The organism is Microbulbifer discodermiae (genome assembly GCF_040742695.1).
GTDB lineage: Bacteria > Pseudomonadota > Gammaproteobacteria > Pseudomonadales > Cellvibrionaceae > Microbulbifer.
Map to the genome: position 1 here is coordinate 1 of NZ_JBFLAB010000004.1, position 57,671 is coordinate 57,671.

The following is a 57,671-nucleotide window of genomic DNA, read 5'->3' on the forward strand; positions in this document are numbered from 1 at the left end:
CCAAGCTGAATGGTCATGATCCCTTTGCGTATCTGAAAGATGTGATGCAGCGATTACCGATGCATCGCGCCAGTGCTATCGGCGAGCTGCTGCCCCATAACTGGGTTCCTGCTGACAAGGTGTGATGCCCGGACGCTTACCTTTAACGAACTTTGTGTGGTCAGATATTCGACCATTTGCGAATACCATGTCAGCAACCTAATCCTACTGACAGACCTGATTATTCATCGTCATACCCAGAAACAAAGAATGTGCGTTAGCAGTTTAAAGTTAGATATTTTCTCACTGTAAGGCTAAGTGATCAGAAAGCTGAACTAAGCGTAATTTGTGTTATTGTCACTTCCACTTCGCGCTAAGAGTTTGCAGTAATTACTCCCCGAACTCTCCTTATAATTCAAACGCTCAGTATAGCTTTACCACATTATCGATAAAAGTACAACAAGCCTCCCATTACAAATCATTACAAGCCATTATCGAGCTGTCGAAAATCCAGCTGCGGCTTTCAGACAGGATCGGATGGAGAGGGTTTCAACCAATAAGGGGATGGAATCTTGCCACTGTAACTTTCCCCTGGCACTACGAGTGACTTCCTTAGCTCTGAATAGGCATAAACGGCTCAATGCAATAAGAACAGATCCAAAGCAATCCCAACAAGACTCTACACAGTCTTATCACCGCCAATAGAAGTTTAAACTTAGCTATAGTACTACTGCCAGTTTTGGAGAAGCATATAAAATCTTGAATATCAGTATCCAGCCGATAAAAAATTTTCGGATCTCCATTGACTTATATCAGTTCAAGCAGTTTAAAAAAATATTTACGCTACAAGCAATTTTGTGCAAAGTGACATAAGCATTCCGTTATGCAGATACTGTCTACAAAAATTTAGCGAGACTTCACCTAAGATCCATTTCCAAATATTTTTGACCTAGGTATTAAATACACTTTGGAGGAAATTTTGGCAGAGTCATTCAAACCAATATTGGCGCCGAATCGTATTAATTACGTAAATTTCATCTTGTAAGCAACGATACTGACTTATTCGGGGTTACTTAAGCTGTAGATAATACGGTATAAACAAAAAGCCCCTGCGCTGGAAAGCACAATGGGTGGCCCGCCTTGTAGAGAGAATGGCTTCCACTCTGTCAAATTTGCTTGGTCTCTTATCTAAGCGGGGTCGCAATACTATCGACTGAGTCCAATTCACTAACTGAAAATCCAAGGAGAAGGGTAAAAATGTCAATAAAAATAATACTCGCTCTGGTCATGATAAGCGTGAGCGCAACGGCACAACAGCATTCTCAACTACCATCAAATTCCGCCCCCATAATCAAGTTTGACCCGACAACGGCAATACAGGCCAATAGCGCTGTCACTTTGTCATCTGTCCGGGTAGCCAGTGGATTAACCCGGCCGGTTTTTGTAACCCACGATGGAGTAAATTCCGATTGGATATACGTGGTCGAGCAGCGCTCCAGCTCCACCGGGCGGGTCAAGATTCTTGACCGGACCAGTGGTGCTCTGGTCTCGACCTTTCTGTCAATCAGTGGTTTAAATACCGGCTCCGAGCAGGGCCTTCTGGGTCTGGCTTTCGATCCGGATTACGCAAATAATGGCTACTTCTTCGTCAATTACACGCAAAATAGTCGGACCTTTGTGACCCGCTATCAACGCTCAAACTTAAATCCACAATTGGCGGACCCAGGCTCCGCGCAAGTGGTATTTTCCATCAGCCAGCCTTTTAGCAATCACAATGGTGGCTGGATAGCATTTGGGCCTGACGGTTATCTATATATCGCTATGGGCGATGGTGGCTCAGCCGGTGATCCGGCCAATCGCGCCCAGAACCTCAATGATCTGCTGGGCAAGATGTTGCGCATTGATGTCGGCTCCCTACCCTATTCGATTCCCGTGGGCAATCCATTCGGCGATGAAATCTGGAGCTATGGGCTACGCAACCCTTGGCGCCCCAGCTTCGACCGCAGTAGCGGCGATCTATGGATCGCTGACGTCGGCCAGAACAGCTGGGAAGAAGTCAACTTCCAGCCCGCTTCCAGCAGCGGCGGCACCAACTGGGGATGGCGTTGCTATGAAGGCAACAACCCATTTAATACCAGTGGATGCCCTAGCCCCAGCACCCTGGAGTTCCCTATCTGGGAATACAGCCGCGGCGGCTCTCCCTTTCGCTGTTCCGTTACCGGCGGCTATGTCTATAGAGGTAGCGCTATCCCCTCCCTGGACGGAACCTATTTTTTTGCCGATTACTGCTCCGACCAGATCTGGTCGCTGAAATATGACGGCACCACTCTGTCGGAATTCACCGAACGCACCGGTGAGCTGGCACCCACTGTGGGCTCTATCGATAGTATTTCAAGCTTCGGTGAGGATTATTTTGGCGAGCTTTATATCTGCGATATTGGTGGGGAAATCTACAAGGTAATTTCAAACTAGCAGGACGATCCCCTGGCTCAATAAACCGAACTTTCAATGAAGACAAGGTTTGCTTTTAAAATATAGCACCCGGCTCGGCACTTCCATAAGGGGCCGGGCCGCTGCTGTGAAGGGGCACGCCTTTGCTGGATAGGTAAATAAGAATCCGCCCAAGGCCCTTAATACCGAATAAATATTCAGTATTTTACCAGCGCCGACCCAAACCACAGGAGATTGCCCGCCCAGGTTAGGGGCTCGATCACTGATTGACTGAAGTGGTTCACATTCATTTCCCTGGACAGGAATTGCTCCTATAGCAGAAAAATATACTGGTCAATGAACGAGCTTATTGTTCAATTGCTGACAACCTTTGGAGATTTATCACTGATAGTTAAATGCACTGGGCCATCAGAAAGTCGCACAAAGATAATAAAAAGGTTATTCAATCATCAAGCCGGAAAGAAACTGTTCAAAACCGCCCGGGTCTAATATATAGCGTAAAGAATTCCAGTGTTTATCAGCACTCAATTAAAAGGCTGTGAAGCATTCCAACGGGCAATCTTTTAAATCCCAGCTACCTTTTTAATCCCACCCTGGTTGCAAAACCAACTCCGTTAGGCGTAGAATTCATTTTAAGATATTTGACTATGGATTTGCATTCGATTGCCCTTCATCCTCGTAGTTTGTTGATACCTTGGCTCAGGAAAGTCATCAAATACTATAGATAAAGGTTGTATCGTTCACGCGGACGAATTAAAGCAGTTTTATTTATATCCGTTTATACCCCTGGACTACAGATCAGGGTTTTTCCATAAACAATAACTTCGAACTTTCCGAACTATCAATAATTGAACAGTGCGCTACCCGACATCGGCGCAAAAGGACAAAGTATGCCAATCAGGAATTTTCTTTTGGCCTCCATGGCCATTTTACTGAGTGTAATTCTCTCCGCCTGTGGTGGCTCCGGCGGTTCGAATGGCTCCGATACTACGCCCACGCCCGAGCCTGAGGAACCCACACTAGTATCGATTCAGGTATCCCCCGCGCAAGACGCCAGCAGCGATGGGGCCGGTGTATCAGTGAAAGTGGGTGACCGTCTGCAATTTACTGCCCAGGGCAGCTATAGCGACGGCAGCACCGCCGACATCACCGACAGCGTGGACTGGAGCAGCGATGCTACCGCCATTGCCAGTGTGGACAGCCAGGGTAACGTCACAGCGGTGAGTGCGGGCAAAGCGGCGGTTAGCGCCAGCCAGGACGGTATCACCAGCAATACTGTGATGGTCACTGTACCCCTGGAGCGGGTGCGGGTTGTCACCCTGGGTTTTGAGGCCGTCAAGCGTTTTAGGTTTGGCTGGACCGACGTGGCGGGCGCCAGCCGTTATCGGCTTATGGAAAACCCCGATGGATTCTCCGGCTTTAGCCCGGTTGGCGAAGAGGTCGCACAGGGTACCGAAACCCTGGCACTGGAAGTGCCTCTCTATGCCCGCGCCAATGCGCAATATATGCTGCGAGCCTGTACGGGCCAGGGCGCTCGGGAAGTGTGTAGCGACACGGGCATCCTCTCGGTGAGTGACACCCTGGTGGACAGTATCGGTTACTTCAAGGCCACTAATACCGATGCAAACGATGAGTTTGGTTCGTCTGTGAGCCTGAGTGCCGACGGTAACACCCTGGCGGTGGGGGCAGCTTATGAGGAAAGCAACTTCACCGGGATAGATCAGGGGCAGATCGATCAGGGGCAGAGCGATAATAGTGCTGCGGATTCCGGAGCTGTGTATATCTTTAGTCGCAGTGCGGGTAGCTGGACCTGGGAAGCCTATATCAAGGCCAGCAATACTGACCCGGTAGATAGGTTTGGTACTTCTGTGAGCCTGAGTGCCGATGGCAATACCCTGGCAGTGGGAGCGCCAGGCGAAGAGAGCAGCGCCACTGGCGTCGACAGTAATGGCCAGAGCAACAATGACTATCTCGTAAGTGGTGCCGTCTATACCTTTACCCGCGATGAAAATGGCTGGGACCAACAGGCCTATATCAAGCCCGGTAATACGGAGGAGTATATGGGCTTTGGAAGGTCTGTGAGCCTGAGTGCCGATAGCAGTACCCTGGCGGTAGGGGCACGAGGTGAATCCAACAATGCCACCGGGGTCGACAACCAGGACCCGCACAATACCGGCGCCACTGACTCTGGAGCCGTATATGTGTTTGTTCAGGAAGACGGCACCTGGAAAGAAGATGCCTATATCAAGGCCAGCAATACGGGTTCAAACGACCTATTTGGTACGGCCGTCAGTTTAAGTGGTGACGGCAATACCCTGGCCGTGGGGGCGATCAGTGAAGACAGCAGTGCCACTGGAGTGCACAACACCTCCTCGGCCAATGGCGGCAACCAACTCGATAATTCTGTCTCGGGTGCCGGTGCCGTCTATATGTTTAGTCGCCATGCAAATGCTGAGTGGACACAGGACGCCTATATAAAAGCCAGCAACACCGGTCAAGGTGACGAATTTGGTGCAGCCGTCAGCCTCAGCGCGGATGGGAATACCCTGGCCGTTGGTGCAAGGCAAGAGGATAGCAGTACTACGGGAACCAGTACTGGGGGAATCGCAGGCGACGGGGATAATAATGATGCCGATGAAGCCGGTGCCGTCTATGTGTTTAGTCGAACTGGTACCGGCTGGCAACAGCAGGCTTATGTAAAAGCCGACGATACCAATGGGGGTGACGGGTTCGGTTGGACTGTCAGTTTAAATGCAGATGGCAACACCCTGGCTGTAGGCGCACGCCATGAATCCAGCGCTGCCACCGGAATCAATGGCGACCAAGACTTTGAGCCTGGTGATGATGGCTTTAGGTCCGGCGCCACCTATGTTTTTACTCGCAATGCGGGCAGCTGGTTCCAAAAGGCCTACGTCAAGTCCAGCAATTCGGAGCAACTGGATGCATTTGGTGAGGCCGTCAGTTTAAGTGGTGACGGCAATACCCTGGCCGTGGGGGCAAAACTTGAAAATGGCAGTGCCACCGGAATCGGTGGTAATCAGAACAATTTAAATACTGCCAATTCTGGAGCTGTCTATGTGTACTGAATCTGGATGCTCAGGGGCGACTGACAGGAGCCGTTAGCTTCCAAAACCCGGCTCTGGGATTTATCGAGTCGGCAACTTGTGCAGTTGCCGGCTCGATAATAGCCACGCTGAAAAAATAGTTGTTAAGTTGGAGCCCGGTGTCCCGGGCTCCTTGGGTTTTTCCCTGCGGCAATCAAATTCCGCCGGCGAAATAATCAAAAAAAGAGTCGGCAGCAGGGCTATCTCAGTTAGTGTAAACAGGCCCTAGTAAAGATAGGTTGCGGTGCCGGTGGCAATCAGCTGGTCGGAGTCGTTGCTCAATTCCATACGCGCCACCACCAGCTTGTTACCGGTGCGCAGTATGGCTCCGTTGCAGATAAACTGCTCCCCCTTGCCGGGTTTCAGATAGTCGACACGCATATCGACGGTACCCAGTTTGGACAGCCGCTCGGCTTTCTCTTTCCAACTGATGTCCCCCAGGCGCTGGTAGGCGGCGACCATGGCGGTGAGCCCGCCGACAGTATCGAGAGCGGTGGCGATCACGCCACCGTGCAGGATATTTTTCCAGATATTACCGATCAGTTGCGGACGCTGGGCAAAAGATGCGGAGATGGTGAGCTGGTCCAGATCCAGCTCCTGCATTTCGAGCCCTATCTCCCGATTGAAGGGAATCTGGTCGAAGAAGCCCTTGACCAGATCGCGAAACTCACTGGGAGACGGCTCGCTCACAGGCGCATCACCCGGTTCAGTCCGTCCAGCGCCGCACTGCGGTAGGCTTCAGCCATGGTGGGATAGTTAAAAGTGGTATTGACGAAATAGTCTATCACATTGTGGGGCGCCGGCTGTTTCATGATGGCCTGGCCGATATGCACGATTTCCGCCGCCTCGGCACCAAAGCAGTGGATGCCGAGAATTTCGTGGGTTTCAATATGGAACAGCAGTTTAAGCATACCCACCCGCTCACCGGAAATCTGCGCCCGCGCCGTGTGCTTGAACAGAGCGCGCCCCACCTCATAGGGCACCTTGGCGGCGGTCAGTTCGGATTCCGTCTGCCCCACGGAGGAAATTTCCGGCAGGGTATAGATTCCCGTGGGCGCATCTTCCACCACGCGGTGGCCGCGACCCGCAATCGCGGCGGCGACCGCGCGACCCTGGTCGTAGGAGGCGCTGGCGAGACTGGGCCAGCCGATCACATCCCCCACCGCATAGATACTGTCGATCTTGGTGCAGTAGTGCTCGTCGACGCTCAACTGGCCCCGGTGATTGGCCTCCAGGCCAACAGTTTCCAGGCCCAGGGAGCTGGTGTTGCCGGTGCGGCCGTTGCACCAGAGCAGCGCATCGGCGTGAATGCGTTTGCCGGACTCCATCTCCATCACCACCCCGTCGTCGCCGGGCAGCACCCGGGCGTACTCCTCCCGGTGCCGCACGGTTACCCCCATGTCCCGCAGGTGATAGCTGAGGGCATCGGAAATTTCATCGTCGAGAAATTCCAGCAGGCTGCCACGGGTGTTGATAAGGTCCACCTTGACACCCAGGGCGGCGAAAATGGAGGCGTACTCACAGCCGATCACACCGGCACCATAAATCATCATGGAGTGGGGGGTGTGCTGCATTTCCAGAATGGTGTCGCTGTCGTAGACCCTGCTGTGGCAAAAATCCACATCCGCCGGGCGATAGGGCCTGGAACCGGTGGCGATGACGAACCGGCCCGCGGTGATCACTTCAGTGGCGCCATCGGGCAGGGACACTTCCACTGTATTGGCATCGCGAAAATGAGCCGCGCCAGTGATCAGTTCAACCCGGTTGCGCGCATAGCAGCTGGTGTGCATCTCCACCTGATAGGAGATCACCTTGTTGACGGTTTCCATTACCTGCGGGAAAGTCAGACGGCGCGGCTCGCCCAGGGCGCGAAATACCGGCTGGGTGTTGTAGCGCATCAGCTGCTTTACCGAGTGGCGCAGGGCCTTGGAGGGAATGGTGCCCTTGTGGGTGCAGTTGCCCCCCACCGCCGGGCGCTTTTCGACCACGGCCACACGCATACCCTTTTTGGCCGCGCTCATGGCCGCCGCCTCCCCCGCGGGGCCGGAACCAATCACCACCAGGTCGAATTTTAATTCTGCCATCAACAAACTCTATGTAAAACGATTCAATCGATTGCGGTGCCCAGCTACAGTCGCCAGAACCGCTGACCGGCCCGGCGACAAGCCGGCTGCCCCAAGGCTCAGCACTAATTGTTCAATAGCCTGTCAGGGCATCCTTGCTAAATTCGGTGTCGGCACGCTTCCAATCAATCAGAAGCAACCTTGGTTGCATCGTAAGCCAGCTCTGCACCGGGGGCGGCCTTCTGGCGCCGCTGCTGCTCTTTGCGACACTCGTCGTCATCGCCACCGCAAATCGCGCAATCCTGTTTCATGCCAATATTATTCAGCCCCCCACAGGAGCCCTTGAGGGGCTTGTTCTGCAGAATCGCCCCCAGGGCCATACCGGTTACCACCAGCACCATGACGACAAAGGCAAAAATATAGATTGTCATTCCCGCTACCTCTCCAACTCACTACCTTTCCAAATAGGGTGCAAATGCGCTGCTAAAGCGCTCCTCAAAACCCTCGTCGGTCTTTACCAGCATGAACACTGCCAGACCCTCCCGCTCTGCCAATTGTAATCCCGCCTCGGCGCCCATCACATTGAGGGCGGTGGCGAGGCCATCGGCCTCGGCACAGGTGTCGGCAATCACGGTCACCGATGCCAGCCGGTGTTTCAGTGGCCTGCCGGTCCGGGGGTCTATGCTGTGGGCATAGCGCACCCCGTCGCGCTGGTAGTAGTTGCGGTAATCCCCGCTGGTGGCAATGGATTTTCCGCTCACTCTGATGGGCTCCTGCACCACCCTCCCCTTGGGATTTGGGCTCTCTATACCAACCCGCCAGCTTTGTCCGTCCGGGTTGTGGCCCCGGGTACGCAGCTCACCGCCTATCTCGACCAGGAAGTTCTCGATTCCCCGGCGCCGCAACAGAGCGGCTACCCGGTCGACACCGTGGCCCTTGGCGATGGCGGACAGGTCCAGCTGTACCGCCCGGGTGCGGGTGAGGAGATCCGGATTCCTCTGCAGTTGCAGGGCATCGGAACCAATCACAGTGCGCAATGCCTCTATCTCGGCCGGGGTGGGAATCAGTTCCGGCTCCGGCTCCGGCCCGAACCCCCACAGATTGACCAGCGGGCCGACGGTGATATCAAAAGCGCCCTCGCTGCGGCGGTAGAGATCCAGTGACAGAGCGACCACATCCGCCAGTGGCGCGCTCACAGGTATGGCCTGGCCGACTTTGGAGCGGTTGAAGCGCATCAATTCCGAATCCGGAATATAGGTGGACATCTCCTGATTGACCGCGCGCAGCTCCGCGTCGACGGCCTGTTGAAGCTTGCCCCGATCCACTTCCGCGGGCACAGCCACCAGGGTGATATGGTAGCGGGTTCCCATGGTGGGCCCGGTGAGCTGCCAGTCCCGTTTGCCCGAGCAGGCGGATAGTAAAATGACCGCGACAGCAGTCCACCCAAGCAAAAACAGGGTCCCCAATAGGGACCCTGTTTTTGTTGTTATCGGCGGATTGACTGCACCTGACAGATGACGCACTCCGCTCAACCTCCGAAGTCATCCAGCAATATATTGTCGTCCTCGACACCCAGGTCCTTGAGCATATTGATGACGGCGGCGTTCATCATGGGGGGACCGCACATATAGTATTCGCAGTCCTCCGGCGCCGGGTGGTCCTTGAGATAATTCTCGTAGACCACATTGTGGATAAACCCGGTGTAGCCGCTCCAGTTGTCCTCCGGCTGCGGATCGGACAGCGCCACATGCCACTGGAAGTTGTCGCATTCGTCCTGGAGGCCGTTGTAGTCGTCCTCGTAAAACATTTCGCGCAGGGAGCGGGCGCCGTACCAGAAGCTGATCTTGCGCTTGGATTTGAGCCGCTTGAGCTGATCGAAAATATGCGAGCGCATGGGTGCCATTCCGGCACCACCGCCGATAAACACCATTTCGTTTTCGGTTTCCTTGGCGAAGAATTCACCAAAGGGACCATAGACCCGGATCTTGTCCCCGGGCTTGAGGCCGAAAACATAGGAGGACATCTGACCCGGGGGTACACCCTCAGTGCGCGGTGGCGGTGTGGCGATACGGATATTAAATTTCACCACGCCCTTCTCTTCCGGGTAGTTGGCCATGGAATAGGCCCGCACCACCGGCTCGTCGACTTTGGATTCCAGATTGAAAAAGCCAAAATGCTCCCAGTCCCCGCGATACTCCTGACCGATTTCAAAATCGGAGAATTTGACATGGTGCGGCGGCGCTTCCAGCTGCACATAACCGCCAGCGCGGAAGTCCACATTCTCGCCTTCCGGCAGTTTTAGGGTCAGCTCTTTAATAAAAGTGGCCACATTGGGGTTGGATTCCACAGTGCACTCCCACTGCTTCACGCCAAACACCTCTTCGGGCACTTCGATTTCCATATTCTGCTTGACCGCCACCTGGCAGGAAAGACGCTTGCCCTCCTTCGCTTCCCGGGGGGTGAAGTGCGCCGCTTCGGTGGGCAGCATATCGCCACCGCCGGCAACCACCTTACACACACACTGGGCGCAGCTGCCACCGCCGCCACAGGCGGAGGCCAAAAACAAATTGTTGGCCGCCAGTGTCTGCAACAGCTTGCCCCCGGCGGGCACTGTGAGGGTTTTCTCTCCGTTGACCAGTATCTGCACGTCTCCGGTGTTCACCAGGCGCGAGCGGGCAACGAGAATCACCGCCACCAGTGCCAGCACTATGACGGTAAACATCGCAACGCCGAGGATAACTTCGATATTCATACTATTAGACCCCCGCTTATAGATCGATGCCGCCGAAAGACATGAAGCCCAGGGACATCAGACCCACGGTGATAAAGGTGATACCCAATCCCTTGAGGCCATCGGGCACGTCGCTGTACTTCATTTTTTCGCGGATACCCGCCAGGGCGGTAATCGCCAGCGCCCAGCCGAGACCGGCGCCGAAACCGTAAGCGACACTCTCGCCAAAGTTGTATTCCCGCTCCACCATAAACAGGGAGGCCCCCATGATGGCGCAGTTGACCGTGATCAGGGGCAGGAAAACCCCCAGGGCGTTGTACAGAGCGGGGACATATTTATCCAGGAACATTTCCAGGATCTGCACCAGTGCGGCGATAACGCCGATATAGGACAGCAGGCCCAGGAAACTCAGGTCCACGTCCGGATAGCCGGCCCAGGCCAGGGCGCCGTCTTTCAGCAGATAGGTATAGATCAGATTGTTGACCGGCACCGTGAGGGTCAGGACGACGATGACCGCCACCCCCAGCCCAATAGCCGCCTCGATCTTTTTCGACACGGCGAGAAAGGTGCACATGCCGAGGAAAAAGGCCAGCGCCATGTTTTCAACGAAAACAGCGCGGATAACCAGAGAAATATAGTGTTCCATCCGTCAGGCCTCCTGCGCATTGGTGTTGGGCGCTATCTTGAATTCCTGCTCCTCCACCTGGCTGGGTTTCCAGACTCTGATGGCCCAGATAAACAGGCCGATCAGGAAGAAGGCACTGGGCGGCAACAGCAGCAATCCATTGGGCAGATACCAGCCACCATTGTTGACGGTCTGCAATATCTCCACGCCCAACAGCTTGCCGGCACCGAACAGCTCGCGGATCACCGCCAGACCGATCAGAATCACGCTGTAGCCGAGACCATTGCCGAGGCCGTCGAAGAAGCTCTCTTTGGGGCCGTGCTTCATGGCGAAGGCTTCCGCGCGGCCCATGACGATACAGTTGGTGATGATCAGGCCGACGAAGACCGACAGCTGCTTGGAAATATCGTAAGCCACCGCCTTGATCACCTGATCCACCAGAATCACCAGGGAAGCGATCACAGTCATCTGCACTATGATGCGGATGCTGTTGGGAATCTGATTGCGGATCAGGGACACCAGCACGTTGGAACAGGCCACCACCACTGTGAGCGCGACACACATGACCAGTGTCACCTTGAGGGAACTGGTCACCGCCAGCGCGGAGCAGATACCGAGAATCTGCAGGGCGATGGGGTTGTTGTTAAAAATCGGCTCCAGGAGAATATCTTTGATTTTCACGCTTACGCCTCCCCCGCTCTGAGGTTGTTCAGGAAGGGTCCGTAACCCTCGCTACCCAGCCAGAAATGGATCAGGTGATCGACGCCCCTGCTGGTCAGTGTGGCGCCGGACAAACCGTCCACTTCGTATTCCGCACCGGGGCTGTCGGGATCGACACTGCCTTTGATCACGCTCAGCTCCACGTCGCCGGCGCGGTCGTAGACCTTCTTGCCCACCCACAGGGCTTTCCAGTTGGGATTGTCGACCTCGCCACCCAGTCCGGGGGTTTCCTTGTGTTCATAGAAACCCAGGCCGGCCACGGTGTTCAGGTCGCTGTCCAGCGCCAGGAAACCGTACAGCTGGCCCCAGAGGCCATAGCCGCGCACGGGCAGGATGATTTTTTCCAATTTGCCCGCCTTCTCGACCACATAAACTTCCTTGATATTCTCGCGCCGGACTATCTTGGCGATGTCCTGTTCGGGCGTGAGCTTTTCGCTGGCGGAGGCAATCTTGGCCGCGGCGCGACCGCTGCCACCGGGGGGGGGCTCGTCGGTGAACTTGCCGGTGTTCAGATCCACATATTTGACCTGTACGTCGGCGAAGGCCTGTTCGACCTCTGCCCTGCCCGCATGGGAATCCTTGAGCAGGCCGGCGGCCATGAGTACGTTGCGCCGCATATCCAGTTCGGCGTTGGCCTGCTGGGCCGGCTTCAGTACTACCGCTGCGGTGGAAACGAATACCGAGCAGACGATACAGAGTATCAACGCAACAGTGAGGGTGCCCTTGACGGAATCTTTATTAGCCACGTGCCAACCTCCGTTTTATATGAGACTGCACCACAAAGTGGTCGAACAATGGCGCGAACAGGTTGGCGAACAGAATCGCCAGCATAATCCCCTCCGGAAACGCCGGATTGACCACACGGATCAGCACCGTCATGACACCGATCAGAATGCCGTAATACCAGCGGCTGACATTGGTCATGGCGGCGGATACGGGGTCGGTGGTCATAAAGATAAGACCGAACGCAAAGCCCCCCACAACCAAGTGCCAATACCAGGGCACGCTGAAGAAGGGATTGCTGTCGGAACCGATGAAGTTGAACAGCGTGGCGGTGGCCATCATCCCCAGCAGGGTGCCGGCTACGATCCGCCAGCTGGCGATCTTCATGCTCATGAGGATGACACCGGCAATCAGAATCACAAGGGTGGAGGTTTCACCGATGGAGCCGTGCATATTGCCGAAGAAGGCATCCCACCAGGTCAGGGGACCACTAGCGGTATTGATGACACCATTCTGTACACCCTCGCTGGCCAGTACAGACAGGGCGGTGGCCCCGGTATAGCCGTCCACCGCGGTCCAAATTGTATCGCCGGACATGGAGGCCGGATAGGCAAAATACAGAAAGGCGCGGCCGGTCAGTGCCGGGTTGAGGAAGTTCTTGCCGGTACCACCGAAGACTTCCTTGCCAATCACTACACCGAAGCTGATGCCCATGGCCACCATCCACAGCGGCAGGTCCGGGGGACAGGTGAGTGCAAACAGAATCGAAGTTACGAAAAAGCCCTCGTTGACTTCGTGACCGCGAATAGCGGCGAACAGAACTTCCCAGATACCACCGACAACAAAAGTCACCAGATAGATGGGCAGGAAAAACATAGCCCCGTAGACAAAATTGTCCCACAGGCTGGCCGGATTGTAGCTGGTCAGCGCGCCAATAATGGCGTGGCGCCAGCCGTCAAACTCGGCGGTACCTCCCGTCTGCAGGGACTGGGCGATAATGGTGTTGGCCTGGTAGCCCACATTCCACATGCCGAAGAAGGCCGCCAGCATGGCGCAGGCCCAGACCGAAATCATAATGCGCTTGAGGTCGATGCCATCGCGCACATGGGCAGTGGTTTTGGTGAGCTCGGCGGGCTGAAACAGTCCCGTGTCCACAGCCTCGTACAAGGCAAAGAATTTTTCGTACTTGCCACCTTTGTGGAAGTGCGGCTCGAGAGAATCCAGAAATTTGCGCAACATTCTCAACCCTCCTTCTCAATACGGGTCAGGTTGTCCCGCAAAATCGGGCCATACTCATATTTGCCCGGGCAGACAAATGTGCACAGCGCCAGGTCTTCTTCATCCAGTTCCAGCGCACCCAGCTGTTGGGCGGTGGCAGTGTCACCGACAATCAGCGCGCGCAGCAGTTGCGTGGGCAGCAGATCCAGCGGCATGACCTTCTCGTAAGTGCCAATGGGAACCATGGCCCGCTCGGAACCGTTGGTGCTGGTGGTGAAGTCGAACTTTTTGTTTTTGAACAGGCGCGAAAGGTAGATCGGCAGTATGGAGAACCGCTTGTTACCGGCGCGCAGATAGTGCAGAAAGGGGCGCTCGTAGCCTTCGACCAGAACGCTCACCTGGTTGTCGTAACGGCCCAGGTAGCCCAGTGGTCCGGCGGCAGTGCGGCCGCCAAAAACGGAACCGGACACCAGGCGGTTGTCCCCCTCCTTCAATTCTCCGGCAGTCAGTTCCGCCAGGCTGGCACCCAGGCGGGTGCGCAGCAGGCGCGGCCTGGTCACCTGCGGACCAGCCAGAGCCACCACGCGATCGGTGAACAGGCGCCCGGTAGTGAACAGCTTGCCCACCGCGATGACGTCCTGATAGCCAATGGTAAACACGCTGCGACCTGGCTTCACCGGGTGCAGAAAATGAATATGGGTACCCGGCAGACCGGCGGGGTGCGGACCGGCAAAAGTCTCGTGGCGGATGCGGTCTGAGTCAGGCACTGGAATATCGGCATCGGGAGCGGTGCAGACAAAGGTCTTATCCGCCAGTCTGGACAGAACCTCCACACCCCATACAAAGGCATCGCGGTGTTGCGCGATAATGACCGCCGGGTCCGCAGCCAGTGGGTTGGTATCCATCCCATTGATAAATACCGCCGAGGGTTTTACGTCGGTAGCCGGTACCTTGCTGTAGGGGCGGGTGCGCAGTGCGGCCCAGAGACCGGACTCAACCAGGTTGTCCCGCACCTGTGCGTCGGTGAGGGTCTTGAGTTCACTGGGGGAGTAGGAGCTAAACTCCTCCGCCGCCTCGCCGTCCACCTCAATCACTACCGACTGCAGTACGCGGCGGGCACCCCGGTTGATCGCCACCACTTTGCCGGGTGCGGGCGCTGTGTAGCGCACACCTTCGGTCTTCTTATCGGTAAAAAGCAGCTGTCCGAGCTTGACGCTATCCCCCTCGGCCACTGCCATGGTCGGCTTCATCCCGTGATAATCGGGGCCGAGCACGGCAACGGTCCTGGACGCAGGGGCATCGTGGATGACCTGCTCGGGCGCGCCGGATATGGGTAAATCCAATCCCCGACGGATCTTTCTCATACGCCTATGCCTAAGTTTCTAGTTTGTAAAACATGCGAAACTGGCTTTGGCGCAGCCGACATCCGGGGGCCGGGTATACCGTGAAGGCACAAAACCAGATTCGGGAATTCTCGCTCTATGAGGACTTAAACCGCTGGGTCCACTGACCGGACCTTGAGGAAGCGAACTTCTCGGCGCACGGTGGCCCCGCTAAAATCGCGCGCATTATAAAGATCGGCCCGGATCTTTACCAGTGCGGAAGCGGCCAAAATGACTCGGACAGGGGAATTTTTCTGGGTAAAAACAGGCACTTGGGGCTGTGCCCGGGGTGGGAAACGGCGGTGCAGTCACCGCCGCAGTTCACGGGGCTGGCCAGGCCGACGAGAGACCAGGACCACCCCAACAGTCACACTTTGCCCATCGCCGGATCAGTCCTGCAGCGGGAACAGCTTGTAGCGGACGCCGGCCATGTCCTCCAGGCAACGCACCACCTGGCAGCTGTAGCCAAACTCATTGTCATACCAGCAGTAGAGTACCGCATTGTCGCCGTCCACTATGGTGGCGATTGAGTCGTACACACAGGCACGTCGGGATCCGACAAAATCGCAGGACACCACTTCCGGGGAGTTGGTGTAGTCGATCTGCTGGCGCAGCGGCGAGTGCAGCGCCACCTTGCGAATATACTCGTTCACCTCATCCTTGCTGGCCGCCCGCCCCAGGCGCAGATTCAGTATGGCCATGGAGACGTTGGGAGTCGGCACCCGGATGGCGTTGCCGGTCAATTTGCCCTTCAGCGCCGGCAGCGCCTTGGCCACCGCCTTGGCGGCCCCGGTTTCGGTCAGCACCATGTTCAGTGCAGCGGCGCGACCCCGGCGCTCGCCCTTGTGATAATTGTCGATCAGGTTCTGATCGTTGGTATAGGCGTGCACCGTTTCCACGTGACCGTGTTCGACACCAAACTCATCCATCACCGCCTTCAGCACCGGGACAATGGCGTTGGTGGTGCAGGAAGCCGCGGACAGTATCCTGTCATCCTCGGTAATGTCATTGTTGTTGATGCCGTAGACGATATTCTTTATATCGCCCTTACCGGGCGCGGTCAGCAGCACCTTGGACGCCCCCGGGCACTCCAGATGCCGCCCCAGCCCCTGCTCGTCGCGCCACACTCCGGTGCTGTCCACCACTATCGCATCCTTGATGCCGTACTGGGTGTAATCCACTTCCGCCGGGGAATTGGCATAGATAATCTTGATCTCATTGCCATTGCAGATCAGGGTGCTGGTGTCCTCGTCCACGCGGATGGTGCCCTTGAAGGCACCGTGCACGGAATCCCGGCGCAGCAGTGAGGCGCGCTTGACCAGGTCGTTGTCCGCCTTGCCCTTGCGCAACACTATGGCCCGCAAGCGCAACACGTCACCACTGCCCGCCTTTTCGACCAGCAGCCGCGCCACCAGGCGACCGATGCGGCCAAAGCCGTAAATCACCACGTCGCGGGCCTCGGGGATCGGCTTGCCGGCACCTTCCGCCCCGGACAGCTCCTCGCGCACAAATTCGTCGACCGACAGTCCGCGATTATCCCGCATATACTTGTTGGTCAGAGTCCCAAGGTCGATATGTACCGGCCCCAGACCCATCTTGGAAATAGCCTCCAGCACGGGAAAAGTCTCCCATTCGGACAGCTCATTCTCCTCCACCTGCCGCACGAAACGGTGCGACTTCATGATGTCCAACACCGAGCGGTTGACCAGATTGCGGCCGTACATATAGATGCCGACATTGCGCTCGCGGTTGAGCTTACCGATCATCGGGATCATAGTCTCGGCCAGCGCTTCGCGCTCTTTCCAATCCTTGAAGAAGTCAGCGGGCTTGGGTCGCTTCTGAGTCACAGTCGGACACCTCTGCATGGTGGTTTATAGGAGGAAAATTTCCGCCTTTCGGGGCTGGCCCGAGTGCGTGGCTGCGCATTATCAGCATTCCCCCAAAGGGGCGCAAGCGGGGGAAAAAACGCCCGCAAATTGTAGTAAAACTACCGACCCGCGCCCCCCTGGAAAGCCCCCCGCAGCACTGCCCAATACAACTGCGGGCGATATCGGTGCCGCTATTTTTCCACCGCCACCTGCGCTCGCGGCCGTTCGCCGTTACAATAGCGCCCCTCGCACCCCTCCCCCGAACAAATACGCGGAAATTTACCCAAAAATGGTTGAATGTAACCCCTTGTCGCCCCCCGGATTTCGTTCAGCCAACGACCGTCAGTACTGGGGCCAATTGCACGGTGCCGCCGCCGCGCTGGCGATTTTGAATGCGGCCCGGCGCAATGCCGCACCCACACTGCTGATCGCCGCAGACAGCCTCAGAGCGCACCGCCTGGAGGCCCAGCTGAAGTTTTTTAACAAGCCCCGGCGAGATGACGAGAGGCCGGACCGGGACGCCGCGGCGTTGGGCACAGGGCCGCTGGAGATCATTCAGTTCCCGGACTGGGAGATACTGCCCTACGACACCTTTTCCCCACACCAGGATATTATTTCCGATCGCCTCTCCACCCTGTACAGGCTGCCACAGATGGGCAGCGGCATAGTGATTGTATCGGCCAGCACACTGGCACACCGGCTGGCGCCGAAGGACTATGTGGCAGGCAATGTGCTGATGCTGCGGACCGGTCAGAGTTTCGACCCGGGGACACAGCGCCGCCTGCTGGAGCAGGCGGGCTACCACTGTGTGGACACTGTTTATGAACACGGCGAGTTCGCCGTGCGCGGTGCCCTGATGGATATCTTTCCCATGGGCAGCAACCTGCCCTACCGGATCGACCTGTTTGACAACGAGATCGACTCGTTGCGGACCTTCGATCCGGAATCCCAGCGCACTATCGATAAGGTAGAACAGGTAGAGCTGCTGCCGGCGCGGGAATTTCCGCTGCACAAGCGGGGCCTGTCGGACTTCCTGGAAAACTGGCATGACGCTTTTGACTCGGACCCGGCCCAGGTACCCATTTACCAGGATATCAGCGCGGGAATAGCGCCCGCCGGAATCGAGTACTATCTGCCGCTCTTTTTTCCCAATCAGTGTGCGAGCCTATTCGATTACCTTCCGGAAAACAGCATCGCGTTTGTGGACGGGGATATTCAGCAGCCCCTGCAGAATTTCCGCCGCGAAGTGGACAGCCGCTATGAAAGCCGCCGCGGTGACCTGACCCGCCCCATTTTGCCGCCCCAGCAAATTCTGCTCGACATCGACGAACTCAACCGGGCGCTTAAAGCCCTGCCCAGGGCTGTTTTTTCCGAGCAAAAACTGCCGCAGGCGGTGGGCAACCACAACTTTGGCAGCCTGTCTCCACCGGAACTGCCGGTGGATGGCAAATCGGATCAGCCACTGGCCGCGCTTGCACGCTACCTGGAGGAATTTCGCGGGCGGGTGCTGTTTTGTGCGGAGAGCAGTGGGCGCCGCGAGGCGCTGCTGGAATTGCTGCAGGGAATCCAGTTGCGGCCAGACCAGTTCCCCAGTTGGGAGGAATTCACCGCTGGCGATGCCGCTTTTGGTATCACCGTCGCACCGTTGGACCAGGGACTCTGCCTGCTGGACCCCAGCATCAGCCTGATCGCCGAACCCCAGCTGTTTGGCGATCGCGTACTGCAACAACGCCGCCGCCGCAAAGCCAAGGACGAGGTGGACAATGCGGTTAAAAACCTCGCCGAGCTGAGAATAGGGGCGCCGGTGGTCCATGTGGATCACGGCGTTGGGCGCTACCGCGGCCTGCAGCATCTGGAGATCGACGGCCAGCCGGCCGAATTTCTCACCCTGGAGTACGCCGACCAGGCCAGGCTCTACGTGCCCGTGGCCAGCCTGCACCTGATCAGCCGCTATTCCGGCGCGGACGAGACCCTGGCCCCCCAGCACCGGCTGGGCAGCGAGCAATGGCAGAAAGCCAAGCGCAAGGCGGCGGAAAAAGTCCGCGACACCGCCGCCGAGCTGCTCGACATCTACGCCCGCCGGGAGGCGCGGGTCGGCCACGCCTTCGCCGACCCGGGACTGTCCTACCGGGAATTTGCCGCGGGTTTTCCATTCGAGGAGACACCGGATCAACAGCAGGCCATCGAGGCGGTAGTCGCGGACATGCTGTCGTCCAGGCCCATGGACCGGCTGGTCTGCGGCGATGTGGGTTTTGGCAAAACGGAAGTGGCTATGCGGGCCACCTTCGTCGCCGCCCACGCCGGCAAACAGGCGGCGATGCTGGTCCCCACCACCCTGCTCGCACAACAACATTTTCAATCGTTTCAAGACCGCTTCGCGGACTGGCCGATCAATATCGAGTTGATTTCGCGCTTCCGCACCAGCAAGGAGGTGGACAGCGTCAAGGCGCGGGTCGCGTCCGGCAAGGTGGACATACTGGTGGGAACCCACAAGCTGCTGCAGAGCGACCTGGATTTTAAGGATCTGGGTTTACTGGTCATCGACGAAGAGCACCGCTTTGGCGTGCGGCAGAAAGAGCGCCTGAAAAGCCTGCGCGCCGAAGTGGACATCCTCACCCTCACCGCGACTCCGATTCCCCGCACCCTGAATATGGCCATGGCCGGAATTCGCGACCTGTCCATTATTGCAACGCCACCGGCGCGGCGCCTGTCGGTAAAAACCTTTGTGCGGCAACGGGACGAAAGCCTGATCAAGGAGGCGGTACTGCGGGAAATACTGCGCGGTGGACAGGTCTATTTTCTGCACAACGAAGTGAAAAGTATCGAGCGTGCAGCGCGGGAGCTACAGCAACTGATTCCCGAGGCGCGGGTCGCCATCGGTCACGGGCAGATGCGCGAGCGCGAACTCGAACAGGTGATGAGCGATTTTTACCACAAGCGCTTCAACCTGTTGGTATGCACCACCATTATCGAAACCGGAATCGACGTTCCCAGTGCCAACACCATCGTCATCGAGCGCGCCGACAAGTTTGGCCTGGCGCAGCTGCACCAGCTGCGGGGCCGGGTCGGCCGCTCCCACCACCAGGCCTACGCCTACCTGCTGACCCCCAACCAAAAGGTCATGACCGCCGATGCCACCAAACGGCTGGAGGCGATCAGTGAGGCCCAGGACCTGGGCGCCGGCTTCACGCTGGCCACCCACGATCTGGAAATCCGCGGCGCGGGGGAACTGCTGGGTGAGGAGCAGAGCGGGCAGATTCAAAGCGTGGGCTTCAATCTCTATATGGATATGCTGGATCACGCGGTCAAGGCCATACGCGAGGGCCGCACGCCCAATATCGACCAGCCACTGGAATCGCCCGCCATAGAGGTCAACCTGCGGGTACCGGCGCTTATTCCGGAAGACTATCTGCCGGACGTCCACGGCCGCCTGATCATGTACAAGCGTATCGCCAACGCGGCCGACAGGTCCGCCCTGAAGGAGTTGCAGGTGGAGATGATCGATCGTTTTGGGCTGCTGCCGGAGCCCGTAAAACATCTTTTCCACACCACCGAAATCAAGCTCCGGGCCAATACCATGGGCATTCGCAAACTCGAGGCTTCCGCGGCCCGCGGACGTATTGAATTCGCCGAGGACACCCGGGTCGACCCGCTGACTCTGGTCAAGCTGGTGCAGACCCAGCCGGGACGCTACCAGCTGGCCGGTGCCAACCAGCTCAATTTTTCCCTCGACGAGGGTGGAGCCGAACAGCGGCTGGAGGAGGTTTCGGGAGTGTTGGAGCAACTGGCACAGTGATACTATGGGCGCGGTAATCAGGCCGGAACTCTGTGACCGGATTGGTGATCGCCGTAAAAGCACAGGTGCCGGGCCTAGCAGGCTGTTGAAATTCGAAGAATTTCGACGCCTGGTACCGGAATATGGATGTTCCGGAAAAATCGGCGACGCCTAAGTCGTTGATTTTGGGAGAAAAGTGAAAATCACATTTTTCACTTTTCGTGTTTTGAAACAGGCAGGATGCCTTTTTCAACAACCTGCTAGAGTCGCACCTGTTTCCGGGGCCGGCACCAGCCCGCCCAGGTTTCGCAACAGCCATAACGATGAGACTGGTATCGCCATGACCCGCACCCTTTGTCTTTGCGCGACGCTGTCGCTACTGCTGCTGAGTACCGGCAGCCAGGCCGCCGGCTACGCAGGCACCACCTTCGAGATCGAGCTGATCGCATTCAGCCGCGATAGCGGCATGGCCCAGTCCCGCGAGACCTGGCCGACAGCGCCGCAGATGCAATATCCCCGCGAGTGGATTGATTTCAGCACCCTGACCGAAGAGGGGACTCCGCTGCTGACGCCGGCCGTGACACAGCTGGACAACAAGGCCGCCGCACTGGACCGGGATGGCTACCGGGTGCTTCTCCATAAAGCCTGGCGACAGGTTCTGCAAAACAAACAGAATTCTCCGGCGATACTGATTTCCGGCGGCACCACCCTGGGAGGCATGCACCAACTGGAGGGCAGCATTACCCTGAGTGTGGCGCGCTACCTCCACTTGAGCACCAATCTTTGGTTCAGCGAATTCGCCAGTGGCCCGGAAGTCGATGCCATACCCCTGCCCAGCAAGCCCGTGCCGCCGCCCCCACCCACGGCAGAGCCCCTGGGACTGACTCAGGTACCGACGGATACCGGCCGGGGGACTGGTGGGGCACTGGCAACTGCCTACCCCGCGGAGGTCGACTATCCCACTCCGGTTTTTGCCCGTCATGTCACTCAGCTCCGTCAGGAACGGCGTCTGCGCAGCGGCGAACTGCACTATCTGGACAACCCCGAATTTGGCATACTGCTTCAGGTGCGCACCGTCGAAGCACCCGAAGCGCCGACCACCGCCACCGAATAACCACTCTTGCAAAAATAAAAAACGAAGTCCTTTTTATGATTACTAACGATGCCATTATTCTAGGCATGCTCGCCGCCATCCTCGGTTTTGTGTTTTACACGGCCGGTAGCGAGCACCGCTTCTGGAAACGCTTTTATCGTTTCGTGCCAGCCCTGCTGCTGTGTTATTTCCTTCCATCCCTGCTGACCACCTTCGACATTATCGACGCCGAGTCGTCCCAGCTGTATTACGTGGCCTCGCGCTACCTGCTGCCGGCCAGTCTGGTTCTGCTGACCCTGAGTATTGACCTGAAAGCCATCGTCAATCTGGGTCCAAAAGCCCTGATTATGTTTCTTACCGGCACCCTGGGCATCGTCATCGGCGGGCCAATCGCCCTGTTGATCATGGCCAGCATAGATCCGGACATGCTCGGTACCAGCGGCCCGGAAGCCGTCTGGCGGGGCATGACCACCGTCGCCGGCAGCTGGATTGGTGGCGGCGCCAACCAGGCCGCTATGAAGGAAATCTTCGGCGTTGGCGATCAGATATTTTCAGCCATGGTGGCGGTTGATGTGATTATCGCCAATATCTGGATGGCGATGCTGCTGATTATGGCCGGCAACGCCAAGCAGCTGGATCAACGCCGCGGTGCCGACACTGCGGCCATCACCTCCCTGCGCGAAAAAGTCGAGGCATTGCAGAAAAAGCACTCGCGCAATCCTTCGCTACCAGACCTGATGCTGATCGCGGCAGTGGGATTTGGAATTACCGCCATCGCCCATGCCGGGGCCGACCAGCTGGCCCCCTGGTTCCAGACCCACGCACCGCAACTGGCCCGCTTCAGCTTTACCAGCCAGTTTTTCTGGCTGATCATCATCGCCACTACTCTGGGTATCGCCATGGCCTTTTCTCCGGCGAAAAAACTCGAGGGCGCCGGCGCTTCCAAAGTGGGCTCAGTCTTCATCTATTTTCTGGTCGCCACCATAGGCACCCATATGGACATCACCGCCCTGCGCGACAGCCCCGAGCTGTTCGTACTGGGCGCCATCTGGATGGCGGTACACGCGGGACTGCTGTTGCTGGTGGCCAAGCTGATCAAGGCCCCGACCTTCTTTATGGCGGTGGGCAGCCAGGCCAATGTGGGCGGAGCCGCGTCTGCCCCGGTGGTAGCGGCGGCCTTCCACCCCTCTCTGGCGCCGGTGGGCGTACTGCTGGCGGTGCTGGGCTACGCCCTCGGAACCTACGCCGCCTGGTTCTGCGGCCAGCTGTTGCGTATGGTAAGCGCTATGTAGCGAGAACGCGCAAAGGCGGGCCACAGGCCCTAGCAGGCTGTTGAAAAAGTGTTTTTCAGCAGCCTGCTGTCCCGAACAGGGATGTTCGGGCCGCAAATCAAGCATTTAACTGCTTGATTTGTCGTGGAGGATTTGCGGACATGCGCCGCAAACCCGGGTTGTGGAAAGCCAGGAAGGGCTTTTTCAACAACCTGCCAGGTTAGCGACAAGATTATTTCAGCCGCTTTCCGAGAAATTTCGGGCAGCGGCCGGACCCTGTCGGGGGGAAGGGAAATATTCAGTCAGATGTGCAGGGGCAACCGCTATTCGCAGGGAACCACGTCTTCCGCCAGCAGGCCTTTATCCCCCTGCTGCATTTCGAACTCCACCATCTGTCCCTCGTTCAAAGTTTTGTACCCCTCGCCGCGAATACTGCGATAGTGTACAAAAATATCCTCACCACTCCCTTCGCCCCGGGTGATAAAACCATAACCCCGGGCATTGTTGAACCATTTGACGGTACCCGTAACGCGATCACTCATTGAGCCAACCTCATTATTTTTATTGCGCTTACCACTAAACCCCTACGGAAAACAGGGGCAAACGCCACCCCAATTCCGGCCACGGGTAGCGAGCCCGTCACCGCACTTATACTGCCCACCAAGTCAGTCTCGATGCGGCTGTCTGATTCTTAGATAAAACGATGCCAGTGTCCAGATTTGCCGATAAAATTATTTCGCCATTTCCAAGGAAATACGCAATGATTTGTCTCTGGGGGCGGGTCAATCCCACATAAACTGTCAAAATATGCTTTTCGCGACACAGTGCTCGCTCGCGCTACGCCTCATCCCTTCGCAGTGGTATCTCTGAGCCCTTCGGGGACTTCCGCGATATGCACGGTGGAGGTTGGGAAAGCGCAGGAGGCGCCATGCCCTTCAATTATCCGTAATACCGTAAGCAGAATATCCTGCTTGATTTCGTGGAAGCGCACCCATTCCGTGGTCCTGGTGAAACAGTAAATAAAAAAATCCAGCGACGACGGCGCAAAGGAATTAAAGTTGACGATCAACGTCTGGTTGCTGTCGATTTCGGGGTGTTCCTGTAACATCGCCTTCACATCGGTAACGATAGCTGACAATTGCCCCGCATCTTCATAGCGGACACCGATGGTTTCAAAAATTCGACGATTCAGCATACGGGAGGGATTTTCAACCGCAATCTGGTTGAATATCGAGTTCGGAATATACAGTGGTCGCTTGTCAAAAGTCCTTATCCGGGTGAGGCGCCAGCCGATATCCTCCACTGTCCCCTCGATCTCCTTGTCCGGCGAGCGCACCCAGTCTCCCACCGCAAACGGCCGGTCCAGGTAAACCATCAGGCCGCCAAAAAAGTTGGCCAGCAAATCTTTCGCGGCAAATCCGACTGCGAGCCCACCAATACCACCAAATGCCAGCACACCGCTGATGCTGTAACCCAGGTACTGCATCAACACCAGGGCCGAGGTAATCAGGATGGAGACCCGTACCAGCTTGCCCATGGCGCGCACAGTGGTCGCGTCCATCGGTTTGCTCATGTACTGGGGGTTGCGTAAATTGGCCTCCACATTGCGTGCAAACCGCAATGCGAACCAGGTCAACACCAGGATCAGTCCGATCTGCCGCACCGGCACCACCAGGGAAAATATCTCTGCCCCGGTAGCACTGCCGGCCCGCCCCGCCGCCAGGGTCAGGCCCAGCAGCCAGATGAGTACCATTGCCGGCGGATTGAGAGCCGCTACCAGCGCGTCGTCCCAGGGATTAGCGGTTTTCTCCGCACGCCGATGCAGGCGTCGCACGAAGCCGGTACAAAACCAGGCCCCTAGTGCGGTCCCCAATACAATTATGAAGGTTGCCACTATCCACAGTCGATTGTCCCCGATCCAGGACAATATCATTTGCTGCGCCGATTCCACTGCCTACTCCCGATAAACAACTGTTATTAATCCGACAATTCAATGGGTAATTTCTGTATTCACTGGTTCGCCGTCATTAAAATTTTGGCATTCACACACAACAACCTGTACGGCCTCGCACCGGTCCTGTGCCCGGCCCGCAACTAAACGCCGGCAGCCAGGGGTTCAATCGATTCCAGCCAGGATTTGGTCCGCCGCCAGCGGTCGCTCTCGGCAAGCTCCTCCCAGGAGCCTATTTTTGTTTTTGCGCGCATGCGCGCGAGGCGTGCGCCCGATTCAGGGATGGGGACGAAATTCCGCAGCGCTGCCAGTGCTTCCAGTGTACCCGCGCGGCTATTGCACACCAACCCCATGTCACAGCCGGCGGTCAGCGCCGCCCGGATACGGTCCCCGTAAGTTCCCGCCATTCCGGCACCCTCCATGGACAGGTCATCACTGAAAATAACCCCATTAAAGGCCAGCTCCGTGCGTACGATTTTTTGCAGCCAGAAGGGGGAAAAGCCCACCGGCCGGTCGTCCACCTGCACGTAGTGGATATGCGCGGGCATCACCGCATCCAACTCACCCGCGCGAATACACTCGATAAAGGGTAGTGCATCGGAAGCCATGACCTGTGCAAGCGTCCGCTGGTCCCGCGGCAGTTCTTCGTGGCTGTCCTCCAGCACATGGCCGTGGCCGGGGAAGTGTTTGCCGGTTGTGGCCATGCCGGCCTGGTGCATGCCTTCCATGAAGGGCCGCACCCGCTCGGTGACTTTGGCCGGATCCGCAGCAAAACTGCGGTCGCCGACGATTTTGCAGTGTTGATCATCGGCGTCCAGTACCGGTGCAAAGCTGAAATCCACCCCCACCGCCAGCAGCTCCGACGCCATCAGCCAGCCGGCGTCCCTAAGTTGATCGGGATCCGCACGCGCGCTCAAAACCTGCATGGAGGGGATACGGGTAAAGTCACCGCGAAACCGCTGAACCCTGCCCCCCTCCTGATCCACGGCCAGCAGGATATCCGGCCGCTCAGCGCGGATGTCACCCACCAGCTGCTGCAACTGTTCCCGGTCGCTGAAGTTGCGGGCGAAGAATATGAGCCCTCCTACCAGTGGGTTGGCCAGCAGTTCCCGGTCCTCCGGCAACAGGTAGGTACCACCGATATCGGCCATCACCGGCCCGATCACTGCGCTCATACAAAGGGCTCCCAGTTGGTTTTACTCGGCGCGCAACATCGCAGATGCGGAGGGCACCAGCCGCTCCAGTGTCTCTCCCAGGCTGCTCTCAGCACCAAAGTCCTCCCTCAGAATAGCCTCGATGGCATCAAAGCTCGAAAGTGTGAAAATAGTCGCACCCAGCATGAAATAGAGCCGCCAGTAGATAGTCACCGGATCCAGCTCCGGCAGCGCCCGGGCCAGCAGGCCGGCGAATCGCCGGTAGCTGTCACCGTACCTGGAAACGATAAAACGGCGCAGATGCCCCTGATACTGGGTGTAGGCAAGTCCCAGCAGACGCATAAAGCGCTGCGGATCGCGACCCTCGGCGGCCAGGCTGCCCAGGCCGACCCGGTAGAGGCTCTCCAGCAGCCCCTCCAGGTGCAGCGGCTGTTCCAGTGCGGCGCGGCGGTCCAGCTCATCCGCCAAGGTTGTGGTGAAAGGCGTGAGAAACCGCTCAAAAACCGCCTGAATCAATTCCTTTTTGGAACCGAAATGATAATTGACCGCCGCGAGGTTTACCCCCGCAGTGCTGGTAATGGTGCGCAGAGAAGTCTCGGTAAAGCCTCTTTCGGCGAACAACACTTCTGCCGCATCCAGAATTCGGGTAACGGTGTCCGGCTGGCTCATGAAATTCAAACCACCAATTAAAACAGTTGTTCGGTTCTGATGCAGATTAGCATAACCCGCCCACCCTGTGGCCACTAGCGGCGCCGGGCAGTAATATCAACACCCGCAGCCTGCTGTCCCGAACAGGGATGTTCGGGTCGCGAATCGAGTATGTAACTGCTTGATTTGTAGTGGAGGGCTTGCGGACCTGCGTCGCAAACCAGGGTTGCGGAAAGCCAGGGAGGGTCTTTTCAACAAGCTGTTAGGGGCAGTCGGGATAGAAAGAGCCTCACAGGAAGCCAGGACAGGAACAGGGGCTCTGAAGGCTGGACAGGTGCACTACCAGAACCTGCCATCACCGGGCCTGAAACCGTGCACGCAAATGGCAGCATGCAATATCCGCCGAGGTCACAAACCAACTGGAGCTGCCGCTATAACATCCGTGGCTTTTCGGACAAATTCCGCCCTCAGCTGGCGGCCCGCCGCCAACCAATGGATCGCTGGCACTTGGTGGGGAACTGCTATTCCCGCTCGCGAATATAATGGAGAATCAGCTCCGCGGCCTCATCCACTGTATCCACAGTTCTGAACAGATCCAGGTCAGTGGCATCGATGCAGTGGCGCTCCAGCACCGTGTCCACCAGCCAGTCCCGCAGTCCCGACCAGTAACTTTTACCTACCAGCACAATCGGAAAGCGCCGCACCTTCTGCGTCTGTACCAGGGTCAATGCCTCGAACAGCTCATCCAGAGTTCCATAACCCCCGGGCATGCCGACAAAGCCAACGGCGTGTTTAACAAACATAAATTTACGTACAAAAAAGTAGCGAAAATTCAGGCTGATATCCTGATAGGGGTTTGGTAACTGTTCAAACGGCAGTTCAATATTCAAACCGATAGACTTGCCCTTCTGGGGGTAGGCGCCGCGATTACACGCTTCCATCAAACCCGGCCCACCACCGGTAATCACCGGTACTCCCTCCGCGGCCAGCAATTCTCCCAACCTGACAGCCTGTTGGTACTCAGCACTATCCTCGGTAAATCTCGCCCCACCGAAAACAGTCACGGCGCCGTTCAGAGCAATCAGCCGCTCGATCCCGTCCACCAGTTCCGATTGGATGCGCAGAACGCGCCACGCTTCGGGCATTTTCGCATCAAGCATTGTTATAGTTCCTTTCTTGTCGCGCAATTAAACGCAAATTTTACAACCTGTCCCGTTCCACTTTAGCAGCAGTTAGCCGTCGGGCGCCAAACATTGCGCAGCAGGCAAATCTGTATATAATCACAGCAACTGTATATAAATACAGAAACACGACAGGTGATCACATGACCAACCTCACTGCCCGTCAGGCGCAAGTACTGGAATTGATCAAGTCCTATCTGGACGAGACCGGATACCCCCCAACCCGCGCTGAAATCGCCCAGGAACTGGGTTTTCGCTCCCCCAATGCGGCGGAGGAGCACCTCAAAGCGTTGGCGCGCAAGGGGGCTATCGAGATGGTGGCCGGTGCTTCGCGCGGAATCCGCATTCCCGACTACCAGCCAGGCTTGCCGGTTGTGGGCCGGGTGGCAGCCGGCAATCCCATTCTGGCGGAGGAGAACATCGAGGATTACTGCGAATTGCCTTCAGACTTTTTCCACCCCCCGGCGGACTATCTGCTGCGGGTCCACGGCATGAGTATGCGCGGCGCGGGGATTTTGGACGGCGATCTGCTGGCGGTGCAGCGCACTGACCAGGTACGCAATGGCCAGATAGTGGTGGCGCGCATTGAGGACGAGGTGACCGTCAAGCGATTTCGGCGCAAAGGCAATCAGGCAATGGTCCAGCTACTGCCGGAGAACGAGGATTTTGACGTGATCCAGGTGGACATGCGGGACAAAAATTTTGCCATCGAAGGGTTGGCTGTAGGCGTGATACGACAGAGCCCCTGAGCTTTACAAGTGGAGGCGGCCTGTCCGCCCACCCTTGCCTTGCGCTCCCTAGCCGGGATGCCGTACTGACGGGTATTGTTCACCCTCAATGGATGGTGTGGTTGACCGGCTCCACTTCCTCTTCATCGATAAAGTCCACATCCGAATCGCCGATATTCTGCACCGCCTCGATACCCGCTTCCAGCATTGCGCGCGCAATGATGATTTTGTGCTCGCGCAAAAAGTGCAGACTCTCCTCCGAAAAGTGAATGCGCACCAGCGGGTCCTCCCTGTGGCCGGCGCGGCGCAGCGCTATATCGCCATTGGCCAGCTCAATGATTTCAAACGTTTCGGAGGACATGCAATTCTCCCCTTTTGACACGGCATCTTGTGGGGCAGTGTAACATACGGGGGGGCAGTCGTTCACGACAGATCCGTGTAAAGACTCTGGGGATGGAAAGCGGACGGCGGAGTTACCACTCCTCGGTATGGGCCCGGTGCCTCTGTACCAGCTCTTGCAACGCCAGGTGCCAGGCCCGCAACCTAACGTCGTTCAGTGATTCGGGATTGGCCGTCGCACGATTACCGGTGGAAATAAGATCAACACCCACCTGCGCCCCGGCGTTAGCCTTCCCCGGGCGCCACAGCAACCGCCAGCAGGCCAACAGCTGGGACAACCAGCTGCAGGGATCCTCCTCCAGGGCGATAAGCTCAGCCACTTCCCCACTGGCTTTAGCGCTGGCTTGCAGGCGCTGCTGCAGCTCTGCGGCGGATTGAGGCTCCAGGCCCAGCTGCAATTGAAACGACAGCTCTGCCAGATAAGCCAGGTATGCCCTCCACAGCTGCATCAGTGCCGCCTCCCGCAGTGCCGCGGCCTGCAACCCCTGGGCCGGCCGCCCCGCCAACAGCAGCTCGCTCTTGCGCAGCGCCGAGGTTACAGTGCCGGTATAGGGATTGCTCATCCGGAACGGGAGGCCGATTTCCTCTTGGCCGCCGGCTTGCGCTTTGCCGCCGGACTCTTGCTACCGGCCTCCGCCTGCCACCGGCCGTCGCGATAAAAAGCTCGCCAGCCCGTCGCCTTGCCGTCCTCCTCGGACTGCACATACTGCTCCTGGGTCTTGCGGCTAAAGCGCACTACCGTATCGCGTCCCTGATCGTCTTCAGTGGGTGCGGAAAAGAGAAAACTGTACTTGGGATCTATCTCGCTCTGGTGTGGCAGCAGTTCCTTGACCAAAGGTGCCCGGGTCTCGCGCTTGCGCGGGAACTGGCTGGCGGCCAGGAACAGTCCCGATGCGCCATCGCGCAAAATATAATGGTCGTCCACTTTTGCGCACGCCAGCTCGGGCATGGGTACCGGGTCCATTTTTGGCGGCGCCGGCTGCCCGCTCTTGAGCAGCTTGCGGGTGTTTTTACAGTTCTCGTTGGTGCACGCAAAATACTTGCCAAAGCGACCCGGCTTCAGCTGCATGTCGCTGCCGCATTTATCGCACTCTATCACCGGGCCGTCGTAGCCTTTGATTTTAAAAGTGCCCTGCTCCACCTCGAAGCCACTGCAATCCGGGTTGTTACCACAGATGTGCAGTTTGCGGTGTTCGTCCACCAGGTAACTGTCCATTGCGGTACCGCATTTGGGACAGCGGCGCTTTTCCCGCAACTGACGGGACTCCGCCTCATCGTCCTGATCCGCATCCACAGCCTCATCGCCCGACACCAGGTTCATGGTGTTGGTACAGCGCTCCTTGGGCGGCAGAGCGTAACCCGAGCAGCCCAAAAACACACCGGTAGAACCGGTGCGAATCTGCATGGGGCGGCCACACTTGCTACATTCGATATCTGTGTCCGTGGGCGTATTGCGGCGCATTCCCCCGTCTGCCGCCTGGGCCTTCTCCAGCCGCTGGGAAAAATCCGCATAAAACGCATCCAGCAGATCCTTCCAGCCCCTGTGCCCGTCGGCCACTGCGTCCAGGGACTCCTCTAGGTTGGCGGTAAAGCCGTAATCCATCAGGTTGGTAAAACTCTCCCCTAGGCGATCCGTGACAATATCACCCATTTTTTCGGCGTAAAAACGCCGGCTCTCCAGGCGGACATAACCGCGGTCCTGAATGGTGGAGATGATAGAGGCATAGGTGGAGGGGCGACCGATACCGCGCTTTTCCAATTCTTTGACCAGTGTCGCCTCGCTGTAGCGTGCCGGCGGCTTGGTGAAGTGCTGTTTGGGGTCCAGTTTCTTCAGGGACAGCTGCTCCCCCACCTTCACATCCGGCAGCACCAGATCCTCTTCTTTCTTACCGATCGACGGCGCCACTCTCAGAAAGCCATCAAACCGGATCACCCGCCCGCGGGCGCGCAGCTCAAACTCCCCGGCACCCACCACCACTGAGGTGGAAGTGAACTGTGCCGGCGTCATCTGACAGGCGACAAACTGGCTCCAGATCAGGTGATACAGCCTTCCAGCGTCACGCTCCACACCCGCGAGCATTGCCGGTTGCATCCGGACATCCGAGGGCCGGATCGCCTCGTGTGCCTCCTGGGCGCCCTCCTTGCTGCTGTAGCTGTTGGGCACTTCCGGCAGGTACTTGTCCCCATACTGCTCGCCGATAAACGCCCGCGCCGATTCCACGGCCTCACCACTGAGGTTGGTGGAGTCGGTACGCATGTAGGTAATATGGCCCGCCTCGTAAAGCCGCTGAGCCAGTGTCATAGTCTTTTTGACGCTGAAGCCGAGGCGGTTGCTCGCCGCCTGCTGCAGGGTGGAGGTGATGAAAGGTGCGGTGGGTTTCGACTGAGTGGGTTTGTCGTCCCGGGCGGTAACCCTGAATTCCGATCCCTGCAGCGCCTTGATCGCAGCGCTGGCCTGGGATTCGTTAACGGGGCGGAAAGCTTCCCCGCCCTGGCGTTTGACTTCCAGCCGCAGTGGTTCTGTCTTGCGGGTTTGCGTATCGGCGAACAGCGTCCAGTATTCCTCCGGGATAAAAGCGCGGATTTCCCGTTCCCGCTCCACCACCAGGCGCACTGCTACCGACTGCACCCGCCCGGCAGAGAGGCCTCGGGCAACCTTCTCCCACAGCAGCGGCGATACCATATAGCCGACAATGCGGTCCAGAAAACGGCGCGCCTGCTGGGCATTGACCCGGTCGATGTTGAGCCGCCCCGGATCTTTAAAGGCTTCCTGAATCGCCGATTTGGTGATCTCGTTGAACACCACCCGCCGGTAGCGTTCACCGCCCCCGCCAATGGCCTCACGCAGGTGCCAGGCGATAGCCTCCCCCTCGCGATCCAAATCCGTAGCCAGATAAATGTAATCGGCGTCCTGTGCCAGCTTGCGCAGTTCGCTGACCACCTTTTCCTTGCCCGGCAGTATCTCGTAATGGGCTTTCCAGTTGTGATCCGGATCTATGCCCATGCGCTTGATCAACTGCTCGCGGCTTTTCTTGCGCCGATGAATTTCTTTCTGTTCCGGCGACAATTTGCGCGTCTCGGCTGACCGCCGGGCCCGCTCCTTGGCATCCACGGGCTGCTTGTTGCCACCGCCAGTGGGCAGATCGCGAATATGACCGACACTGGACTTCACTACAAAGTCCTTGCCGAGGTATTTGTTGATTGTTTTCGCTTTGGCAGGAGACTCGACGATAACCAGTGATTTACCCATAAGCACTTGATTTAGCTAAAAAAAAATTTACTACACCTGCAGACTTTCTACACAGTGCTGCAGGAATATATAAGCCCCGTCCCCGACTTGGTCAAGCAAACAGCTGCATTCCCATTCGGCCAGTGGCGGCGTCCGTGGTCGCCGGAGCGACGATAATCCGGCCCCGCAGGGCCCCTCGCAGGTTGTTAAAAAAGCCTTTCCTGGCTTTCCTGGCTTTCCTCAACCCGGGTTTACGGCGCATGTCCGCAAACCGTCCATGACAAATCAAGCAGCTACACGCTTGATTTGCGGCCCGAACATCCCGGTTCGGGACAGCGTGGAGTTGAAAAATACGTTTTCAACTGCCCGCCAGGCGCCTCATGCCGCATCGGGCCGACCCGGTGGCAACCGGATGGCCTGTTCAATCAGCGGTCGAAAGCGACCCAGTGCGGCTTCCAGCGCTGCCAGGCCCGGATCGCCGCTGCTTTCCCGCCACTGCACCCCCAGGCCCCCGCGGCTGGCCACCACCGCACAGGCGTCCTCCGGCAGCACCCCGAGCATTTCAACCAGTGCGGCTCGGGCGCTCTGCGGCGCAGCGCGCCCGTTGCGCCAGTCCCACCTGCCGGCGAAATGCATCGCGTGGGAGACCCGCTGCAACTCCAGCACCCAGTCCGTTTGCAATCGGCGACTATCCTCCCAACGGCCGAAATAGACCGCGGCGGACCCCTCTCCCAGAGCTGCCGGAAGCGGCATCATCTGCACCGTCATACCGGCTTTGGCTGCGCGCTGACGCAAAGCCGCGAGATCGCGGTCGCGACGGCTGGGCTTGATCCACATCACCGGCCCAACCACCAGGACAAGGGCAAACAGGACGATAATCAGGGGCAGCCAGCTGGCCATGGCCTCTCCGTGCCGGTGTCAAAGGGCGCCCATTGTGCGCGAAACGGCGCTATTCATGTCAACAAGTTTTTTTTACAGTAGACTCTGGTGGGGCCACAGTGCCACCGCAAAAGAACCCAAAAGGAGCTATGCAGCAATGGCCAGCTATCAACGTATACTCGTGGGACTGGACCTATCCGAAGAATCTGCCCAGGTTCTGCAGAAAGCGTCAGAAATCGGCAAGGCATCCGGTGCTGAGATCAGCCTTGTCCACGTGATCGAACCCCTTACCTTCGCCTATGGCGGCGACATTCCCATGGACCTGTCGGAAGTGCAGGAGCAGCTGCAGACCCAGGCCCGGGAACAACTGCACAAAGCCGCACAGTCATTGAGTGTGCCGGCGGAGCGCCAGCGGGTGGTATTGGGGCAGCCGGCCACCGAGATCCACAGGCTGGCAGACGAATTTGCCTCTGATCTGATCGTAATTGGCAGTCACGGCCGCCACGGCCTGGCACTGCTGCTCGGCTCGACCGCCAACGGCGTGCTGCACGGCGCCGGTTGCGATGTGCTGGCAGTGAGGGTGCACAGTGCCGAGGCGGATAAAAAGTAACGGCGAATATCCGCACTTCCGTCTACTGGTGCGAATCCAGTTCCGCCCAGCGATCAAAGGCGGCGTCCAACTGCGACTGCAGCTGCGCATACCGCTTTAACCGCTGGTCGATGACAGCGGGCTCGCGGCTGTAAAAATCCGCCGCGCCCACCTCAGCCTCCAGGGCAGCCAGTTCCTCTTCCAACTGTTCAATCTGCCCCGGCAGCGCGTCCAGCTCACGCTGCAGTTTGTAGCTGAGCTTTTTCTTTTTTGCCCGGGCCCCGGAAATCCCAGCGCCGCTCTCGCGGGCCGGCTGGGCTTTTGTGCTACCGGCCTTTGGCACCGGGTCCCGCCAGGCCCCGAAACAGCCGCCCTGGCGGATGAAATCGGCGTAGCCACCCACATACTCGCGCACTCGCCCATCGCCCTCGAAAGCCAGGCAGGAACCCACCACATTGTCGAGAAAAGCCCGGTCGTGGCTGACCAGCAAAACAGTGCCGGCAAAATCCAGCAGCAGCTGCTCCAGCAGTTCCAGGGTTTCGACGTCCAGATCGTTGGTGGGCTCGTCCAGCACCAGAATATTGGCCGGCTGGCTGAACAACTTGGCCAACAGTGCCCGGTTGCGCTCGCCACCACTCAGGGCTTCCACTCTGGTGCGCGCCTTGACGCCGGAAAAAAGGAAATCGGCCAGGTAGGACATCACATGCCGGTCCCGACCACCGATGGAAATCGACTCCCTCCCCTCGGCGATATTATCCAGTACCGAGAGCCCCGGATTCAGCTGGTCGCGGCGCTGGTCAAAATAGGCCACATGCTGGCGGGTACCCAGCCGGACCTGTCCGCTATCCGGCTGCAACTGCCCTAACAGCAGCTTGATCAGGGTGCTCTTGCCGGCGCCATTGGGGCCGATCAGGCCGACCTTTTCGCCCCGCAACAGCGTCAGCGACAAGTCCCGGATAATGGGCTCAGAGCCCCCGTATGAAAAATTGACTCTGGTCAGCTCCGCTACCAGTTTGCCGGACCGCTCGCCCGCATCCAGTACCAGCTTGGCGGAACCCTGGGCGCCGCGACGAGCCTCTCTCTGGCGGCGCAGCTCCTGCAGTGCGCGCACCCGGCCCTGATTGCGTGTCCGCCGCGCCTTGATACCGCGCCGGATCCAGTCCTCTTCCCGCGCCAGTTTTTTATCAAACAGTGCCTGGCTGCGCGCCTCCTCCTCCAGCAGCGCCTCCTTCTGTTTCTGGTATTGATCAAACTGACACCGGAACACCCGCAATTGACCCCGGTCCAGGTCCCACACACTGTGTGCGAGCCGCTGAGCCAGAGCGCGATCGTGGGTGACGAATAACAGGGCGCCGCGAAAGCCCGCCAGGAATTCCTCCAGCCATTCCACCGCAGCGATATCCAGGTGGTTGGTGGGCTCGTCCAGTATCAACAGATCCGGTGCCGCCACCAGCGCTCTGGCCAGTGCTGCGCGTCGCTGCCAGCCACCGGACAAGTCGCCCACCAGGGCACCGGACTCGAGACCCAGCCGGTCCATGACACTGTCGATTTGCGCCAGCAACTCCCAGCCGTGAGCCCGTTCAATCCGGGCCTGCAACTCCTCACACGGCCGGTCGCGGTAGTCCGCCAGCCGGAGGCCGACTTCCCCCAGTCCAGCGGCCACGTGTCGATACACAGTGTCGCGACAACCAGAGGGCAGCTCCTGCTCCAGGGTCCCCACCACCAGGCCGGTGCTGTAGATCACCTCGCCTCCATCCGCGTCAATTCCGCCCCCTATCAGGCGCAACAGGCTGGACTTTCCCTCACCATTGCGACCAACCAGGCAAATACGGTCCCCGCGCTCTATCTTTGCGCTGGCGCAGTCGGCGAGCACCTGGGTTCCATAACGCAGGTCGACACTATCGAGCTGAAGCAACATAACAACAACTAAAAAACTAACAGGTTATTGGAAAAGCCTCCCCTGGCTTTTTTCAGCCCGGGTTTGCGGCCCATGTCCGCAAAGCCTCAACGACAGAGCAAACAGTCACACACTTGATTTGCGGCCCGGACACCCCTGTCCGGGCCACCAGCTGCTGGCCAAGTCTTTTGCAGCGGCCTGCTAAACTCTATCAGGTTGTCGAAACAACCTTGCCCGGCTTTCCCCAAGCCAGTTTTGCGGCCCATATCTGCCTACAAATCAAGCAGTTAGACGCTTGCTTTGTCCCCCGAACACCTCTGTCCGGGGCAGCAGACTGTTGAAAAATACTGTTTCAATATTCGGCCTTAGGGCATGGCCCGCCGCCGGTGACTGGTCCGGCAACAGGGGACAAGCCACCGGATCAAGTGTAAAGAGGGATATTTTACGCAGAATTACCCGCAGGGTTCTGATAAATTCACCAGTGAGCGCTTTTTGATCAGGTGGTTTGGATGTTTTCAGGTAGTCATAGAATTGCGCTGCTTTATCTGCTGATGGTCGCTGCTGCACACAGTGACGCCGCTCCATCGGAGACGGGAACTGCGGCGACACAGCGCGAGCAACTCGCAGCGGCCCGTGCAGCCATTGCCGGTGGCGATCAGGGCAGTTACCGCAAGCTCAGGGCACAACTTCAAGATTACCCATTGCGCCCCTACCTGGATTATTGGTCCATCACCCGGCGTATTCACCGCCTTCCGCTGGCGGAGATAGATACGTTCCTGACCGACAACCGCGATACCGCTATCGGTGACTGGATGCGGGTACGCCTTCTCCGCGAGCTGGGTGCGCGCAAGCGCTTCCGCGCCTATCTTAAATACTACCAACCCGACACTGTCAAGCGTGCCTCACTGCAATGCTATTACGCCGATGCCCTGGCGCGACACGGGGACAAGGACCAGGCCTACGGCCTGGTGCAGGAATTATGGATGGTAGGTCACTCACAGACTGAGGAGTGCGATCCGGTGTTCGCCCGCTGGATCGCCGACGGTGGGCTGACCCCCGCACTCAACTGGAAGCGTCACAAGCTGGCAGTGGAAGAGAAGAATCTGGAGCTGGCGGCGTTCATCGCGCGCCGCATGGACAGTGCCCAAGGTGCCAGGGCGCAGCTTATGCGCCAGGTACACCGGCAGCCGGAACTGCTGCTGGACTACCAGCGGTTCAGCACCGGTCAGCCGGAGGACAGGGACATAGTGCTGTTGGGGTTGCACCGCCTGGCGCGCACCGACGCCGAGCAGGCCGACCGGGCCTGGGGGCGCTATGAAGCCAGCTTCCTTTTCTCCGCTGCCGAACGCAACGATTTGCTACGCGACCTGGCCCTGCGCTACGCACAGCAGGAGGATCTGCAGGGCCTGCAGCAGTTCATGCAGCGCCATGACGATATTGCCGATGCCCGCACCACCACTTGGCTCGCGCGGCAGGCGCTGCGCCGGTTGGACTGGGAACAGGTCAATTTCTGGATAGACCGACTGCCACAGGAGACCCAGGAACAGGAACGCTGGCTTTACTGGAAGGCGCGGGCAGTAAGGGAACTGTACGGCCAGCGCGGCGCGGAGGTGGCTAAACACCTTTACCAGAAAGCTGCCGCCGAGCGCAGTTACTACGGATTCCTGGCCGCCGATGCCATCGGCAACAACTACCGTTTTATCGACCGGCCCGTGCCCGTGACACCGGTCCAGGTCGCAGAAATGGCACGGCGCCCAGCCCTGCTTCGCGCGCGGGAACTGCAGGCCATCGGCGAGTTTTACCACGCCCGCCGGGAATGGGAATACGCCACGCGAAACATGTCACCACAGGAGTTGCTGGCGGCCGGTAAAGTGGCCAGCACCTGGGGCTGGTACCACAAATCGATCCAGTCCGTACTCGCCGCCGATTACCTGGACGACCTGGAACTCCGTTTTCCCCTTGCCTTTGCCGACATAGTCGGTGAAGTCAGCAAAAAGTCGCCACTGGATCCCAACCTGATTTATGCGGTGGCACGACAGGAAAGTCACTTCAGCCGCGACGCCAAGTCCTCCGCCGGAGCCCTCGGGCTGATGCAGCTGCTGCCGTCAACCGCCCGCGACACGGCCCGGCGCGCCGGCGTACCCTACAGGCGCAGTTGGGATCTGCTGAGCCCGAGCACCAACATCGCGTTGGGCAGCTTCTACCTCGGCAGCCTGCTCCACCGCTTTGACAACAACCGCATTCTTGCAACCGCAGCTTACAACGCGGGGCCGGCGCGGGTAGCCCGCTGGTTGCGTGAGACCCAACACCGACTGCCCTACGACGTCTGGATCGAGACAATTCCCTTTCAGGAAACGCGAAAGTACGTACAAAACGTACTCGCCTATACGGTGATTTACGCCTACCGTAGCGGCGCTGCGCAACCGCTGGTACGGGACCATGAGGCGGCGGCCAAACTCTGACTTTTTTCGCACGAGGTTTGAGGCCAGGGCGGATTCAAAGCCGGTTGCCGAGCCAGTGCCGCAGCTGCTCACCATCGAATGGCCAGGGGCATACATCGTCGTGATCCCCCAGACCCACCACCGGGATTTGCGTCGCAAACCGCTCCAACAGCAGGGCGTCGTCGGCGATATCCACTTCCTGGAGACTTAGATCGAAGGGTTTCAGCAAAGGCCAGATCTCGGCCTTGGCCTTTTCGCACAAGCTGCAGCCGAGTGTTGTATAGAGAAGCAACGGGCGCGCCATAAACTCAGACCAGACCCCGGCTGTAGACCCAGTAGAGACCGGCGACAGCCCCCAACACCAGCATGCCGAGCACCCAATAGACACCCCGCCCCCCATCGGCTGCAGTCTGGCCGGCGTCATAGCGCCGCCGCTCAACCGTCGCCTCGGTGGGGGACGGGATATCGTTTCTCAGGCTGGCCACCGATGCCCCGGCCCTGCGCTCGCCGGCCGCAGTCACCACGGGTCGCACCGTGGTGCGGTCGCGATCATCGGCCGGCCCCACGATACTGAAACTCAAGGTGTCGAAACGCAGTTCGTCGCCCCGGCGGACACGGGTTTCCGACACACGCTCATTGTTTAAATAAGTGCCATTGGCGGAGCCGAGATCCGTCACAAACAAGAGTCCACCGCGGATTTCGAGGCGTGCGTGACGGCGCGACAGATGCGACAGCGAAAAGGTGATATCACTCTCGTCCGAACGACCCACTACGGTACTCTCACGAATCGGGAATACCCGGCCGGCGATCGCCGGGTGGTTGGCGCGCAAAGCCCAGGACACCGGCGCCGCGGCAGCGGAGGCCTGCAACTTGGTCACTTTGGGATCCACCACCATCAGTTCCCGACTGCCCACTTTGACCCGGTCGTTGAGCCCGACGGCACAGCTGGTCTCCACCAGTTTGTCATTCATCCACAATTGCTTGCCGGCGAGGTTGTGCAACATCAACTGCTCGCCTTCTATCACCACTTCCGCGTGCAGTTTGGCAACAGTTTCGTCCGCAATGGTCAAGTCACAACCCGCTGCCCGTCCGATAGTCACTTTTGGTGCAACCAACCATACGCTGACGCTGGCATCGCTGAGATCGCAAAGTTTGAGCATGGAAACATTATCCTTTTTTCTCCCGCCTCATCGACTGCGACGAGCGCGGCAATACATAGGTCCCGGACTGCGCATCACCCCCAACAGCGCCGGCCCGCTCCCACTCAGGCGCTGAAGTTTAACACGCCCGCTTTTGTTGACATGTGAATCGGTTTGCAGCGTAGAATGGCTTCGCGCATTATTATGTTGTGCTGTGCCCGGGTGAAGGCCTATATAACAGGTATCAACGTACATTTTAATGCATTGAACCATAGGCCTCCCACCAGACGAATGCAGATGACGAGAGTTTTCAGCGAGTAGCAGACATAAGCAGTACCAGCTGACGTATCTGACAATCCACAATAACAACAAGGTAGTTGCAGGGCAGTGAGTGAAGCCAAACTAAGTGAGGTACCCCGCAGTACCGGCGAAATGCAGCGGGTCAGGTTGGCTGAGCGCAGCGCTGGCGCGACTCACCCGGGTTATACCCGGGAACAGAATGAAGACGCCTTCTGGGGAGATGAGCATCGCGGCATCTGGGTGGTTGCTGACGGCCTCGGCGGTCACCAGGCGGGTGAGATTGCCAGCAAAACCGTCGTCGAGGAGATTCGGCGCTCCTCCACCACAGACAGGCACTATGAGCGCGCCCTGCAGCGCGCCCATGCACTTCTGGTTGGCGAGGAGCACGACAGCACCAATATGGGCTCCACCGTGGTGGTTGCGGCGGAGGATGGAGCTTATTTCCACATATACTGGGTCGGCGACAGCCGCGCATATCTCTGGACGCCCGGGGGGATTCAGGGCCAGCTGCAACAACTGACCAGCGACCACTCCTATGTGCAAATGCTGGTGGACTCGGGTGTAATCAACTCCACCGAAGCCGCCAGCCACCCGAACCGCAACGTCATCACCCGCTGTATCGGCGGCAGCACCAATCCCAAACTTGAGGTGGACCGGGTCTCCTCCCCCTGGGCTCCGGGTCAGCGACTGCTGCTGTGCAGCGACGGCCTCAGCGCCGAGGTCGAAGCGGACCAGATCGAAAAAATCCTGGCGGAGAATGCCGACAACCGCCGGGCCGCAGAACTGCTCATCGCCGCCGCGCTGGATGCCGGCGGCAGGGACAATGTCACCGTACAGTTAATCGATGCCCCCGCTACCAGTTCCAGTACCAATATCCGCTGGCCCTTTCGCTGGTGGCTCAGGTGCACTTATAGCGCGGCCCTGCGCAGGTGGCGGTGGCTGGCGGGGGCAGCGCTTGCCATCGCAGTGACAGCCTACTGGCTGATCGACAAAATCTGATTCGGGGAAATGGACTCGATGGAAGTCGCAAGCAGCTCCACCACACTGGCAATCCCCGGTTACCGTATTCTGAAAAAAATTAACCAGGGTGGCATGTCTACCGTGTATCTGGCGGTACAGCGCAGTGTCGGCCGCCAGGTGGCGCTGAAAGTCATGTCGCCGGCTCTCAATGCGGACCCTATTTTCAGCGAGCGTTTCCAACGCGAGGCCAATATAGTCGGCCAGCTGTCACACCCCAATATTATCGGTATCCACGATATCGGCTGCTACCGGCGCCTCAACTACATCGCCATGGACTACCTGGCCGGGGGCTCGGTTGCCGACCGGCTCGCCAAAAGTGCCATGGACCCGCTGGAGGCGCTGAACATCACCAGGGAGATCGCCCTGGCACTGGACCACGCACACGGCAAGGGTTATGTGCACAGGGATCTGAAGCCGGAAAACATACTCTTTCGCGAGGATGGTTCGGCGGTGCTTACCGATTTTGGCGTCGCCCGCACAGTGGCGGGCACCAGCCGCATGACAACCACCGGTATGGTGGTGGGCACCCCCCACTACATGAGCCCGGAGCAGGCCCGCGGCGCCGCTATTGACGGCCGCGCGGACCTCTACAGCCTCGGGGTGGTACTCTATGAAATGATCACCAGTGTGGTTCCATTTCAGGCGGAGGAGGCGGTAGCCATCGCCATCAAGCACCTCACCGACCCGGTACCCAAACTGCCCGCGCGCCACTCTCTCTACCAGCCTATGCTGGACCGCTTCCTGGCCAAGGACCCCGACAACCGCTTCCAGAGGGGCCTGGAAGCCGTGGACACAATCGACCAACTGCTGGCGACGCTGGCTGGCAAGCCCGCCGTACAGAGCATGCAGCAGGATTCCAATCCGGTGGGCACATCGAGCCTGATTCGCGCATTGCTGATCACACTGTACGGAACCCTATCGAACCAGTTGTCCAGCGCCTGGCGCCGGTGGTGGGACAAACCGTTGCAGGAAAATCCCGAGCGCGCAGAACAGACCACCGTCATTCGGGTCAGGCAGGTCTTGCAGCAGGTGCCCCGGCAACGGCGGCGACGCTGGATTTCAGGCACCGTTGCTCTGGCGGTGATACTTGTTTGCTGGCTGGGCCTTAGCCTGCACAGCCGTGTATTTGCCTGGCGCTTCGACTATGGCCCGCTGGAATCCGCGCGCCAGCTGACTGCCGCCCTGCTGTTGCCGGGCGAAGCGCACCCTGTTGCTGCCATACCTCAAGCGGCGCCCCCGGAACCGGCGGCAGTGCCCGCTACAGAGGATCTCACCGGGGAAATTTTGCAAGGGGACGCGCACGAGGCGCGGCAGGCACAGCAAACACCGACACCCGCGGATGTCGTGTTGGCGCCACAAGAAAATGAGGCCCCGCCGATGGATACCGCCGAGGTTGCAGTACCCCCTGCGGATCCGAGCGCAGACGGCCCGGCAGACGAAGCCGAAGTGGCCGCCCCCACTCCCGAGCCACCCAGATACAGCCTGAGCGTGAAAACCAGCCCCGGCAACGCCCGGGTGCGGATTATGAACATAGCGCCCCGCTACGAGCCGGGCATGGCTCTGCCGCCGGGGCCCTACGACCTGGAAATCAGCAGGCCCGGCTACGTCACCGAGCGGCGCTGGATCACCATCGAGGACAGTGATCTGTCGGTTGCGGTAACCCTGGCGCGGGCCTTTGTACCCGGCAGCCGGTTCCGCTCCCCCCTGTCCGGTGGCGGTCGGGGCCCGGAAATGGTGGTCGTCGGCAGCGGCCGCTTCACCATGGGCAACAACAAACGGGCTGTCGCCAAACCCGAGCGCCGGGTCCGCATAGGCAGGGCTTTCGCCATATCCTCCCACGAGATCACCTTTGACGACTACGATCTCTTCGCCAAAGAAGCCGGCGCAGCTTTGCCTGGCGACGCCGGCTGGGGACGGAAAAGTCGACCGGTCATCAACGTGGCCTGGAGAGATGCTGTGGACTATACCCGTTGGCTGTCGCGCAAAACCGGCAAACGCTATCGCCTGCCCAGCGAGGCGGAATGGGAATACGCAGCCCGCGGTGGCAGCAGCAGCCCCTTTTGGTGGGGAAAGGGCAAAGCAAATGGAAAGGCAAACTGCCGCCGCGGTTGCGCCAGTCAGTTCACCGGCCTCTTCACCGCCACCAGTTCCCCAGTGGGTCACTATCCGGCCAATCCGTTCGGACTCTACGATACCGCCGGCAATGTGGCGGAGTGGGTTCAGGATTGTTTTGTGGCCAATCACAGCCGCGGCCGCAGCGATGGCCGCCCGGTGGCTATTGAAAACTGCTCCCAGCGCACTTTGCGCGGCGGTTCCATGCGCGACCCGGTCGCCAATACCAGCTCCGACTACCGCAAGGGCCTGGACCAGAGCACACTGTCCCGCGAAGTGGGTTTTCGCGTGGTCATGGAGTTGCCTTAGCAGGCTGCTGAAATTCAAAGAATTTCGACGCCTGTTACCGGAATATGGATGTTCCGGCAAAATCGGCGACGCCTAAGTCGTTGATTTTGGGAGAAAAGTGAAAATCACATTTTTCGCTTTTCGTTTGTTGAAAAAGGCAGGATGCCTTTTTCAACAACCTGTTAGGGCTTGTTGACACTAACTGAGTGAGCCCTGCCCTGTGCATCAGCTGTGTGCCCGGATCCTCCAGACCTGGTGAATTTTCGGATTGCGCTGAAAATCCCTGTCCAGCAATTTCGCGGAAAGATTTTCCAGCAGGAATTCCCCTTGCAATGCATCGTCCATTTTGAAGCTGCGCAGGTTTGTGGAGAAAACGAGAATGCCTTCGGGCGCAAGCAGGGTCACACACTGGCGAATCAACTTTACATGATCCCGCTGCACGTCCAGCACCCCGCGCATTTTGGCCGAATTGGAAAAACTGGGCGGGTCGAGAAAAATCAGGTTGTAGTGGCCGCGCCGGTTCTGCTGTGCCGCGTCCAGCCACTGCAGGCAATCCGCCTCCACCAGCTGGTGCCGGTAGGGGTCCAGCCCATTGCGCTGGAAGTTTCTCGCGCTCCAGGCGCGATAGGTCTTGGACATGTCCACACTGGTGCTCTGGCTGCAGCCGCCCAGCGCCGCCTGCACCGTCGCTGTGGCTGTATAGCAGAAGAGGTTCAGAAAGCGCTTGTCCCGCGCATGCTGGCGCAGATACTGCCTGACAGGACGGTGATCGAGAAATAAACCCGTATCCAGGTAGCGCCACAGATTCACTTCCAGCTCGGCGCCGTACTCATTGACCCACAGGGAGGGCCGCGCATCACTCCGGCTCTCGTATTGGGCGGATGCGGCTTTGCCCTGCGCCGCCTTGTGGGAGTGGCGGCGGCGCTCTTTGATGCTGATATTGCCCCGGGGCAGTTGCAGCACCTCCTGCACCGCCCGCACCAGATCCCGCAGCCGGGCCCGGGCCCGGTCCTCCGCAATTGAGGCGGGCGCGCGGTACTCCTGCACATGGGCGAAAAGCTCACCGTCGAGTGCCCGATAAAGATCGACGGCGGCGGCGTATTCCGGCAGATCCGCATCGTAGAGGCGATAACAGTCGATACCCTGTTTCTGCGCCCACTTGCCGTTGACCCGCAGATTCTTGCGCAGCCGGTTAGCCACCATCTGACCACCGGGCGACAGGAGCGGGGTCGCGCTGGAATCCCCTTCCACAGGCTGTGCATGCACACGAAACAGCAGCAACTGTGCCGCTATGCTGCCGTTGTACAGCTGATACCGCTTGTGTGCGCGCAAACCAGTGGCATACCCCAGCTCCGGATTGCCGGTAAAGACCCCCAGAAGCCAGCCGGGGAACTCCGCCTTGAGTTGGCGGCCCAGTTCGGCGTAGGTTTCCCGCAGGGCCTCCTGTTCCCCCAGGCGCTCCCCGTAGGGGGGATTGGTCAGCACCAGCCCCTTCTCTACCGGGCGATGACTGGGTACCTTGAATGCCGCCACCGGGCGACAACTCACCCGTACAAAACGCTCCAGGCCCGCATGGGCGATATTGGCCTCTGCGGCAAACACAATTCTGGCATCGGCATCGTAGCCGCGAATTTCCGGCAGCCCCTGCTCCAGCCCCCGCTGCCTCCGTATCTGTGCCTCCTCCCGCAGAGCCAGCCAAATGTCACCCTGGTGATTGAGCCAGCGCTCGAAACCGAAATCGGCCCGCAACAACCCAGGCGCTATATCCGCGGCCATCATCGCCGCTTCGATCAGGATGGTGCCGGACCCGCACATGGGGTCCAGCAGCGCCCCTCCGGCGGCCGCGATCTGGGGCCAGCCGGCGCGCAGCAACAGCGCCGCGGCCAGGTTTTCTTTTAGCGGCGCGGCGCCAATTTGGGTGCGGTAACCGCGCTTGTGGAGACTCTCACCACACAGGTCGATGGCGATATCCAGCCTGCCCCTATGCAGGCGCAGGGCTACGCTCAGGTCGGGATTATTGCGCTCCACCAGCGGCCGCTCGCCACACTCCCGGCGCATCCGGTCGACAATCGCATCCTTGGCCCGCTGGGCCCCGAACTGGCTGTTGCGGATCTCCCGGTTGGTACCGGAAAACTGCAGCCATAACTTGCCGCCGGGATTGATATGTTGCTCCCAGGGAATCGCCCCCACTGCCCGGTAGAGATCATCGGCATCCTCAACCGACTCCTGCGCCAGCTGCAACAGTATTCTGTTGGCCAGCCGGCTCCACAGACAGCAGCGGTAAGCCAGTGTCAGGTCGCCGCGGAACTGTACTGCCGCCGGCTGCTCGCGGGCCTCCCCGGCCCCCAGTGCGCACAATTCGGACGCCAGCAGCCCCTCCAGGCCCTTGGGGCAAGTGGCGGTAAATACAAACTCTTGCGGTGATCTGGTCAAAATTCAGGTATCTCTAGTGTATATGTCGCGGTACCGCGGCCAGCGCCATGTCAGCCCGGGTCGATGCGCCGGCGGGATCATAGCGCAATAAAATTCCCCTGCGCCAATGGTTCGGACAACAGCATCCGCAAGCTTATGCCATTCCTATCTATGCCATTGCCTGCTTAGCAAAAACCAGGCTCAACGCACTAGCCGTTTGCACCATTGCGGCTTCCGCCACCTGTGTTCATGCCATTCCATCGACGTGCGCCAGTATTCTAAGGCCTGTTCACAAGCCACGTGGCTTTTTGAATCCGTTCGCGGACCATATTCTTTTACATAGAGGGTTGAGCGCTGATCAGCCCAGCGGCCTTAACGGGTTTCGCCGGTTGCAATTGTCGTGAGCCGCCGGGCCGGCAAGGGCAGCCGACGACAGGGTCACTTATGCACCGTCAACCCGGCCACCCAGGGGCCGGATGAAGAGGCTCCACCCGGACCCCCGTCACCACCCATAAACAAACTGAGGTGCTGCAAACGATGAAACGTCAAAAACGCAACCTGCCCGATAGAGCCTTTTGCAAAGGTTATCTGGCCGCCACCGAAAATAAACCGGTCGACAGCTGCCCCTTTTTCACGGGCGATCGACACCAGGAGTGGATAAACGGCTGGCGCGAAGGACGCGAAGATTACTGGAATGGACTTGGGGCTTCCACCAAAGCCCAGAAACTCGAAACCTACCGAACAGTGACCACCGAAACCCATCACCCCGACGGCTGGAGTACTATCTGAAAGCTTGTCGAGAAAACCTTCGATGTTTTTTCACCCGGCGAATCTCCAGCGCCAGAGCCGGGGATCAGGCTGCCTTGGTCCCCTCCCGCCGGGCCAGTGCTATCGCTTCGGCAGCCTCGCGGATCAGGCCGGGCCCGCGATAGATAAAACCCGTGTAGATCTGTACCGCGGTCGCGCCGGCACGGATTTTTTCCGCTGCGCTTTCACCATCGTCAATCCCGCCGACGCCGATAATGGGTAGTTCTCCATCCAGTTTCTCAGCCAGCGCAGTTATCATCCGGGTGGATTTTTCCCGCAGTGGCCTGCCGCTCAAGCCGCCCTCTTCTGTTCCATAGGGAAGGTTGGTGACACCGGATTTATCGATGGTGGTGTTGGTGGCAATCACCCCATCGATTTCAAACTCTTTCAACGCCCCGGCAATGTCGCCGACCGCATCCAACTCCATATCCGGAGCTATCTTCACCGCCAGGGGTACATAGCGGCCGGCATCCCGCGCCAGTTGCCGCTGCCTGCTTTTGATGGCCCCCAGCAGTCCGCTCAGGCTGTCGCCAAACTGCAGTTCCCGCAGCCCCCTGGTGTTGGGTGAAGAGACATTGATAGTAATATAGTCCGCGTAGGGGTACACCTTCTCCAGGCAGAAACAGTAGTCATCCGCAGCGCGCTCAACCGGGGTATCGAAATTTTTGCCGATATTAATGCCCAGGACCCCGCCGAAGCGGCGCCTGCGCACCCGCTGAATAAGGTAGTCCACGCCGAGGTTGTTAAAACCCATGCGGTTGACAATCGCCCCAGCCTCCTCCAGGCGAAATATGCGCGGTTGCGGATTGCCCGGCTGGGGGCGCGGGGTCACAGTGCCCACTTCCACAAACCCAAAACCCAGCGCGCCCAGGCCGTTGAACGCCTGGGCATTCTTGTCCAGACCCGCGGCCAGGCCCACCGGGTTGGGGAGTGTCAGCCCCATCAGCTCGACCGGATCGTCGGCCACCGGTTTGGCCAGCAGGGACATAAGCCGGAGCCGCTCCGCGGCGCCTATGGCATCAATGGTGAGGTGGTGGGCCCTTTCCGGGTCGAGCGCAAACAGGGCTTTGCGCAAATATGAATACATGCCGCTCCTCTATATTTTTAACTGCGACGGGTCCATCCGTCGACACATAAATCACGCACATCATTTCCCAGCCGCAGCTGTGTCCATCGTTCGAGCCACATCACACTTCGGCCAACGACGGCTGATCGGCGGTGGCATTGGCCAGATACATCAGTTCGCGCAGCGCGACCACAAACATGGCAAAGTCGCCGGTGGGCACAGCCTTGAGTTCGCCCAACACATTTTCCCAGCGCTCTATGGCGGGCGCCATGATAGCGCTCCAACGGGAGATTGCACCATCCACGTCCAGGTCCGCATCCCGGGCCAGGCGCAGAATATTGACCGCGAGACTGCTCAACTGGCTGTCCAGGTCATCCATGCTGGTCTCGCGCGCCTGAGCCTGCCAGAAACTGTCCACCGGCAAGGCAATAATCTGATTACCAAACCACTGCAGGTCGAGTGTGTCCGCAAGGCGGAAATAAACCCGCGCCACTTCCTCTACCGGCCACTCGCTGGTGCGGGATGTCTGGGAAATGCCCAGGGCGGAATAAAGATAGGTCGGCGACGCCGCCAGTAGCGCGATTGGTTCCGGCACCTTTTCCAGCAACAGGGTCTGATAGCGGGATTCCCACTCCCGCCGGGGCTCACCGCTGAGCACTTCCGGCAGTGCCTTGATCACCCTCTGCACAAGTTCGCCGAACAGCACATTGTCGGTACCGGGCTCCAGGTCCCCGCGCCTGTTGCGAATAAACCAGCGGGCGGCGCGCCTGACGCGCCCGGCCATTGAATCGAGCAGTTCGATTTGCAGCTGTGCGGGCACCTGGTAATCCAGTGACGCCACGCTCTGCTGAAACTCGTTCATCAGATAGACATCGCGGGCGCTGACGTAAGCGGCGGCGATGGTATTGATATCGGCACCGGTGGCGCCGCTGAGGCGGTTGAAAAAAGTGATGCCCATATTGTTCACCAGTTCGTTGGCCAACTGGGTGGCAACTATCTGGCGCCGCAGTGGATGCTCATATACCAGTTCCCGGTAACGGGCCACCAGCTCCAGCGGGAATGCCGATTCCACCGCCTGGCGGACGTGGGCATTGTCGATAATCTCCGCCTGCAGCAGTTCCTCCTTGAGCTTGACCTTGACGTAGGAAATCAATACAGAAAGCTCCGGTCGCGTCAGGTACTGCTCCTGGTTGTGGCGCTCGGTGATCTGTTCATTATCGGGAATAAATTCCAGGGTGCGGCGCAGGCGTCCCTCGCTCTCCAATGCGTTGATGGTACGGCGGTATTCATCCAGGCGCTCCGGAACCTGAAACTCCGCGACACTGAGTGCCTGGGTCTGCCGGTAGTTGTTGTGCAGTACCAGATCACTGACGGAATCCGTCATTTCCTCCAGCAGCTGATTGCGCTGCTTGTCGGTCAGATCGCCGTTGGCGACCACTTTGTTCAGCAGGATCTTGATATTTACTTCGTGGTCGGAGCAGTCGACCCCGGCGGCGTTATCGATAAAGTCGGTGTTGCAGCGGCCACCGTTCAATGCAAATTCAATCCGGCCCCGCTGGGTCATGCCAAGGTTGCCACCCTCACCAAACACTCTGGCCCGCAATTCCCGCCCATCCACACGCACGGCGTCGTTCGCCTTGTCCCCCACGTCCCCATGGTTTTCGCTACTGGCCTTGACGTAGGTGCCGATACCGCCGTTCCAGATCAGATCCACCGGAGCTTTCAACAGTGCGTTGATCAGTTCATTGGGATTGAGCCGGTCCGCCTCAATGGCAAACGCAGCCTTCATCTCGGGGGTGATGGCAATGGACTTGACGCGGCGGTCGAAGACACCCCCACCCTTGGAGATCAACCCTGTCTCATAGTCCCTCCAGCTGGAGCGCGGCAGGGCGAACAGACGTTGGCGCTCCGCGAAGCTGGTTGTCGCATCCGGGTTGGGATCGATAAAGATATGCAGGTGATTGAAGGCCGCTCGCAGGCAGATATGTTCGGACAGCAACATACCATTGCCGAAAACGTCACCCGCCATGTCGCCAATGGCAATAACTGAAAAGTCCTCCTTTTGTACATCGACGTCCATTTCGCGAAAATGGCGCTGTACCGAAACCCAGGCACCCCGCGCGGTGATGCCCATTTTTTTGTGGTCGTAGCCCTGGCTGCCCCCGGATGCAAAAGCATCGCCGAGCCAAAAGTCGTACTCAGCGGCGATACCATTGGCGATATCGGAAAATGTCGCTGTGCCCTTGTCGGCCGCCACCACCAGATAGGGGTCGTCCGCGTCGCGGCGCACCACCAGCTGCGGCGGCACCGCCTCTCCGTCGCGCAGATTGTCGGTGATATCCAGCAGGCCGCGGACAAATGTTTTGTAACAGTCGATACCCGCTTCCAGCATCGCCTCGCGACTGCCATCCACCGGCGGCTTGCGCACTACAAAGCCACCCTTGGCACCGCTGGGAACAATCACCGCATTTTTTACATTCTGCGCCTTGACGAGGCCCAACACCTCTGTGCGGAAGTCCTCCAGCCGGTCCGACCAGCGCAGGCCGCCCCGGGCCACCTTGCCACCGCGCAGGTGAACCCCCTCCACACGGGGCGAGTAGACAAAAATCTCGAACTCCGGTCGCGGCTCCGGGATATTGGGTATATTGCGCGGACCGAATTTGATGGAAATATAATCCTTGGGCTGTTCGTTCTCATCCAGCTGGAAAAAATTGGTGCGCAGGGTGGCCAGAATAAGATCCAGATAACGGCGGATCACCTGGTCTTCGTTGAGATTGTCCACACCGTCGAGACCGTCGTGGATCTTGCTGATCAGGCGTTCGACCCGTGTCTGGTCCTGCTTGTTACTGGTGTTGATCCGCGGATCAAACATGGCGCGAAACAGCGCCACCAGATTGCGCGTGATCTCCACATGGCTGGCCAGCGTCGCGGCAATATAGGGTTGGCTGGCGCTGAACTTGATCTGCTTCAGGTAGCGGGCATAGGCCCGCAACATGGACACCTCCCGCCAGTTGAGGCGTGCGGCCAGCACCAGCCGGTTAAACGCATCACTTTCCGCCACGCCGCTCCAGATAGCGGCGAAGGCGTCCTGAAACATACCCCGTGACGCCTGCGCGTCCACCCGCGCCGGCAGACCGAACTCCAGGTGGAACTCATGCATCCACACGTCAGTGGAAGCCCGCGGACGTATGGTGTAGGGAAATTCACCCATGACCCGCAGACCGAGATTCTCCAGCACCGGGATCACATCGGACAGGGTCAGCCCACTGCCCCAGTTGAACACCTTGAAGCGCAGGCTGCCGGGCGCCGCCCCCACCGGTTGATAGAAACTCATGGCGACGCGGTTTTCCGCCGACAGATTCTGAATGGCGGCAACATCCTGCACCGCTATGCGCGGATCAAAGTCTTCGCGGTAACCGGCGGGAAAAGCCTGCCCATAAATACTGAACTGGCGATTGCCCTCCTCTTCACCGAGGCTGTCAATAAGGGATTTCTGGAAGACATCCTCCCAGGAACGCGTAATATCCACTATCTGCGCCTCCAGTCGCGCCACATTGATATCCACCTGTTCTTCGGGCGACACGCGAAACACGAAGTGCACCCGGGCCAAAATGGACTCGGAAAAATAGGTGGTAAAATCGGACTCTTTTGCATTGATGGTTTTGCTGATGTGCGCGCAGATGGTCTCCCGCACATCACTGTTGAACTGCTCCCGCGGCACATAAACTGTGGCGGTGACAAACTTGCCGAATGGGTCCCGGCGCATAAACAGGCGGATATGTGCCCGTTCATTCATACTCAACACACCCATCACCGTATGGAACAGTTCCCGGGCACTGCTTTGAAACAACTCGTCCCGCGGGAAAGTATCGAGGATACGCCTCAATGCCTTGCCGTCATGGGTATGGGGTGACAGGCCGCTGGAATCCAGTACCGAGGCCATTTTGCGGCGAATGATGGGAATCTTGATCGGACTCTCGGTATAAACCGGGGAGGTGTACAGCCCCATAAAGGCCGATTCACCGATAACCTCTCCGGCGCTATCGTAACGCTTGACGGTCACATAGTCCGAGTAAGCCAGGCGGTGTACCCGCGATTTTACCGATGACTTGGCGAAAGTGAGATAGTTGGGGCCCTGATAGAAGCGCTGTTTGCCTTCATTGAAGGCGGTTTCCGGAGTAGGGACCGCCGCTTCCTCCAGCTTTTTGAAAATGCCTAGACGGCGCTCCTCCACCTCGCACAGTACCTTGTTGTCCCCCTGCTGGCAGAATTCGTACTCGCGGTAGCCGAGAAAGGTAAAACTGCCGTCGCGCATCCACTGCAGGAAGGCGCAGGCTTCGCGCAGGTCTGCCTCATCTGACGCAACACCTTTGTACAGTTGATCCTCCATGGCACTGCAGGTATCCAGCATTGGCATATAGTCGTCCACTACCAGTTCGACTTCACCCAACACCTCTGCAATGGCTTCACTGAGCGCCGCTGCGCGATCCTCGGAGGAATCCAGGTTGATCTCCACATAAATGAGCGCCTCGGTATCGGCACCCGGCGCCGGTCCCTCCCCGGAGGGCGACCGCGACAGCAGCTCGCTCAATCTGCCGCCGCTGTCGCGGCGCAGCTGCATGACCGTGCTCTTGATGGAGTGAATGACAGTTTCGCGGCTGTTGATCTCGATGCGCACCGAGTCCACCAGAAACGGCATATCCCGTTGCAGCACCGCGACCACAGTGTGGGAGCACTCCCAACCATCGTCTTCGAGACGCGGATTGAACACCCGCACCTTGGGGCGGCCGGGCTGGCGCTGCTGAATAAAATCCCAGCAGGTGTAGATACACCCGTAAAGGTCCGCCAGGCGGCGACCGGCCAGGTCCTCCAGCGGATACTGGTGTAAAAACCGGGCGGCAAACGCCATCACCGGCTCAGCCTGATCCCCCAGCTTTGCACGCGCCAGCGCGCTCACCTGTTGCAGCAATTCATCCCGGCTGTCGGTAATTACTGTCGCCTTATTCACCGAGAACCTCCCAAATTCATCCGGTATCCACCACCGGTCGGCGCCGGTGACACAGCTATTTCATTTGTCCGCTGGCCATTGGCCGCAAACCCAAGCAGGCTGACTAAAGCGGCATCCAATCAGCTGAACTTTGCCTCACTTCACCGGTCCAGGACACACCGAGTGGTTGCCTCCCGGCCAACTGCCGCTAGAATCAACACAGCCGCCCCGATAGGCGGCCACTATATACAAGAGATGATAGATACCCTCCGGCATCCGGAACCGCGGGGGTACCCTTAACAGAAGCGAGACTATGGAAGCACATCTGAATGTTAGGGAGCGGATTAAGTTCCTGGGTGATTGGCTCGAACAACAAATCATCGGCCAGGAAACCCTGGTCAACCGAATTTTGATCGCCCTGCTGGCGGACGGCCACCTGCTGGTGGAAGGTGCGCCCGGCCTGGCCAAGACAAAAGCGATCAAAACTCTGGGTGAGGCTATTGAGGGTGATTTTCATCGCGTCCAATTTACCCCGGACCTGCTGCCGGCGGATATCACCGGTACCGATATCTACCGCCCGGAAACCGGCGAGTTCCATTTTCAACCCGGACCGGTGTTCCACAATCTGGTGCTGGCCGATGAAATCAACCGCGCGCCTGCCAAAGTGCAGTCGGCGCTGCTGGAAGCCATGGCCGAGCGCCAGATCAGCGTCGGCCGAAAGACCTACCCGCTGCCAGAATTATTTCTGGTGATGGCAACTCAGAACCCTATAGAACAGGAGGGCACTTATCCGCTGCCAGAGGCACAGTTGGACAGGTTCCTCATGCAGGTGAATCTTGCCTATCCCGATGCCGGTGCGGAAGCAAAAATTTTACGACTGGCCAGATCCGAGGCAAGTCTTGGCGAAAATCGCCCTGCCGAAATCATCAGCCGCGATTCCATTTTCAGCGCCCGCCAGCAGGTCCTCGAAATGCAAATGGTGGAAGCTGTAGAGACCTACATTGTCCAGCTTGTCATCGCCACCCGCGAGCCGGCGAAGTATGACAGTGAGCTGGCGTCCTGGCTAGATTTTGGTGCCAGCCCACGCGCGACCATTGCCCTCGATCGCTGCGCGCGTGTCTACGCCTGGCTCAACGGGCGCGACTTTGTCACCCCGGACGATGTCATGGAGGTGGCGCCGGACGTACTGCGCCACCGGCTGCTGTTGAGCTTCGAGGCCGAGGCCGCCGGAGTCGACGCGGAACAGGTGATACGGCGCCTGCTGCAGCTGGTACCCGCTATCTGATGACTCAGGAAGCCTCCCATACCGAGCTCAGCCCCCGCGGAGCCTACCCTGCCGTTGGGCCCATGGTGCAATTGCGCCATATCGCCCGCCAACTGCAATTGTTCAGGCCCCGCTTGGCGCGCAGTGACCAGGCCGGCAATCTGCTGACCCGCTACCGGGGACGCGGCATGAACTTCGAGGAAGTCCGCGACTACCAGGCAGGTGACGATGTACGCTCCATCGATTGGCGCGTCACCGCACGAACCGGTAGTGCACATACCAAACTCTACCAGGAGGAGCGGGAGCGGCCGGTACTGATTCTACTGGATCTCCGTTCGCCGATGTTTTTTGGCAGCCGCCGCGCCTTTAAATCCGTGGCCGGTTGCGGCATTGCCGCGGCACTCGGCTGGGCCGGCCTCCAGCACAGCGACCGCATCGGTGCCCTGCTGTTCTCCGACCAGAGCAGCGAAACGGTCCGTCCCCGTCGCAGCCACCATTCAGTGCTGGCCATGATCCACGGCATGGTGGCACGCGCGGGCGCCCTGCAAAACCCCGCCGCCTCCGCCGGCAACCAACCCCTGAGGCTGTTGCTGGAAGAGGCGCGGCGCATAGCCAGGCCCGGCAGTGCTATGTTCCTGATCAGCGACTGCCACGACCTCGACGAAAGCTGTGCCCAGCCCCTGTACCTGCTGACCCGCCACGCGGATTTGCAGATACTGCGGGTCAGCGACCCCTTTGAACGCCGGCTGCCGGACCAGTCCCTGACCATTTCGGATGGGGTGCAGCGCACCTTTCTCAATGCCGGCAACCGTTCCCTGCGCGCGTATTTCGCCACCAGCCAGGCGGAGGCCCGGGCCGCCGTAGAGCAGCTCTGTCGCCGACACCGGCTGCCGCTATTGGATTTTGACAATACCCAACCGGTAGTGCCCGCACTGCTGCGCGTTTATGGCGGGCGCCAGGCGAAGCCTGCCCGGACGGGGAGACCCAGGCAGTGAAGCTACTCACCACACAGCAAAGTCCCCAGCCACAGTCAGCGGAAGTGCAGGCGCTGCTGCAGCAAATGCGCGATGTGCATGAGCCAGCGGCGCCCGGCTGGTGGCCTCCGGCTCCCGGATGGTGGATGCTGGCACTCCTGACTCTGGTTCTGGCAGTCGTGGCGGTCATCTGGCTGCGCAACTCGCGCCGACGCCGGGCGCGAAGCCGCTATCGCATTGAAGGGGTGCGCCTGTTACGCCGTCTGGACATCTCTGCCCCCGACGCCGCCCAGACCGCCAATGAGCTACTCAAGCGGGTCGCTGTCACCACTTACGGCCGCGCCGCTTGCGGTAATCTCACCGGTGCTGGCTGGCTTCAGTTCCTGCGCGATACCGCAGACGTCGAATGTCCGCGAGAAGTAGAGGACCTAATCGGTGAAAAGCTCTACAGCGGTGCAGTCGGTAACCCGGCCGAAATAAACACCGTACGGGAGTTTGCCATCAACTGGGTGCAGCATCACAAGGCACAAATACCTCTGCAGACCGCCGGAGAAGGGGGTACTGCCGGTGTTTGAGTTTGCCCTGCCATGGGTTTTTGCCCTGTTGCCACTGCCACTGCTGGCGCGTCTATCCCTGCCCCGCGCACGCCCACTCACCAGTGCGCTCAAGGTGCCCTTTTATGCCGAGCTGTCCCAGCGCGGCGAAAGCAACCCGGTCAACCGTTTTAATCTCCTTCTGCTCTGGTTGATCTGGCTGCTGCTGGTTGCCGCTGCCGCCCGACCCCAGTGGTATGGCCAGCCCATCAGCCAGGCCAGCAGCGCCCGCGACCTCCTGCTGGCAGTGGATATCTCCGGCAGTATGGAAACCCCGGATATGCTGTTAAACGGCCGCCCGGCAATGCGCATTCAGGCGGTAAAGGATGTGGTTGGGGACTTCGTCGAGCGGCGCAAAGGTGATCGCCTGGGCTTGGTGCTGTTCGGAACACGTGCCTACCTGCAGGCACCTCTCACTTACGACCGCAACACCGTAGATACCCTGCTGTGGGAGGCGCAGATTGGATTTGCCGGCCAGGGCACCGCCATCGGCGATGCCATTGGCCTCGCGGTAAAGCGCCTGACCCAGAGGCCCGCACAGCAGCGGGTGCTCATATTGCTTACAGACGGCGCCAATACAGCGGGTGAAATAGCGCCGCTCAAGGCCGCCGAACTGGCCCAGCAGGCCGGTGTTACCGTCTACACCATCGGTATCGGCGCGGAGGAAATGGTGCAACCGGGCCTGCTGGGCAGCCGCTTCGGCGCCCGCCGTATCAACCCGTCCCGGGATCTGGACAGCGACACTCTGCAGGCTATCGCCGAGCGCACCGGTGGACGCTTCTTTCGCGCCTACAACCCCCAGGAGCTGGCACAGATCTACGCTGAACTCGACCGCCTGGAGCCAGTCGAACAGGAGGCGGCCAGCTACCGCCCGCTGAAATCACTCTATACCTGGCCTCTGGGCACCGCCCTGTCACTGGCCTTGATATGGGCTCTAATTCCGGCATTTTCCCGCAGTACCGGGCAGCGCATAAGTCGGGAGATATCGTGAACGAACTGAGCGAATTCCACTTCCTGCGCCCTCTCATCCTTTGGCTACTGATTCCGGCGGCGCTGTTGTGCTGGAAACTGGCTCGCACTCTTTTGATCAGCGGGCAGTTGCAAAAAGTCATCGATGCGGAGCTGCTGCCTCACCTGATATTGGCCGGCGGGACCCGGCGCCCCTGGCTGTTTGCGTTGATTTTCTCGCTGTTGGCGGCCAGTATCGTCGCTCTCGCCGGCCCCTCCTGGCGCAAGCTGCCCACCCCGGTGTACAGCAACCAGGACGCGCTGGTAATCCTACTGGACCTGTCGCCATCCATGATGGCAACGGATCTGTCACCAAATCGGCTTACCCGCGCCCGTCTGAAGATCCTGGATATTCTGCGCCAGCGGAAAGACGGTCTCACCGCTTTGGTCGCCTACGGAGGCGAGGCATATGTGGTCACGCCCCTGACCGAGGACACCGCCACCATTGCCAACCTGGTCCCCGCCCTGTCGCCCGCCATCATGCCGGTCCCCGGCAGCAACATCGAAATGGCTGTCGAAGCGGGGATCCAACTGCTTAAAGACGGCGCCAACGGCCGCGGCAAGCTGTTGGCGGTCACCGACGGTATCGCCGAAGAGGCACTGGAAACTGTGGCCGGGCTGGTGTCTGCCGCCGGCGTGGACCTGTCGATCCTCGCCGTCGGCAGCGGCGAGGGCAGTCCCATACCACGCGGCGCCGGTGGCGGCTTTATTACCGACGACAGTGGAGCCATTATTATCTCCGGGCACGACGCGCGGCAATTGCGCCGCCTGGCCCGCAGTGGCGGCGGCGATTTTGCAGAAATCACGGTGGACGACAGTGACATCAGCCGGCTCTTCGCAGAGGAAGAGACACCTCAGCAAGCCCAGCTGACGGAGCGCGAATTCGACCAGTGGCGCGAGGAGGGGCCCTGGCTGGTGTTGCTGCTATTGCCCCTGGCCGCACTGCTGTTCCGCCGCGGCGCCCTCGCCTGCGCGCTTCCCCTGGCGTTCCTGTACGGGTTGCCCCAACCGTCCGCAGCGGCCGACTGGCAGGAACTCTGGCTGCGGGACGACCAGAGGGCCAAGCAGTTGCTGGATGCCGGCGAGGCAGACAAGGCAGCGGAACTGTTCAAACAACCCCAGTGGCGCGGCACCGCCAACTACCGGTCGGGAAATTTTCCCGCAGCACAGGAAGACTTCGCCCGCGGCAACAGTGCCGACAGCCTCTACAATTTGGGCAACAGCCTGACCCAGCTGGGACAGTATGATCAGGCCATTGCGGCCTACGATGCGGCATTGGAACAGCAACCCCAACTGGCCGATGCGGAATACAACAGGGACATCGCCAGAAAACTCAAGGAACTGCAACAGCAACAAGATCAGCAGCAGCAGGGTCAGCAACAGGATCAGCAGGGACAAGAGGACCAGCAGGGCGAAAACCAGCAACAGTCCGCAGAACAAGGTGCACGGGACCAGGAAAGCCAGGGTGACCAACAGCAGCCCCAGCAAAGCCCGGAATCCCAGAGCGACGGCTCCCAGGCCCAGCAACAGGAGCAATCCCAGCAGGGCGAGGGGCAAACTGGCGAGCAGGAACAGTCGGAACGGCAAGCTGCCGAGGGAGAA

Annotated in this window: 43 protein-coding genes (1 of these 43 running past the window's edge); 17 read left to right on the top strand and 26 right to left on the bottom strand. The window is 59.0% G+C overall.

All coding sequences use genetic code 11. The annotated features are described in order from the left end of the window. From AB1S50_RS02065 to AB1S50_RS02075, 3 genes are all read left to right on the top strand, one after another. Positions 1-125 (top strand): transposase domain-containing protein (locus AB1S50_RS02065; protein ID WP_367148845.1); only part of this gene is annotated, 125 nt, incomplete at its 5' end. Between the two features lie 1,333 nt (positions 126-1,458). Further along, positions 1,459-2,451 (top strand): PQQ-dependent sugar dehydrogenase, encoded by a 993-nt coding sequence (locus tag AB1S50_RS02070; RefSeq protein ID WP_367148720.1) that lies wholly within the window; start codon positions 1,459-1,461, stop codon positions 2,449-2,451. A gap of 869 nt (positions 2,452-3,320) precedes the next feature. Then, entirely contained in the window at positions 3,321-5,516 is a 2,196-nt protein-coding gene (locus tag AB1S50_RS02075) for an Ig-like domain-containing protein (RefSeq protein ID WP_367148721.1), read from the top strand. A 243-nt stretch (positions 5,517-5,759) separates the two neighbouring features. On the opposite strand, the gene AB1S50_RS02080 is transcribed toward AB1S50_RS02075, so the two are convergent. From AB1S50_RS02080 to AB1S50_RS02130, 11 genes are all read right to left on the bottom strand, one after another. Further along, positions 5,760-6,224, bottom strand: a complete 465-nt coding sequence (locus AB1S50_RS02080; protein ID WP_367148722.1) for a thioesterase family protein — start codon at positions 6,222-6,224, stop codon at positions 5,760-5,762. After that, positions 6,221-7,618, bottom strand: a complete 1,398-nt coding sequence (gene sthA, locus AB1S50_RS02085; RefSeq protein WP_367148723.1) for a Si-specific NAD(P)(+) transhydrogenase — start codon at positions 7,616-7,618, stop codon at positions 6,221-6,223. The genes AB1S50_RS02080 and sthA overlap by 4 nt, the downstream gene beginning before the upstream one ends. A 164-nt stretch (positions 7,619-7,782) precedes the next feature. Then, on the bottom strand, positions 7,783-8,028 hold the full coding sequence (gene nqrM / locus AB1S50_RS02090) for a (Na+)-NQR maturation NqrM (RefSeq protein WP_367148724.1): 246 nt from the start codon (positions 8,026-8,028) through the stop codon (positions 7,783-7,785). A 21-nt stretch (positions 8,029-8,049) separates the two neighbouring features. After that, on the bottom strand, positions 8,050-9,048 hold the full coding sequence (locus AB1S50_RS02095; protein WP_367148725.1) for an FAD:protein FMN transferase: 999 nt from the start codon (positions 9,046-9,048) through the stop codon (positions 8,050-8,052). A gap of 77 nt (positions 9,049-9,125) precedes the next feature. Then, the gene (gene nqrF, locus AB1S50_RS02100) at positions 9,126-10,349 is read right to left on the bottom strand and encodes an NADH:ubiquinone reductase (Na(+)-transporting) subunit F (RefSeq protein ID WP_367148726.1); all 1,224 of its coding nucleotides are present in this window, start codon (positions 10,347-10,349) and stop codon (positions 9,126-9,128) included. A 16-nt stretch (positions 10,350-10,365) separates the two neighbouring features. Next, a complete protein-coding gene (nqrE, locus tag AB1S50_RS02105) occupies positions 10,366-10,974 on the bottom strand; it encodes an NADH:ubiquinone reductase (Na(+)-transporting) subunit E (RefSeq protein WP_367148727.1) in 609 nt (202 codons plus the stop codon). 3 nt (positions 10,975-10,977) lie between these two features. After that, positions 10,978-11,634 (bottom strand): NADH:ubiquinone reductase (Na(+)-transporting) subunit D, encoded by a 657-nt coding sequence (locus AB1S50_RS02110; RefSeq protein ID WP_367148728.1) that lies wholly within the window; start codon positions 11,632-11,634, stop codon positions 10,978-10,980. A gap of 2 nt (positions 11,635-11,636) precedes the next feature. Continuing rightward, positions 11,637-12,419 carry a Na(+)-translocating NADH-quinone reductase subunit C gene (locus AB1S50_RS02115; protein ID WP_367148729.1) on the bottom strand — a complete coding sequence of 261 codons (783 nt, stop codon included), beginning with the start codon at positions 12,417-12,419 and terminating at the stop codon, positions 11,637-11,639. Further along, entirely contained in the window at positions 12,412-13,635 is a 1,224-nt protein-coding gene (locus AB1S50_RS02120; protein WP_367148730.1) for an NADH:ubiquinone reductase (Na(+)-transporting) subunit B, read from the bottom strand. Before AB1S50_RS02120 ends, AB1S50_RS02115 begins: the two co-directional genes overlap by 8 nt. A gap of 2 nt (positions 13,636-13,637) precedes the next feature. Next, positions 13,638-14,978 (bottom strand): Na(+)-translocating NADH-quinone reductase subunit A, encoded by a 1,341-nt coding sequence (locus AB1S50_RS02125; RefSeq protein WP_367148731.1) that lies wholly within the window; start codon positions 14,976-14,978, stop codon positions 13,638-13,640. Positions 14,979-15,385: 407 nt separating this feature from the next. Beyond that, complete coding sequence (locus AB1S50_RS02130; RefSeq protein ID WP_455363728.1) at positions 15,386-16,861, bottom strand: glyceraldehyde-3-phosphate dehydrogenase; 1,476 nt, start codon at positions 16,859-16,861, stop codon at positions 15,386-15,388. A 292-nt stretch (positions 16,862-17,153) separates the two neighbouring features. Here AB1S50_RS02130 and mfd point away from each other — a divergent pair, with 292 nt between their 5' ends. The 3 genes from mfd (at position 17,154) to AB1S50_RS02145 (ending at position 23,024) form a co-directional block, all read left to right on the top strand. Beyond that, positions 17,154-20,660, top strand: coding sequence for a transcription-repair coupling factor (gene mfd, locus AB1S50_RS02135; RefSeq protein WP_367148733.1), 3,507 nt, complete (start codon positions 17,154-17,156; stop codon positions 20,658-20,660). A gap of 175 nt (positions 20,661-20,835) precedes the next feature. Continuing rightward, entirely contained in the window at positions 20,836-21,753 is a 918-nt protein-coding gene (locus tag AB1S50_RS02140) for a CsiV family protein (RefSeq protein ID WP_367148734.1), read from the top strand. 35 nt (positions 21,754-21,788) lie between these two features. Continuing rightward, a complete protein-coding gene (locus AB1S50_RS02145; protein WP_367148735.1) occupies positions 21,789-23,024 on the top strand; it encodes a DUF819 family protein in 1,236 nt (411 codons plus the stop codon). 302 nt (positions 23,025-23,326) lie between these two features. Here AB1S50_RS02145 and AB1S50_RS02150 read toward each other — a convergent pair whose 3' ends face one another. From AB1S50_RS02150 to AB1S50_RS02170, 5 genes are all read right to left on the bottom strand, one after another. Continuing rightward, entirely contained in the window at positions 23,327-23,545 is a 219-nt protein-coding gene (locus AB1S50_RS02150) for a cold-shock protein (RefSeq protein ID WP_367148736.1), read from the bottom strand. A 302-nt stretch (positions 23,546-23,847) separates the two neighbouring features. After that, positions 23,848-24,936, bottom strand: coding sequence for a mechanosensitive ion channel family protein (locus AB1S50_RS02155; protein WP_367148846.1), 1,089 nt, complete (start codon positions 24,934-24,936; stop codon positions 23,848-23,850). 161 nt (positions 24,937-25,097) lie between these two features. Further along, the gene (gene nagZ, locus AB1S50_RS02160) at positions 25,098-26,129 is read right to left on the bottom strand and encodes a beta-N-acetylhexosaminidase (RefSeq protein WP_367148737.1); all 1,032 of its coding nucleotides are present in this window, start codon (positions 26,127-26,129) and stop codon (positions 25,098-25,100) included. 21 nt (positions 26,130-26,150) lie between these two features. Continuing rightward, on the bottom strand, positions 26,151-26,777 hold the full coding sequence (locus AB1S50_RS02165; RefSeq protein ID WP_367148738.1) for a TetR/AcrR family transcriptional regulator: 627 nt from the start codon (positions 26,775-26,777) through the stop codon (positions 26,151-26,153). Positions 26,778-27,277: 500 nt separating this feature from the next. Next, the gene (locus AB1S50_RS02170) at positions 27,278-27,916 is read right to left on the bottom strand and encodes an LOG family protein (RefSeq protein ID WP_367148739.1); all 639 of its coding nucleotides are present in this window, start codon (positions 27,914-27,916) and stop codon (positions 27,278-27,280) included. A gap of 164 nt (positions 27,917-28,080) precedes the next feature. Between AB1S50_RS02170 and lexA the strand changes: the two genes are divergently transcribed. Continuing rightward, the gene (gene lexA / locus AB1S50_RS02175) at positions 28,081-28,686 is read left to right on the top strand and encodes a transcriptional repressor LexA (RefSeq protein WP_367148740.1); all 606 of its coding nucleotides are present in this window, start codon (positions 28,081-28,083) and stop codon (positions 28,684-28,686) included. Positions 28,687-28,771: 85 nt separating this feature from the next. Here the strand turns inward: lexA and AB1S50_RS02180 are convergent, their stop codons facing one another. From AB1S50_RS02180 to AB1S50_RS02195, 4 genes are all read right to left on the bottom strand, one after another. Beyond that, entirely contained in the window at positions 28,772-29,026 is a 255-nt protein-coding gene (locus tag AB1S50_RS02180) for a hypothetical protein (protein WP_367148741.1), read from the bottom strand. A 112-nt stretch (positions 29,027-29,138) separates the two neighbouring features. Next, a complete protein-coding gene (locus tag AB1S50_RS02185) occupies positions 29,139-29,627 on the bottom strand; it encodes a DUF6586 family protein (protein ID WP_367148742.1) in 489 nt (162 codons plus the stop codon). Further along, positions 29,624-32,314, bottom strand: coding sequence for a type I DNA topoisomerase (gene topA, locus AB1S50_RS02190; protein ID WP_367148743.1), 2,691 nt, complete (start codon positions 32,312-32,314; stop codon positions 29,624-29,626). The genes AB1S50_RS02185 and topA overlap by 4 nt, the downstream gene beginning before the upstream one ends. A 357-nt stretch (positions 32,315-32,671) precedes the next feature. Beyond that, a complete protein-coding gene (locus tag AB1S50_RS02195) occupies positions 32,672-33,193 on the bottom strand; it encodes a hypothetical protein (RefSeq protein WP_367148744.1) in 522 nt (173 codons plus the stop codon). A gap of 136 nt (positions 33,194-33,329) precedes the next feature. On the opposite strand from AB1S50_RS02195, the gene AB1S50_RS02200 reads away from it, so the two are divergent. Further along, positions 33,330-33,782 (top strand): universal stress protein, encoded by a 453-nt coding sequence (locus tag AB1S50_RS02200; protein ID WP_367148745.1) that lies wholly within the window; start codon positions 33,330-33,332, stop codon positions 33,780-33,782. 22 nt (positions 33,783-33,804) lie between these two features. On the opposite strand, the gene AB1S50_RS02205 is transcribed toward AB1S50_RS02200, so the two are convergent. Beyond that, complete coding sequence (locus tag AB1S50_RS02205; RefSeq protein ID WP_367148746.1) at positions 33,805-35,679, bottom strand: ATP-binding cassette domain-containing protein; 1,875 nt, start codon at positions 35,677-35,679, stop codon at positions 33,805-33,807. 488 nt (positions 35,680-36,167) lie between these two features. On the opposite strand from AB1S50_RS02205, the gene AB1S50_RS02210 reads away from it, so the two are divergent. Continuing rightward, positions 36,168-38,120 carry a transglycosylase SLT domain-containing protein gene (locus AB1S50_RS02210; protein ID WP_367148747.1) on the top strand — a complete coding sequence of 651 codons (1,953 nt, stop codon included), beginning with the start codon at positions 36,168-36,170 and terminating at the stop codon, positions 38,118-38,120. A 34-nt stretch (positions 38,121-38,154) separates the two neighbouring features. On the opposite strand, the gene AB1S50_RS02215 is transcribed toward AB1S50_RS02210, so the two are convergent. Continuing rightward, on the bottom strand, positions 38,155-38,403 hold the full coding sequence (locus AB1S50_RS02215; protein ID WP_367148748.1) for a glutaredoxin family protein: 249 nt from the start codon (positions 38,401-38,403) through the stop codon (positions 38,155-38,157). Between the two features lie 4 nt (positions 38,404-38,407). Continuing rightward, positions 38,408-39,259 carry an FHA domain-containing protein gene (locus AB1S50_RS02220; RefSeq protein ID WP_367148749.1) on the bottom strand — a complete coding sequence of 284 codons (852 nt, stop codon included), beginning with the start codon at positions 39,257-39,259 and terminating at the stop codon, positions 38,408-38,410. Positions 39,260-39,625: 366 nt separating this feature from the next. Between AB1S50_RS02220 and AB1S50_RS02225 the strand changes: the two genes are divergently transcribed. Then, positions 39,626-40,537 (top strand): PP2C family protein-serine/threonine phosphatase, encoded by a 912-nt coding sequence (locus AB1S50_RS02225; RefSeq protein ID WP_367148750.1) that lies wholly within the window; start codon positions 39,626-39,628, stop codon positions 40,535-40,537. Positions 40,538-40,555: 18 nt separating this feature from the next. Continuing rightward, positions 40,556-42,979, top strand: coding sequence for a bifunctional serine/threonine-protein kinase/formylglycine-generating enzyme family protein (locus AB1S50_RS02230; RefSeq protein WP_367148751.1), 2,424 nt, complete (start codon positions 40,556-40,558; stop codon positions 42,977-42,979). Positions 42,980-43,183: 204 nt separating this feature from the next. Here AB1S50_RS02230 and rlmKL read toward each other — a convergent pair whose 3' ends face one another. Then, positions 43,184-45,391, bottom strand: coding sequence for a bifunctional 23S rRNA (guanine(2069)-N(7))-methyltransferase RlmK/23S rRNA (guanine(2445)-N(2))-methyltransferase RlmL (gene rlmKL, locus AB1S50_RS02235; RefSeq protein ID WP_367148752.1), 2,208 nt, complete (start codon positions 45,389-45,391; stop codon positions 43,184-43,186). 516 nt (positions 45,392-45,907) lie between these two features. Here rlmKL and rmf point away from each other — a divergent pair. Next, on the top strand, positions 45,908-46,159 hold the full coding sequence (gene rmf / locus AB1S50_RS02240; protein ID WP_367148753.1) for a ribosome modulation factor: 252 nt from the start codon (positions 45,908-45,910) through the stop codon (positions 46,157-46,159). Positions 46,160-46,223: 64 nt separating this feature from the next. On the opposite strand, the gene AB1S50_RS02245 is transcribed toward rmf, so the two are convergent. Together AB1S50_RS02245 and AB1S50_RS02250 are read right to left on the bottom strand one after the other, a co-directional pair. Then, positions 46,224-47,264 (bottom strand): quinone-dependent dihydroorotate dehydrogenase, encoded by a 1,041-nt coding sequence (locus tag AB1S50_RS02245; protein WP_367148754.1) that lies wholly within the window; start codon positions 47,262-47,264, stop codon positions 46,224-46,226. A 100-nt stretch (positions 47,265-47,364) separates the two neighbouring features. Further along, the gene (locus AB1S50_RS02250) at positions 47,365-52,251 is read right to left on the bottom strand and encodes an NAD-glutamate dehydrogenase (RefSeq protein WP_367148755.1); all 4,887 of its coding nucleotides are present in this window, start codon (positions 52,249-52,251) and stop codon (positions 47,365-47,367) included. A 292-nt stretch (positions 52,252-52,543) separates the two neighbouring features. Here AB1S50_RS02250 and AB1S50_RS02255 point away from each other — a divergent pair, with 292 nt between their 5' ends. The 5 genes in view from AB1S50_RS02255 to AB1S50_RS02275 are tightly spaced (each overlapping or abutting the next) and all read left to right on the top strand, a layout consistent with a single transcriptional unit that may run on beyond the window. Further along, complete coding sequence (locus tag AB1S50_RS02255) at positions 52,544-53,515, top strand: AAA family ATPase (protein WP_367148756.1); 972 nt, start codon at positions 52,544-52,546, stop codon at positions 53,513-53,515. Next, positions 53,515-54,489 (top strand): DUF58 domain-containing protein, encoded by a 975-nt coding sequence (locus AB1S50_RS02260; protein ID WP_367148757.1) that lies wholly within the window; start codon positions 53,515-53,517, stop codon positions 54,487-54,489. The genes AB1S50_RS02255 and AB1S50_RS02260 overlap by 1 nt, the downstream gene beginning before the upstream one ends. Then, positions 54,486-55,043 (top strand): DUF4381 domain-containing protein, encoded by a 558-nt coding sequence (locus tag AB1S50_RS02265; RefSeq protein ID WP_367148758.1) that lies wholly within the window; start codon positions 54,486-54,488, stop codon positions 55,041-55,043. The genes AB1S50_RS02260 and AB1S50_RS02265 overlap by 4 nt, the downstream gene beginning before the upstream one ends. Then, positions 55,036-56,052: a vWA domain-containing protein gene (locus tag AB1S50_RS02270; protein WP_367148759.1), complete on the top strand. Its 1,017-nt coding sequence runs from the start codon at positions 55,036-55,038 to the stop codon at positions 56,050-56,052. The genes AB1S50_RS02265 and AB1S50_RS02270 overlap by 8 nt, the downstream gene beginning before the upstream one ends. After that, positions 56,049-57,671 carry the 5' portion of a VWA domain-containing protein gene (locus tag AB1S50_RS02275; RefSeq protein WP_367148760.1) on the top strand. It continues 234 nt past the right edge of the window, so 1,623 of the gene's 1,857 nt are visible here — the first part of the coding sequence; its start codon is at positions 56,049-56,051; the stop codon falls past the right edge of the window. Before AB1S50_RS02270 ends, AB1S50_RS02275 begins: the two co-directional genes overlap by 4 nt.

Excerpts from the sequence above, each read along its gene's own strand:
- AB1S50_RS02075 (WP_367148721.1), top strand. The coding sequence starts at position 3,321 with ATGCCAATCAGGAATTTTCTTTTGGCCTCCATGGCCATTTTACTGAGT.
- sthA (WP_367148723.1), bottom strand. The coding sequence starts at position 7,618 with ATGGCAGAATTAAAATTCGACCTGGTGGTGATTGGTTCCGGCCCCGCG.
- nqrM (WP_367148724.1), bottom strand. The coding sequence starts at position 8,028 with ATGACAATCTATATTTTTGCCTTTGTCGTCATGGTGCTGGTGGTAACC.
- nqrF (WP_367148726.1), bottom strand. The coding sequence starts at position 10,349 with ATGAATATCGAAGTTATCCTCGGCGTTGCGATGTTTACCGTCATAGTG.
- nqrE (WP_367148727.1), bottom strand. The coding sequence starts at position 10,974 with ATGGAACACTATATTTCTCTGGTTATCCGCGCTGTTTTCGTTGAAAAC.
- AB1S50_RS02120 (WP_367148730.1), bottom strand. The coding sequence starts at position 13,635 with ATGTTGCGCAAATTTCTGGATTCTCTCGAGCCGCACTTCCACAAAGGT.
- AB1S50_RS02125 (WP_367148731.1), bottom strand. The coding sequence starts at position 14,978 with ATGAGAAAGATCCGTCGGGGATTGGATTTACCCATATCCGGCGCGCCC.
- AB1S50_RS02130 (WP_455363728.1), bottom strand. The coding sequence starts at position 16,861 with ATGCAGAGGTGTCCGACTGTGACTCAGAAGCGACCCAAGCCCGCTGAC.
- mfd (WP_367148733.1), top strand. The coding sequence starts at position 17,154 with ATGGTTGAATGTAACCCCTTGTCGCCCCCCGGATTTCGTTCAGCCAAC.
- AB1S50_RS02145 (WP_367148735.1), top strand. The coding sequence starts at position 21,789 with ATGATTACTAACGATGCCATTATTCTAGGCATGCTCGCCGCCATCCTC.
- AB1S50_RS02150 (WP_367148736.1), bottom strand. The coding sequence starts at position 23,545 with ATGAGTGATCGCGTTACGGGTACCGTCAAATGGTTCAACAATGCCCGG.
- AB1S50_RS02155 (WP_367148846.1), bottom strand. The coding sequence starts at position 24,936 with ATGATATTGTCCTGGATCGGGGACAATCGACTGTGGATAGTGGCAACC.
- nagZ (WP_367148737.1), bottom strand. The coding sequence starts at position 26,129 with ATGAGCGCAGTGATCGGGCCGGTGATGGCCGATATCGGTGGTACCTAC.
- AB1S50_RS02165 (WP_367148738.1), bottom strand. The coding sequence starts at position 26,777 with ATGAGCCAGCCGGACACCGTTACCCGAATTCTGGATGCGGCAGAAGTG.
- AB1S50_RS02170 (WP_367148739.1), bottom strand. The coding sequence starts at position 27,916 with ATGCTTGATGCGAAAATGCCCGAAGCGTGGCGCGTTCTGCGCATCCAA.
- lexA (WP_367148740.1), top strand. The coding sequence starts at position 28,081 with ATGACCAACCTCACTGCCCGTCAGGCGCAAGTACTGGAATTGATCAAG.
- AB1S50_RS02180 (WP_367148741.1), bottom strand. The coding sequence starts at position 29,026 with ATGTCCTCCGAAACGTTTGAAATCATTGAGCTGGCCAATGGCGATATA.
- AB1S50_RS02185 (WP_367148742.1), bottom strand. The coding sequence starts at position 29,627 with ATGAGCAATCCCTATACCGGCACTGTAACCTCGGCGCTGCGCAAGAGC.
- topA (WP_367148743.1), bottom strand. The coding sequence starts at position 32,314 with ATGGGTAAATCACTGGTTATCGTCGAGTCTCCTGCCAAAGCGAAAACA.
- AB1S50_RS02195 (WP_367148744.1), bottom strand. The coding sequence starts at position 33,193 with ATGGCCAGCTGGCTGCCCCTGATTATCGTCCTGTTTGCCCTTGTCCTG.
- AB1S50_RS02200 (WP_367148745.1), top strand. The coding sequence starts at position 33,330 with ATGGCCAGCTATCAACGTATACTCGTGGGACTGGACCTATCCGAAGAA.
- AB1S50_RS02205 (WP_367148746.1), bottom strand. The coding sequence starts at position 35,679 with ATGTTGCTTCAGCTCGATAGTGTCGACCTGCGTTATGGAACCCAGGTG.
- AB1S50_RS02210 (WP_367148747.1), top strand. The coding sequence starts at position 36,168 with ATGTTTTCAGGTAGTCATAGAATTGCGCTGCTTTATCTGCTGATGGTC.
- AB1S50_RS02215 (WP_367148748.1), bottom strand. The coding sequence starts at position 38,403 with ATGGCGCGCCCGTTGCTTCTCTATACAACACTCGGCTGCAGCTTGTGC.
- AB1S50_RS02220 (WP_367148749.1), bottom strand. The coding sequence starts at position 39,259 with ATGCTCAAACTTTGCGATCTCAGCGATGCCAGCGTCAGCGTATGGTTG.
- AB1S50_RS02230 (WP_367148751.1), top strand. The coding sequence starts at position 40,556 with ATGGAAGTCGCAAGCAGCTCCACCACACTGGCAATCCCCGGTTACCGT.
- rmf (WP_367148753.1), top strand. The coding sequence starts at position 45,908 with ATGAAACGTCAAAAACGCAACCTGCCCGATAGAGCCTTTTGCAAAGGT.
- AB1S50_RS02245 (WP_367148754.1), bottom strand. The coding sequence starts at position 47,264 with ATGTATTCATATTTGCGCAAAGCCCTGTTTGCGCTCGACCCGGAAAGG.
- AB1S50_RS02255 (WP_367148756.1), top strand. The coding sequence starts at position 52,544 with ATGGAAGCACATCTGAATGTTAGGGAGCGGATTAAGTTCCTGGGTGAT.
- AB1S50_RS02260 (WP_367148757.1), top strand. The coding sequence starts at position 53,515 with ATGACTCAGGAAGCCTCCCATACCGAGCTCAGCCCCCGCGGAGCCTAC.